The organism is Streptomyces sp. NPDC051214 (assembly GCF_040682375.1).
In the GTDB taxonomy this organism is placed as follows: Bacteria; Actinomycetota; Actinomycetes; order Streptomycetales; family Streptomycetaceae; genus Streptomyces.
Genome location: NZ_JBFBAT010000005.1, coordinates 112,758 through 169,100, shown reverse-complemented (window position 1 = coordinate 169,100; position 56,343 = coordinate 112,758). Strand labels below are relative to the sequence as shown.

At 70.9% G+C, this 56,343-nt stretch carries 53 protein-coding genes (2 of these 53 running past the window's edge); 22 read left to right on the top strand and 31 right to left on the bottom strand.

Features of this window, described 5'->3' with window-relative positions; genetic code table 11:
* The 5 genes from AB0M70_RS14700 to AB0M70_RS14680 all read right to left on the bottom strand — a co-directional run.
* Positions 1-688, bottom strand: partial view of a lipid II flippase MurJ gene (locus AB0M70_RS14700; protein ID WP_365820115.1) — the 5' end (the start) only. It extends 983 nt beyond the left edge of the window; only the first 688 of its 1,671 coding nucleotides appear in the window; its start codon is at positions 686-688; its stop codon lies beyond the left edge, outside the window.
* The gene (locus tag AB0M70_RS14695) at positions 685-909 is read right to left on the bottom strand and encodes a hypothetical protein (protein WP_365820113.1); all 225 of its coding nucleotides are present in this window, start codon (positions 907-909) and stop codon (positions 685-687) included. Before AB0M70_RS14695 ends, AB0M70_RS14700 begins: the two co-directional genes overlap by 4 nt.
* Positions 906-2,171 (bottom strand): O-antigen ligase family protein, encoded by a 1,266-nt coding sequence (locus tag AB0M70_RS14690; RefSeq protein WP_365820674.1) that lies wholly within the window; start codon positions 2,169-2,171, stop codon positions 906-908. Before AB0M70_RS14690 ends, AB0M70_RS14695 begins: the two co-directional genes overlap by 4 nt.
* A 98-nt stretch (positions 2,172-2,269) precedes the next feature.
* Entirely contained in the window at positions 2,270-3,748 is a 1,479-nt protein-coding gene (locus AB0M70_RS14685; protein ID WP_365820111.1) for a sugar transferase, read from the bottom strand.
* Positions 3,745-4,899 (bottom strand): glycosyltransferase, encoded by a 1,155-nt coding sequence (locus tag AB0M70_RS14680; RefSeq protein WP_365820109.1) that lies wholly within the window; start codon positions 4,897-4,899, stop codon positions 3,745-3,747. The genes AB0M70_RS14685 and AB0M70_RS14680 overlap by 4 nt, the downstream gene beginning before the upstream one ends.
* A gap of 346 nt (positions 4,900-5,245) precedes the next feature.
* On the opposite strand from AB0M70_RS14680, the gene AB0M70_RS14675 reads away from it, so the two are divergent.
* The 7 genes from AB0M70_RS14675 to AB0M70_RS14645 all read left to right on the top strand — a co-directional run bounded on the left by AB0M70_RS14675 (position 5,246) and on the right by AB0M70_RS14645 (position 9,680).
* Positions 5,246-5,485, top strand: coding sequence for a chaplin (locus tag AB0M70_RS14675; RefSeq protein WP_365820107.1), 240 nt, complete (start codon positions 5,246-5,248; stop codon positions 5,483-5,485).
* Between the two features lie 178 nt (positions 5,486-5,663).
* On the top strand, positions 5,664-6,341 hold the full coding sequence (locus tag AB0M70_RS14670; protein WP_365820105.1) for a hypothetical protein: 678 nt from the start codon (positions 5,664-5,666) through the stop codon (positions 6,339-6,341).
* Between the two features lie 223 nt (positions 6,342-6,564).
* Positions 6,565-6,846 (top strand): hypothetical protein, encoded by a 282-nt coding sequence (locus AB0M70_RS14665; RefSeq protein WP_365820102.1) that lies wholly within the window; start codon positions 6,565-6,567, stop codon positions 6,844-6,846.
* A 222-nt stretch (positions 6,847-7,068) separates the two neighbouring features.
* Entirely contained in the window at positions 7,069-7,572 is a 504-nt protein-coding gene (locus tag AB0M70_RS14660) for a DUF5949 family protein (protein ID WP_365820100.1), read from the top strand.
* Positions 7,573-7,655: 83 nt separating this feature from the next.
* The gene (locus AB0M70_RS14655; protein WP_365820098.1) at positions 7,656-8,306 is read left to right on the top strand and encodes a vitamin K epoxide reductase family protein; all 651 of its coding nucleotides are present in this window, start codon (positions 7,656-7,658) and stop codon (positions 8,304-8,306) included.
* Between the two features lie 45 nt (positions 8,307-8,351).
* Positions 8,352-8,768 (top strand): tyrosinase family oxidase copper chaperone, encoded by a 417-nt coding sequence (locus AB0M70_RS14650; protein WP_365820096.1) that lies wholly within the window; start codon positions 8,352-8,354, stop codon positions 8,766-8,768.
* 39 nt (positions 8,769-8,807) lie between these two features.
* Complete coding sequence (locus AB0M70_RS14645) at positions 8,808-9,680, top strand: tyrosinase family protein (RefSeq protein ID WP_365820094.1); 873 nt, start codon at positions 8,808-8,810, stop codon at positions 9,678-9,680.
* A gap of 76 nt (positions 9,681-9,756) precedes the next feature.
* Here AB0M70_RS14645 and AB0M70_RS14640 read toward each other — a convergent pair whose 3' ends face one another.
* A complete protein-coding gene (locus AB0M70_RS14640) occupies positions 9,757-10,029 on the bottom strand; it encodes a chaplin (protein WP_365820092.1) in 273 nt (90 codons plus the stop codon).
* 177 nt (positions 10,030-10,206) lie between these two features.
* Between AB0M70_RS14640 and AB0M70_RS14635 the strand changes: the two genes are divergently transcribed.
* Positions 10,207-10,452, top strand: a complete 246-nt coding sequence (locus AB0M70_RS14635; RefSeq protein WP_365820090.1) for a hypothetical protein — start codon at positions 10,207-10,209, stop codon at positions 10,450-10,452.
* A 56-nt stretch (positions 10,453-10,508) separates the two neighbouring features.
* Here AB0M70_RS14635 and AB0M70_RS14630 read toward each other — a convergent pair whose 3' ends face one another.
* The 13 genes from AB0M70_RS14630 to AB0M70_RS14570 form a co-directional block, all read right to left on the bottom strand.
* Positions 10,509-11,510, bottom strand: a complete 1,002-nt coding sequence (locus tag AB0M70_RS14630; protein WP_365820088.1) for a beta-ketoacyl-ACP synthase III — start codon at positions 11,508-11,510, stop codon at positions 10,509-10,511.
* Complete coding sequence (locus AB0M70_RS14625; protein ID WP_365820086.1) at positions 11,507-12,169, bottom strand: DUF6875 domain-containing protein; 663 nt, start codon at positions 12,167-12,169, stop codon at positions 11,507-11,509. The genes AB0M70_RS14630 and AB0M70_RS14625 overlap by 4 nt, the downstream gene beginning before the upstream one ends.
* Positions 12,170-12,345: 176 nt before the next feature.
* Positions 12,346-12,987, bottom strand: coding sequence for a hemerythrin domain-containing protein (locus AB0M70_RS14620; protein ID WP_365820084.1), 642 nt, complete (start codon positions 12,985-12,987; stop codon positions 12,346-12,348).
* Positions 12,988-13,051: 64 nt separating this feature from the next.
* Positions 13,052-14,890 carry an acyl-CoA dehydrogenase gene (locus tag AB0M70_RS14615; protein WP_365820082.1) on the bottom strand — a complete coding sequence of 613 codons (1,839 nt, stop codon included), beginning with the start codon at positions 14,888-14,890 and terminating at the stop codon, positions 13,052-13,054.
* Positions 14,887-15,990 (bottom strand): histidinol-phosphate transaminase, encoded by a 1,104-nt coding sequence (locus tag AB0M70_RS14610; RefSeq protein ID WP_365820080.1) that lies wholly within the window; start codon positions 15,988-15,990, stop codon positions 14,887-14,889. The genes AB0M70_RS14615 and AB0M70_RS14610 overlap by 4 nt, the downstream gene beginning before the upstream one ends.
* 59 nt (positions 15,991-16,049) lie before the next feature.
* Positions 16,050-17,699: an AMP-binding protein gene (locus tag AB0M70_RS14605; RefSeq protein ID WP_365820078.1), complete on the bottom strand. Its 1,650-nt coding sequence runs from the start codon at positions 17,697-17,699 to the stop codon at positions 16,050-16,052.
* A gap of 2 nt (positions 17,700-17,701) precedes the next feature.
* On the bottom strand, positions 17,702-18,712 hold the full coding sequence (locus tag AB0M70_RS14600; protein WP_365820076.1) for an acyl-CoA desaturase: 1,011 nt from the start codon (positions 18,710-18,712) through the stop codon (positions 17,702-17,704).
* A gap of 47 nt (positions 18,713-18,759) precedes the next feature.
* Positions 18,760-20,238, bottom strand: a complete 1,479-nt coding sequence (locus AB0M70_RS14595; protein ID WP_365820074.1) for an MFS transporter — start codon at positions 20,236-20,238, stop codon at positions 18,760-18,762.
* A gap of 50 nt (positions 20,239-20,288) precedes the next feature.
* The gene (locus AB0M70_RS14590; RefSeq protein ID WP_365820072.1) at positions 20,289-21,221 is read right to left on the bottom strand and encodes an SDR family NAD(P)-dependent oxidoreductase; all 933 of its coding nucleotides are present in this window, start codon (positions 21,219-21,221) and stop codon (positions 20,289-20,291) included.
* Between the two features lie 34 nt (positions 21,222-21,255).
* Positions 21,256-22,269: an SDR family oxidoreductase gene (locus tag AB0M70_RS14585; RefSeq protein WP_365820070.1), complete on the bottom strand. Its 1,014-nt coding sequence runs from the start codon at positions 22,267-22,269 to the stop codon at positions 21,256-21,258.
* Positions 22,266-23,591, bottom strand: coding sequence for an FAD-binding oxidoreductase (locus AB0M70_RS14580; protein WP_365820068.1), 1,326 nt, complete (start codon positions 23,589-23,591; stop codon positions 22,266-22,268). Before AB0M70_RS14580 ends, AB0M70_RS14585 begins: the two co-directional genes overlap by 4 nt.
* 2 nt (positions 23,592-23,593) lie before the next feature.
* Positions 23,594-24,487 carry a cyclopropane-fatty-acyl-phospholipid synthase family protein gene (locus AB0M70_RS14575; protein ID WP_365820066.1) on the bottom strand — a complete coding sequence of 298 codons (894 nt, stop codon included), beginning with the start codon at positions 24,485-24,487 and terminating at the stop codon, positions 23,594-23,596.
* Positions 24,484-24,732, bottom strand: a complete 249-nt coding sequence (locus AB0M70_RS14570) for an acyl carrier protein (RefSeq protein WP_365820063.1) — start codon at positions 24,730-24,732, stop codon at positions 24,484-24,486. The genes AB0M70_RS14575 and AB0M70_RS14570 overlap by 4 nt, the downstream gene beginning before the upstream one ends.
* Positions 24,733-24,938: 206 nt before the next feature.
* Here AB0M70_RS14570 and AB0M70_RS14565 point away from each other — a divergent pair, with 206 nt between their 5' ends.
* The 5 genes from AB0M70_RS14565 to AB0M70_RS14545 all read left to right on the top strand — a co-directional run bounded on the left by AB0M70_RS14565 (position 24,939) and on the right by AB0M70_RS14545 (position 30,303).
* Positions 24,939-26,711, top strand: coding sequence for a thiamine pyrophosphate-binding protein (locus AB0M70_RS14565; protein WP_365820061.1), 1,773 nt, complete (start codon positions 24,939-24,941; stop codon positions 26,709-26,711).
* Entirely contained in the window at positions 26,708-27,388 is a 681-nt protein-coding gene (locus tag AB0M70_RS14560) for an SRPBCC family protein (RefSeq protein WP_365820059.1), read from the top strand. Before AB0M70_RS14565 ends, AB0M70_RS14560 begins: the two co-directional genes overlap by 4 nt.
* Positions 27,385-28,410 carry a 3-oxoacyl-[acyl-carrier-protein] synthase III C-terminal domain-containing protein gene (locus tag AB0M70_RS14555; protein ID WP_365820057.1) on the top strand — a complete coding sequence of 342 codons (1,026 nt, stop codon included), beginning with the start codon at positions 27,385-27,387 and terminating at the stop codon, positions 28,408-28,410. The genes AB0M70_RS14560 and AB0M70_RS14555 overlap by 4 nt, the downstream gene beginning before the upstream one ends.
* Before the next feature lie 121 nt (positions 28,411-28,531).
* Positions 28,532-29,728 carry an FAD-dependent oxidoreductase gene (locus AB0M70_RS14550; protein WP_365820055.1) on the top strand — a complete coding sequence of 399 codons (1,197 nt, stop codon included), beginning with the start codon at positions 28,532-28,534 and terminating at the stop codon, positions 29,726-29,728.
* Positions 29,729-29,808: 80 nt separating this feature from the next.
* Positions 29,809-30,303, top strand: a complete 495-nt coding sequence (locus tag AB0M70_RS14545; RefSeq protein WP_365820053.1) for a hypothetical protein — start codon at positions 29,809-29,811, stop codon at positions 30,301-30,303.
* A gap of 59 nt (positions 30,304-30,362) precedes the next feature.
* Here AB0M70_RS14545 and AB0M70_RS14540 read toward each other — a convergent pair whose 3' ends face one another.
* The 7 genes from AB0M70_RS14540 to AB0M70_RS14510 all read right to left on the bottom strand — a co-directional run bounded on the left by AB0M70_RS14540 (position 30,363) and on the right by AB0M70_RS14510 (position 39,816).
* Complete coding sequence (locus AB0M70_RS14540) at positions 30,363-31,100, bottom strand: 4'-phosphopantetheinyl transferase superfamily protein (protein ID WP_365820051.1); 738 nt, start codon at positions 31,098-31,100, stop codon at positions 30,363-30,365.
* Positions 31,100-33,451, bottom strand: coding sequence for a LuxR C-terminal-related transcriptional regulator (locus AB0M70_RS14535; protein WP_365820049.1), 2,352 nt, complete (start codon positions 33,449-33,451; stop codon positions 31,100-31,102). The genes AB0M70_RS14540 and AB0M70_RS14535 overlap by 1 nt, the downstream gene beginning before the upstream one ends.
* A gap of 52 nt (positions 33,452-33,503) precedes the next feature.
* Positions 33,504-35,723, bottom strand: a complete 2,220-nt coding sequence (locus AB0M70_RS14530; RefSeq protein ID WP_365820047.1) for an MMPL family transporter — start codon at positions 35,721-35,723, stop codon at positions 33,504-33,506.
* A gap of 104 nt (positions 35,724-35,827) precedes the next feature.
* A complete protein-coding gene (locus AB0M70_RS14525) occupies positions 35,828-36,751 on the bottom strand; it encodes a TauD/TfdA family dioxygenase (protein ID WP_365820045.1) in 924 nt (307 codons plus the stop codon).
* Positions 36,748-38,373, bottom strand: a complete 1,626-nt coding sequence (locus tag AB0M70_RS14520; RefSeq protein WP_365820043.1) for an AMP-binding protein — start codon at positions 38,371-38,373, stop codon at positions 36,748-36,750. The genes AB0M70_RS14525 and AB0M70_RS14520 overlap by 4 nt, the downstream gene beginning before the upstream one ends.
* Positions 38,363-39,010, bottom strand: coding sequence for a thermostable hemolysin (locus AB0M70_RS14515; RefSeq protein WP_365820041.1), 648 nt, complete (start codon positions 39,008-39,010; stop codon positions 38,363-38,365). Before AB0M70_RS14515 ends, AB0M70_RS14520 begins: the two co-directional genes overlap by 11 nt.
* 26 nt (positions 39,011-39,036) lie before the next feature.
* A complete protein-coding gene (locus tag AB0M70_RS14510; RefSeq protein ID WP_365820039.1) occupies positions 39,037-39,816 on the bottom strand; it encodes an alpha/beta fold hydrolase in 780 nt (259 codons plus the stop codon).
* Positions 39,817-40,161: 345 nt separating this feature from the next.
* Here AB0M70_RS14510 and AB0M70_RS14505 point away from each other — a divergent pair, with 345 nt between their 5' ends.
* The 4 genes from AB0M70_RS14505 (at position 40,162) to AB0M70_RS14490 (ending at position 44,828) form a co-directional block, all read left to right on the top strand.
* Positions 40,162-40,341: a hypothetical protein gene (locus AB0M70_RS14505; protein WP_365820037.1), complete on the top strand. Its 180-nt coding sequence runs from the start codon at positions 40,162-40,164 to the stop codon at positions 40,339-40,341.
* The gene (locus AB0M70_RS14500) at positions 40,338-42,653 is read left to right on the top strand and encodes a TOMM precursor leader peptide-binding protein (RefSeq protein ID WP_365820035.1); all 2,316 of its coding nucleotides are present in this window, start codon (positions 40,338-40,340) and stop codon (positions 42,651-42,653) included. Before AB0M70_RS14505 ends, AB0M70_RS14500 begins: the two co-directional genes overlap by 4 nt.
* Positions 42,654-42,941: 288 nt before the next feature.
* Positions 42,942-44,153 (top strand): histidine kinase, encoded by a 1,212-nt coding sequence (locus AB0M70_RS14495; protein ID WP_365820033.1) that lies wholly within the window; start codon positions 42,942-42,944, stop codon positions 44,151-44,153.
* Positions 44,154-44,222: 69 nt separating this feature from the next.
* Positions 44,223-44,828: a response regulator transcription factor gene (locus AB0M70_RS14490; protein WP_363208996.1), complete on the top strand. Its 606-nt coding sequence runs from the start codon at positions 44,223-44,225 to the stop codon at positions 44,826-44,828.
* A 16-nt stretch (positions 44,829-44,844) separates the two neighbouring features.
* On the opposite strand, the gene AB0M70_RS14485 is transcribed toward AB0M70_RS14490, so the two are convergent.
* Together AB0M70_RS14485 and AB0M70_RS14480 are read right to left on the bottom strand one after the other, a co-directional pair.
* Positions 44,845-45,546, bottom strand: a complete 702-nt coding sequence (locus AB0M70_RS14485; RefSeq protein WP_365820031.1) for a hypothetical protein — start codon at positions 45,544-45,546, stop codon at positions 44,845-44,847.
* 127 nt (positions 45,547-45,673) lie between these two features.
* Positions 45,674-46,315: a TetR/AcrR family transcriptional regulator gene (locus AB0M70_RS14480; RefSeq protein WP_365820029.1), complete on the bottom strand. Its 642-nt coding sequence runs from the start codon at positions 46,313-46,315 to the stop codon at positions 45,674-45,676.
* Positions 46,316-46,662: 347 nt separating this feature from the next.
* Here AB0M70_RS14480 and fusA point away from each other — a divergent pair, with 347 nt between their 5' ends.
* The 4 genes from fusA to AB0M70_RS14460 all read left to right on the top strand — a co-directional run bounded on the left by fusA (position 46,663) and on the right by AB0M70_RS14460 (position 53,350).
* A complete protein-coding gene (fusA, locus tag AB0M70_RS14475; RefSeq protein ID WP_365820027.1) occupies positions 46,663-48,750 on the top strand; it encodes an elongation factor G in 2,088 nt (695 codons plus the stop codon).
* Positions 48,751-48,947: 197 nt separating this feature from the next.
* On the top strand, positions 48,948-49,076 hold the full coding sequence (locus AB0M70_RS14470; RefSeq protein ID WP_365820025.1) for a DUF6408 family protein: 129 nt from the start codon (positions 48,948-48,950) through the stop codon (positions 49,074-49,076).
* A 174-nt stretch (positions 49,077-49,250) separates the two neighbouring features.
* The gene (locus tag AB0M70_RS14465; protein ID WP_365820023.1) at positions 49,251-51,296 is read left to right on the top strand and encodes a DUF2075 domain-containing protein; all 2,046 of its coding nucleotides are present in this window, start codon (positions 49,251-49,253) and stop codon (positions 51,294-51,296) included.
* A gap of 110 nt (positions 51,297-51,406) precedes the next feature.
* A complete protein-coding gene (locus tag AB0M70_RS14460) occupies positions 51,407-53,350 on the top strand; it encodes a DUF2075 domain-containing protein (protein WP_365820021.1) in 1,944 nt (647 codons plus the stop codon).
* 105 nt (positions 53,351-53,455) lie between these two features.
* On the opposite strand, the gene ychF is transcribed toward AB0M70_RS14460, so the two are convergent.
* Positions 53,456-54,544: a redox-regulated ATPase YchF gene (gene ychF, locus AB0M70_RS14455; protein ID WP_365820019.1), complete on the bottom strand. Its 1,089-nt coding sequence runs from the start codon at positions 54,542-54,544 to the stop codon at positions 53,456-53,458.
* A gap of 197 nt (positions 54,545-54,741) precedes the next feature.
* Between ychF and AB0M70_RS14450 the strand changes: the two genes are divergently transcribed.
* Positions 54,742-55,386, top strand: a complete 645-nt coding sequence (locus AB0M70_RS14450) for a DUF6542 domain-containing protein (protein ID WP_365820017.1) — start codon at positions 54,742-54,744, stop codon at positions 55,384-55,386.
* Between the two features lie 13 nt (positions 55,387-55,399).
* On the opposite strand, the gene ppgK is transcribed toward AB0M70_RS14450, so the two are convergent.
* On the bottom strand, positions 55,400-56,146 hold the full coding sequence (gene ppgK / locus AB0M70_RS14445) for a polyphosphate--glucose phosphotransferase (protein ID WP_365820015.1): 747 nt from the start codon (positions 56,144-56,146) through the stop codon (positions 55,400-55,402).
* A gap of 35 nt (positions 56,147-56,181) precedes the next feature.
* Positions 56,182-56,343: the end of a 4-hydroxy-3-methylbut-2-enyl diphosphate reductase gene (locus AB0M70_RS14440; protein ID WP_363208989.1), read on the bottom strand. It continues 831 nt past the right edge of the window; 162 of the gene's 993 nt are visible here — the last part of the coding sequence; its start codon lies beyond the right edge, outside the window; it ends in the stop codon at positions 56,182-56,184.

The window sequence follows — 56,343 nt, the reverse complement described above, 5'->3', positions numbered from 1 at the left end:
CGCCGACCGCGACGCCGAGTGCCGCGGCCCGGACGCCGTAACGGGGAGCCAGGACGAACACCGCGGTGATGATGCCGATGTTGTAGAAGACGTAGATGCCCGCGGGGGCCACGAACCGGCGGTGGGCGCGCAGGGCCGCGCTGCAGTATCCGGCGAGGCCGAAGGTGAAGACGCAGGTGGCGGTGAGCAGCGTGCAGTCCACGGCGAGGCGCGGGTCGGGCAGACCCGGGGCGAGGACGTCCACCAGGACCGGCGCCCCGGCCATCAGGATCAGCGCGACCGCCCCGGAGGCCAGCATCAGGCGGGGCAGCGACGCGGCGACAAGGGCGCGGACGGGATCGCGGCGCGCGCCCTGGCCCCGGCGGGCGAGCGCCATGCTGAAGGCGGGGACGAGGGCGAAGGCAAGGCCGTCCTCGATGAGCAGAGTGGTGGCCACCTCGGGGACGGTCCACGCGACGAGGAAGGCGTCGGTCTCGGGTCCCGCCCCGAAGAAGTGGGCCAGCGCCTGGTCGCGTACGAGCCCGAGGACCGAGCCGGCCACCGTGAGGGCCGCGGTGATCAGGGCAGCCTTGGCGAGGAAGCCGTTGGAGGGGTCCGAGCCCCTGGCGGGCCCGGCCTCGGTGGCCGGAGCGGGCACCTTGCCCTTGCCCGCAGGGCCCGCGTCCACGGAGTGCGTGGTGGAGGTCATCGCGCCGCCTCTCCCCGCAGCGGGGCGGACAGCGCGCGGCCGGACAGCGCCCACCAGGCGACGAGCCCGAGCACCGAGCCGCCCACCGTGATCAGGGCGGCCGTGGCGAGGAAGCCGTTGGAGGGGTCCGAGCCCCTGGCGGGCCCGGCCTCGGTGGCCGGAGCGGGCACCTTGCCCTTGCCCGCAGGGCCAGCGTCCACGGAATGCGTGGTCGAGGTCATCGCGCCACCTCCCCCGGCATCGACGCGGACAGCGCACGCCCGGACAACGCCCACCAGGCGACGAGCCCTAGGACCACGGCCATGAGCACCGTCGAGGGGCCGCCGATGTCGGCGTAGGAGAAGTCCACGAGCTGCCACAGCAGCAGGCCGCACGCGACGAGCGCGCAGTCCGCGCCCGCGCTCCCGCGCACCCGCACGAGCCGCCGCAGGCCAAGGAGCAGGAACGCCGCCCAGCTGCCCACCAGCGCGCACAGGCCGAGCAGCCCCTGCTCGCCGAGGACTAGGAGGTACATGTTGTGCGGGGAGAGCAGCGGCTGGCGGTTGAACCCGGCGCCCGCGCCCGCGGTGTCGCTCGCCGAGGAGAGGGCCAGCGAGGCGTGGCTGTCGCGGTGGTCGGGGAAGGCCTTGAGCCCCACGCCCGTCACCGGCTCGGCCCGCCACATGTCCACCGCCGCGGCCCACATGGTGTACCGGTCGGTGACCGACTGGTCGGGGGCGTCGGAGACCTGCGTGATGCTGGTGACGCGCTCCTGCAGCAGCTGCGTGCCGATGCCGAGACCGCCCACGAGGACCACGGCCGCGGCAGCCGTCGCCGCGAGGGCCCGCAGCGCGTTCCGTACGCCCGCGAGCCCCAGTTGGGCTCCGCAGGCCACGACGGTGGCGATCCAGGCGCCGCGGCTGAAGGAGAGCGCGAGCGGAACGGTCAGGAGCAGCGCGCAGGCAAGGGCCATCTGACGCTGTCTCGGGGAGGCCGGGCCGAGCGCGAGAGCGACCGCGCACACCACGCCGTACGACACCACCGTCGACATTCCCATGACGTCGCTCGCGCCGAAGGTCCCCACGGCACGGACGTCCGAACCCATGTAGCTGGCGCCCGTGCCCGTGACGTACTGATGGACGCCGATCGAGCCCTGGAACAGGGCGAGACCGATCAGCGACCAGGCCACCAGGCGGAAGTCGCGGCGGTCGCGGACGAGCAGCAGGACCGCGGCCGGCACGAGGACGAAGACCTGCAGATAGCGCGCGAGGCCGGTCACCCCTGCGGTGGCGGTGCTCGCACCGACCGCCGCGACCGCGATGCCGACCACCGGCATGCCGAGCACGACGGCCGCGGTCCGGGTCAGCGGCCGCTGCGCCCCGCGCACGGTGCGGACCACGCACCAGAGGACCACCAGGGCGGAGGCCGCGTCCGCGACCGTGCCGCCGCCCGCGCCGCCCTCGCTCGGCGGGACCGGCAGCGCGAGCAGGGCGACCACGGCCATGACGGGCAGCACGGGGCCGGCGCTCCGGAGCGCCGAGATGATCGCGGCGGCCGGTGAGCCGGGCGGGACGAGCGTGATCGGGGCACTGTTCAACGAGGTCAGCTCCCCGTCGGGCGGACGAGGGAGACGGCGGTGCGCAGCAGGATGCAGAGGTCCTGCCAGAACGACCAGCTGTCGATGTAGGCGTTGTCGAACCGGCACCGGTCCTCGATCGAGGTGTCCCCCCGCAGCCCCTGGATCTGGGCGAGCCCGGTGATGCCGGTCGGCATCCGGTGACGCTCGGCGTATCCGGGATAGGTCTGGCTGAACTTGCCGACGAAGTACGGGCGTTCGGGCCGCGGCCCGACCAGGCTCATGTCGCCCCGCAGGACGTTCCACAGCTGGGGAAGCTCGTCGAGCGACGAGCGGCGCAGGAACTGGCAGAACCGGCTCATGTGCTGCTCGCCCGCGACGGTCCACCGGGTCGCGGCCTCGTGCGGGTCGGCGGGCCGGTGCGTACGGAACTTCAGCAGGGTGAAGGGCCGGCCGCCCCGGCCGATGCGTTCCTGCCGGAAGATCACCCCGGGGCCGTCGGTGGCCCGCAGGACGGCGGCGCACGTGAGGAGCACGGGGCTGATGAGCAGCAGCAGGGCCCCCGAGGTCACGAGGTCGAGGGCGCGCTTGCTGACGCTGAAGTGCCTGCGCCGCACGGGTACGAGCTGACGGCAGGGGAACCCCGCGAGCCGCCCGGATCTGGCCTGGCGCCCCGGCGCGTCGTAGCCCGGCGGCTGCGTCGCGTCGACCGCCCATACGTCACAGCCCGAACTGCTCAGCGTCCGCAGCCAGCCGATCTGCTCGGGGCCCGGGGTCGGTCCGACGACCAGGACCGTGCGCACGGAGTTCTGGATGACCGCGCGGCGCAGCTCCTCCATCGTGGAGAGGACCGGCAGTTCGGCGCCCTCCGACTCCGGGCGCTCGGCGGGCGCGTCGCCGACGATGCCCACGGGCCGCACCCCGGCCCGCGGATGGCGCAGCACTGCTTCCGCCACGCGCCGCGCGACGGTGCCGGGGCCGACCACCAGGGCCGGGCGCGGCTGGCGGAGCGCCGCCCTGCGCGCCCATCCGTACAGGGCGCCGCGGCCCGCGCAGCACAGCACGCTCTGGAGCGCCGCCGCCGTGCACAGGGTGGTGAGGGAGAGCGGCTCCAGGGCGGAGACGCTCGCGGCGAGGAGCCCCACGGCGCACCAGCTCAGGAGGGCCTGCCAGGCGAGCGACGGCAGTTCGTCCAGGGCGCAGGGCACGGCGAGCGGGCGGTACAGCGCGGCGCGGGCGTTCAGGCCGGTCACCGCGGCCAGCAGCAGGGCCACGAGCAAAGGGTGGCGCTGCGGTCCGGCGAGCAGCACGGTGCCGAGGAGAACGGCACCGCAGTCGACGGCGACCAGGGGCACGGCCGACGAGCGGCGCGCCGAAGCCCCCCAGGTGATGCTGGTCCTGCGGCCGCCCCCGGCCCCGCGGGGTGGGATGACCGAGGCGGTGGCGATGGCGTGGTCGGCCGCCCGTGGCTGCGCGGCAGGGGCGACGGTTCGTTCCGCACTCACGGGTTGATGGACTCCCTGCACTTGATGGGTCCCACGCCCAGTAGCTCGCGGTACACGGCCGCGACAGCGTCCGCGGTGTGCCGCACGTCGTGGGTGTTCAGGACGTGGCGGTGCGCTGCCCGGCCGAGGGACTCACGCAGGGGCGGATCGCCGAGGAGACGGAGGAGGGCGCGCGCCAGTGCCTCGGGGTCCTCGGCGGGGACCAGGCCGTGGGACGCCAGCTCGGGTGGCAGGCTCTCGCGCGCGCCGTTCACGTCGGTGACGACCACGGGGCGGGCGCAGGCCATCGCCTCCAGGGGTACGAGTGCCATGCCCTCCCAGCGGGACGGCAGCACCACGAGGTCGGCCGCCTGGTACCAGGGGGTGGCGTCCCCGACGTCTCCGGCGAACCACACGGAGGCGGGCGCCCGCTCGCGCAGACCGGCCGCGTCGGGACCGTCCCCGACGAGCACGAGTCGGGCGAGCGGCAGCCGCTCGGCGACCGATGCCCAGGCCCGCAGCAGGACGTCCTGCCCCTTCTGCCGGCACAGCCGCCCCACGCACACGACCAGAAGCTCCTGCCGGGTGAGCCCGAGGCCGGTCCGTGCCGCCTGCGCGGCCACCGGCCGGAAGCGTTCCACGTCCACCCCGTTCGGGATCACGGACCAGGGCGCGTCGATGCCGGAGCGCTGCCCGGTGAGCCGCTCGGCCTCGCTGACGCAGACCATGTGCGTGGCCCAGCGCGCCCCGAAGCGCTCCCAGTGCCGGGCGAGCCGCGCGGTCACCCCGCCGACGGCCTCGAAGGACCAGGCGTGCGGCTGGAAGACCGTGGGCACCTTGCCGCGCAGGGCGAGCCGGGCGGCGAGCCCGGCCTTGGCGCTGTGCGCGTGCACGACGTCCGGGCGCAGGTCGCCGACGATGCGGGCGAGGCGCCGCACCTCGTCCGGGAGCCCCGGCCCCGGGGAACGGGCCGCCGCCCACGCGTGCGTGCCGCTTCCCAGGCCGCGCACGGCATCCGGCAGCCGGCCGTCCTCCGGGCACGCCACGTCGACCCGCATCCCGGTGGACAGCTGGGACTTCACGAGGTCGGTGGCCACGCGGGCCACTCCGCCGTCGACGGGCTGGGCGACATGAAGGACACTCAGCCGGTGGTCAGTTGATGACAGTTGCATGACCGGCGTTGCCCTTTCGGGAAAGGTCCGAACCGGGAGGGAGAATGTAAATGCGACAGTCACACCGGACTCGTAACTTCCCGCACTTGTTCGTACAAATGACTTCAGGAGGAGAGCAACACTAGCCGTTTTCCGCATTAATCCAGGAAGGCTGACAAGTGTGTCGGAAACGTGAAGTGCGTAACGCCCGGAACCTGCCGGGAGCACGGCCCGAAGGGCCCCTCGCGTTAACCCGGCGCCAGCAGATCACCCTTTTGGGCCCACAACTCCTGCGGGCGACATCCGTTGATCCATGGGCCGGGCACCCCGCCCTGCCGAGCATCAACTGACCAAGGAGCAACCCCGCATGTCGCGTACCGCGAAGGCCCTCGCCCTCTCCACCGTTGCCGTGGCCGCCATGGCCGGCAGCGCCGGCATCGCCGCCGCCGACGCCGGCGCCGAGGGTGCGGCCGTCGGCTCGCCCGGCGTCCTCTCGGGCAACATGGCCCAGGTCCCGGTCCACATCCCGGTCAACGTCTGCGGCAACACCGTGAACGTGATCGGCCTGCTGAACCCGGCGTTCGGCAACACCTGCGTCAACAGCTGACGCTTCGGCAAGACGCACTGAGCGACGGCCGTTCTCCCCCGAGGAGGACGGCCGTCGTGCGTTCCCTCCCCTGCCCGTACGGCCGCCATGCCCCCGAATGGCAGTCGCTCGGTTGCGGTCGGTCCGCACCGCTTTCACGGTGAACACAAGATCCGACGCATCACCGAAGGGAACACCCATGCGCGCTCTGCCCGTACGGCGTATCGCGACCACCGTCCTCTGCGCCTCCCTCCTCGTCGGGACGGCAGGCCCCGCCATCGCCGCCGAGAGCGACACCGCGCATGGCAGCACCCAGGAGGCGGCCCGCGCACCGGTCCCCGACGCGGAGAAGCTGCTGGCCCAGGTCAAGATTCTGGGCGACGCGGGTGGTGTGCTCACCCCCGTCACCGATCTGCTCACCGCCGTGCTCAAGGCCGACCAGGGTCAACTGCCGGCCGAGGACGCCACGAAGCTCGCCACCCCGGTGAAGGACGCCATCACGAAGGCATCGGCCCTGCCCTCCAAGGCCCCGGAACTCCCCCAGACCCCGGCGGTCCCCGAGGCCCAGATGCTCCCCAAGCCCCTGGCGCTCCCCAAGGCACTGCCGGATGACGAGACCGCGTCCGCCGACCCGAAGGCCGACGCCCTGAAGGCGCTGCAGACCTCGGTCGACGCCCTCATCAAGGCGGCCACGGGAGGCGACGCCAAGGCGGTGGCCGGGTCGGCCCCGACCGTGGTGACCGATCTCGTCAACCTCGTCGCCGCCACGCTGATCGGCGGCGGCCTCCCCGCTCCCGACCTCGCGGGGCTCCCGGCCCTGCCGAAGGCCCCGGAGCAGCCCGCGGCCCAGGCGCCCCAGACGCCCGCGCTCTCCTGAGCTGAGATCGGCCTCACCCGTCGCGTCGGTCTTCAGGGCCTGCGCGGCGGGTTTTTCACGTCCTCGCGGCCGTCCATCTCATACGAGAATGAGACACCGCCTTCGTTCGGGTGGGTTCCGTGAATTTCCGCCGCACAGAGTTTCCGGCGTTCCAGGCGCTCGTTACCCATGGCGAAGTGAAAATCCCCTCTGGCGACCGTCCGTCGCCGCAGAAAGGAACACGATGAAGCCCCTGAAGGCTGCCGCTGTCGTTGCCGGATCCCTGGTCATCGCGGGTGCCGCCGCCCCCGCCTTCGCCGCCGACCTCACGCCCACCAGCCTGAATGGTGCAGTCGACACGATCGCCGGCTCGACGTCTTCCCTCGACGCGGCCCCGCTGGCCACCAACGCCCTTGACACCGAGAACAAGGACTCGGTCGTCAACGCCGTGTCAGGTGCCGCGGAAAGCCTGCACGCGGGTGGCGGCGCCGGCAAGCTCCTCGGCGGACTTCCCGTCGCCAAGTAGAGCGCCCTCCGCTTCTCACACCAGGGCCGGTTCCGCGGACGTATTCCGCGGAACCGGCCCTCGGGCTTTTCCCGGCTATTCCGCATTCCCCGGGCCCAGTTCGACTGCGTGGTCTCGGAGTTCGACCGGCGCGTGCCCCGATCGTGTGATCGCTCGTCCGTACTCACCCAGTTCAGTGAAAGATGGGCCCGGACGTCGGGAACACATCGATACCGTTCCCGGATGACCTCGACATCGAGCGAAACCCGCACTTTCCGAGCCGCCGATCTGGGCACCCTCACCGTGATCGCCTGGAGTGGTGAACACCCCGAAGACGAAAAGGACATGCCTTTCCTGCTCGCCTATTCGCTCGGTGACGGCGAGGGCGGCCCCGAGGGCTCGGCCGAAGCCATCGAGCTCTTGCTGCAGAACACCGGGCTCCCCGTCGGCGGCCCCGTCATCGAGACCTCCCGCAACCCGAGCCTGCCGGTCACCCTCCTCGTCGAGGCCGGGCAGGCCGTGCTGACCATGCCGCACCTCAACGCCCAGTGCGTGGTGCCGCCGGAGTGGCTCGCCGCGGTCGGCGAGCGTGGCCACGCCTACTTCATGTTCACCACGCGCCCCTGGCCCGAGGCCAAGCCCGGCGTCGCGCTCACCGAGGAGGCCCTCGCGGCGTTCGCGGGCGCCGAGGAGACCGTGGCCGGCTCCGCGCACTGCCTGGTCACCGCGAAGAGCCTGCGCGGCTAGGAACGGCCGACAGCGCCCGTACACGACTGGAGCCCGCCGGTCGGGACAGACCGGCGGTCCCCGGCACCAGTGAGGACACCGCGATGCACACCAAGACGCCCCTCCCCGCGGCCCGTGAGCCCGAAGTTTCCCCGGGCCACGCGGAGCCGCCGCCCACCGGCACCGGCGGGAGCCGTGCGTTCGCGCTGCTCCTGGTGATCACGGGCGCCGCGGGGCTGCTCGCGGCCTGGGTCATCACGCTGGACAAGTTCAAGCTCCTCGAAGACCCGGACTACACCCCCGGCTGCAGCCTCAACCCGGTCGTCTCCTGCGGCAACATCATGACGAGCGACCAGGCGTCGGTCTTCGGGTTCCCCAACCCGATGCTGGGTCTTGCCGCCTACGCCGCCGTGATGTGCGTCGGCATGAGCCTGCTGGGCGGCGCGCGCTTCCCGCGCTGGTACTACCTGACGCTGAACGCGGGCACGCTCTTCGGGGTCGCCTTCTGCACCTGGCTGCAGTACCAGTCGCTGTACGAGATCAACTCGCTGTGCCTGTGGTGCTGCCTCGCCTGGGCCGCCACGATCACCCTGTTCTGGTACGTGACCTCGTTCAACGTCCGCAACGGTCTGCTGCCCGCGCCCGCCGGACTGCGTACGTTCCTCGGCGAGTTCACCTGGGTGCTTCCGGTGCTGCACATCGGCGTCGTCGGCATGCTGATCCTCACGCGCTGGTGGGACTTCTGGACCAGCTGACACCCCGCACGCCAGCACGTCAGCACGCGCAAGGAGGCATCACCAGTGGCCAGAGGAACAGCGGCCGGCCGGCGTGGCCCGGGGTGGCTCACCCGCCGGGCGACGACGGGCGGCCTCATCGGGGTCGCGCTCGCCGCGGTGTCGGCCCAGGCCGCCCTCCAGTGGCGGACCCGGGAGCCGGCTGAGGACCCGCCGTCCGACGCCCTCGGTGACGGCTCGTTCGACGAGGTCTACGCGGGCCGCCACATCCGGGGGACGCGCGTGGCCGGGGGGGCTCAACACCCGGACGGCGCCTGGGACATCACCGTGGACGGGCGTCCGCTCCACCTCATGCGGCGCGCCGACGGCGGCTATCTGAGCATGATCGACCACTACCAGTCGTATCCGACGCCGCTCATCGCCACGCGCAGAGCAGTGGACGAGCTCGGCCGTGGTCGGCAACTGCGCGACAGGACGGCCTGATCACCGCCGCGCACACCCCGATCGGAGGAGCGAACCGAAGTGGTCCACACGCGCAAGAACCAGGCCCGGCTGACCAGCGCCGAGAAGCGGCGGTTCGTCAACGCGGTGCTCGATCTCAAACGCAGGGGCGAGTACGACGAGTTCGTGCGGATCCACGTCGAGCACTACGTGTCCGACGGGGAGGACGGCCTGCGGGTGGCCCACATGACGCCCTCGTTCCTGCCCTGGCACCGCAGGTTCCTCCTGGAGTTCGAGCGGGCCCTGCAGCGCCTCGACTCCTCGGTGACCGTCCCGTACTGGGACTGGACGGCGGACAGGTCACCGGGCGCCTCGCTCTGGGGCAGCGGGCTCATGGGCGGCAACGGACGGCGCTCCGACCGGCAGGTCATGACCGGGCCGTTCGCGCGGTCGAACGGGACCTGGATCATCACGGAGGGGGAGACGGACGGCGACTTCCTCATGCGCGACTTCGGCCGGCCGCAGAACCCGATCGAACTGCCCACGAAGGCGACGCTGGACTGGGCCATGCGCGACCCGGTGTACGACAGGGCGCCCTGGGACTCCACGTCGGACGGCGGCTTCCGCAACAAGCTGGAGGGGTGGACGTCCGGCGCCGGCAACAGCAAGTGGCGCAACCACAACCGCGTCCACCGCTGGGTCGGCGGCCACATGCTCGGCGGCGCTTCCGTCAACGACCCCGTGTTCTGGCTGAACCACGCCTTCGTGGACCTGCTGTGGGACCGCTGGCAGGCCCGGCACCCCCGCTCCGCGCCCTACCTGCCCGAGAAGCCGCCGGGGCCCGGGAAGCGCCCGCTGCACGGCCGTATCTGCGCCCGCTTCGAGCGGATGCCGCCGTGGGACGTGAAGCCGGACGAGCTGATCGGCCACCGGGGCATCTATCGGTATGCGTGAGGGGCGGGCCGCGTGAGGGCCGGGCAGGGAAGAGCCCCCGGCGGTCACGGACCGCCGGGGGCTCCCACACGGGGGATCAGCCGCCGTAGCCGTGGCCGCCCTTGTGGCCGTCGGCGTTGACGCAGGTGTTGCCGAAGGCCGGGTTCAGCAGCCCGATGACGTCGACAGTGTTGCCGCACACGTTGACCGGGACGTGGACCGGGACCTGGACGAGGTTGCCCGAGAGGACGCCGGGCGAGCCGACGGCCGCACCCTGGGCGCCCGCGTCGGCCATGGCCATACCGGTGCCACTGAGCACCACGGCGCCGGTGCCGACGGCAACAGCGGCTGCCTTCGCGATGCGAGACATCACGTTCTCCTTTGAATTGACGAGTACCGCCGCATGCACGCGGCCGTACGGTCCCTTCAACGGCGTCATCGACCGCAGGTAACGGCACTGATCGGTACATCATTGGTGAAATCGGCTGGGTGCCCGTGTCCAGGGCTCCGCCGAGCCGTTGCGCATCACATGATCTCAACACGACGTATGGCCGCCGTCCTCGCTCTCGCCGCCGGCGCCTCCGCCCTGGCCGCGCCCGCCGCGAGCGCCGAAGCCATCAGCCCCACCGGCTTGGTCAACTCGCTCGCCACGTCCCAGATCCCCGAGGAGCAGCGCGCCGAGATGCCCACCGTCACCGAGCAGCTCAGCGGCCTCAACAACCTGTACGAGCTGCAGCAGCTCCACCAGGTGACCGACCTGGCCGCGCCCGTCACGGGTCTGCTCAACGCCTAGTACCGGTCATGCGCGACGTGCGGCGGGGTCGGGTCCTTCGTGGGCCCGGCCCCGCCTCACGGCATGGTGGCCACGACCGACGCGTACGAGAGGCCCGCGCCGTAGCCGAGCAGCAGGGCCGTGTCGCCGGGCTTCGCCTCGCCCGACGCGAGCACCGCGTCCATGGCCAGCGGGATGGAAGCGCCGGACGTGTTGCCCGAGGTCACGATGTCCTTGGCCACCCGCACCCGCTCCGGCAGGCCGATGCGCTTGGCCATCGCGTCGATGATGCGGACGTTCGCCTGGTGCGGGATGAAGACGTCGAGGTCGGCGGGGGTGATGCCCGCGGCCTCCAGGGCCTGGCCCGCGACCTCGGCCATCTCGTAGACGGCCCAGCGGAAGACCCGCTGCCCCTCCTGCCGCATCCACGGGAACTCCTGGTCCGGCGCGTCCCTGAGCACGTCCCACGGGGCGGTCTGCTCGATCGCGTCCGCCTGGGAGCCGTCCGCTCCCCAGACCGCGGGGCCGATGGCGGGGGTCTCGGAGGGGCCGATCACCACGGCGCCCGCTCCGTCCCCGAAGATGAACGCGGTCGAGCGGTCCCTGAGGTTCAGCAGGTCGGTCATCCGTTCCACGCCGACGACCAGGACATGGCCGCCGCGGCTGCGGACCGCGTCCGCCGCGAGCACCACGCCGTGCACGAACCCGGCGCACCCCGCCGACAGGTCGAAGGCCGCCGCGCCCCGCGCGCCGACGCGGTGCGCGATCTCCGTCGCGACGGCCGGAGTCTGCTTGAGGTAGGTGAAGGTCGCCGCGATGACGCAGGTGATGTCGGCCGGCGTGATGCCCGCCGCCGCGATGGCCTTGGCGGCGGCCTCCTCGGCCATCACCGCCAGGGTCTCGTCGGGCCCTGCCCAGCGCCGGGTGCGGATTCCCGTGCGGGAGCGGATCCACTCGTCCGACGAGTCGATGAGGCTGCACGCCTCTTCGTTGTCGACGATCCGTTGCGGGCGGTACGTGCCCACGCCCATGATCCGTGCGTAGCGGGCCCCCTGGGACGTGCTCAGCGCCGGGCTCACGGGGTGCCCCACTTGTCCCGTGCCTCGGCGAAGGCCTCGGCGAACAGCGGATCGGCCACCGAGCCCCGCTCGTGTCTGCCCCCGTACCGCTCCTCGTAGGCGGCGAACCACTCGGGGTCCGAGTCGAGGAACAGGACGTCGTGGAAGGCCATCCAGCGCATGGCCAGCATCGGCACCGGGGAGCGCGAGACCTCGAACTCCGGGTTGCGCGCCGCCCGTTCGTCGCAGTCGGGGTGGAACTGCGCCAGCATCAGGCCGCGGCCCACCAGTTCGGGCTTGGCGAGCGCGTGTGCCTCGTCGAGCAGGCGGTTGCTGCCCTCGGGCAGTCCCGTCAGGACCAGGACCAGGGTGTGCAGGACGCGGTTGCGGCCCTCCCAGCGTGTCGCCTCGAAGGTCTCGGCCATGCGGCGCACGAGGTCCAGCATTCCTTCGGCGTCGACGTCCGGGTCGACCTGCCACTCCTCGATGCGGAAGCTCTGCGCCTTCATCGAGGATTCGACGAACGGGCAGACGGCGCCCTCCCGGTTGATACGCTCGTGCGGGCGCATGATGAACTCTTCTATCCACTGCCGCCCCCGTTCCAGGGGCGATGCGGCCGCGCGGTCTGGTGTGTCCGCCCTCCCGTACTGGGGAGTGACGGCCGATACCGACGGACTCATGAGGGTTCCCTCCGTGATTCAGGACGCACTGAACCGCCACCCGGACTCGCGTGACGCAGAGGGGTGTTGAGGTCGCGACGCGACTCAGCGGTTCAGCTCGGGCAGTTGTGGTTCTTGGCCGGTCAACTCATCTCGGGGCGGTGCTCGTCCGGTGACGTGCGGCGGTCCGGTGGGTCTCAGTAGTTGTCGCCGAAGGCGGCGCGCTGCCGCTTCTCCAGCCAGCCGCTGAACAGCTTGCCGATCGGTGCGGCGGCGACCCCGCCCTGCTCCCCCGGTCCGGCCACGGACAGCAGCCAGGCCGGCATGAAGCGCAGCGTCCAGCCGGGCGCGGTCTTGCGCATATGGGTCGCGAAGCCCTTCCAGATCTGCTTGCCGAGGGCCGGGGCGAGCCGGCCGAGGAGTTCGCGCTCCTCGTCGCCGGCGTGGCCGGCAAGCTGTTCGCGCACCTCCTCCGTGCGTTTGGCCAGTTCTGTCGCGGCCGCGGGCTCGGTGCCCAGGCGCTTGCTCGTCTCGTGCCAGGTGTGCAGCACCTTCGCCAGCTCTTCGTGCTCGGCGGTCATCAGGGCCAACGCCTCCTGGTCGGCGCCCAGTTCGCGCAGGCGCGGCCAGAGGAAGTCGTCCTCGCCCTCGTGGTGGTGCTCGATCACCTGGAACAGCTTGTCCACGTAGTCGCGCAGGGCGGCGGCCTGTTCGGGGTCGGGTGTACGGGCCAGCTGCTCGGCGCTGCGGGCCACGCGGTCGAGGTCGCGCACCATGGCACGGTGGGCCAGCAGCATCGTCTGGTGGCCCGAGGGCAGGTGGGCGATGGACTCGGTCATGAATGTCGCTCCTTACAGGTCAACGGCGTGCGGCACGGGTGTCCGCGCGCCGGGTGCTTCGGGTTCACCAGGCCTCGTCCGGCACGGCCATGAGCACCGTGTCCGTGTGCTCCGCGATACGTCGCTCTGCGGTCAGCAGCGGGAGCACCTCCTGGACGAAGAACCTGGCTGTTGCGATCTTGCCTCGGCAGAAGGCCGCGTCGGGGGCGTTCAGGCCATCCGGGGATGCCGCCAGCTTCGACTCGGCCACCGTGGCCTGCCGCAGCAGGAGCCAGCCGACGAGTACGTCGCCGGCCGCCATCAGGAGCCTGGTCGTGTTCCGTCCCACCTGGTACATCGCCGTGGACTGCTCGAAGGAACGCAGCAGGTGGCCGCCCATGACGTCGGCGATGGCCCGCAGTTGTCCGACCGCCTCGGCCAACTGGGCATGGGCCGCGTCGAGTTCCGTGCCCGACTCGGTGCGGGCTGTCTTCTCCACCTCGGTCAGGAGTGCGCCGAGCGCGGCGCCCTGGTCCTTCGCCACCTTGCGGAAGAAGAAGTCAAGGCCCTGGATCGCGGTGGTTCCCTCGTACAGCGTGTCGATCTTCGTGTCGCGGATGTACTGCTCCAGCGGGAAGTCCTTGAGGTAGCCGGCGCCCCCGAAGATCTGCAGGGAGTGGTTGAGCTGCTCGCAGGCGCGCTCCGAGCTGTAGCCCTTGACGATCGGCAGGAGCAGGTAGTTGAGTGCCTTCGCCTCCTCGTCGACGCCGCCCGCGGCCTCGGCCTCGGCGATCCGGTCCTGCACCGTCGCGGTGTACAGGACCAGGGCGCGCAGGCCCTCGGCGTACGCCTTCTGGAGCAGCAGGGAGCGCCTCACCTCAGGGTGGCGGTTGACGGGGACCTTCGGCGCGGACTTGTCGCCGAAGGCCGCCAGGTCCGTGCCCTGGAGGCGTTCCCGTGCGTACGCGGCCGCGTTCAGGTAGCCGGTGGACAGGGTGGCCGCCGACTTGGTGCCGACGATCATCCGGGCCTGCTCGATGACCTGGAACATCTGGCGTATGCCGTCGTGGACCTCGCCGAGCAGTACGCCGACGGCCGGCTGTTCCGCGCCGAAGGTGAGCTCGCAGGTGGCCGAGGACTTCAGGCCCATCTTGTCCTCGAGGGCGGTGGCGAACACGCCGTTGCGTTCGCCGAGGCGGCCCGTGGAGTCGTCGGCGACGTGGAACTTCGGCACCAGGAAGAGCGAGAGGCCCTTCGTGCCCGGCTTGTGACCCTCGGGCCTGGCGAGCACGAAGTGCACGATGTTCTCGGCCAGGTCATGCTCGCCGGAGGTGATGAACCGCTTGACGCCCTCGATGTGCCAGGTGCCGTCGGGCTGCCGGACCGCCTTGGTCCGGCAGGCGCCCACGTCGCTGCCCGCGTCCGGCTCGGTGAGCACCATGGTCGCGCCCCACTGCCGGTCGACCATGAGGCGGGCAAGGCGCCGCTGCCCCGGGGTGCCGAGGCGGTCGAGGATCTTCGCGAAGCCCGCGAGCCCTTGGTAGAGGTAGAGGGAGGGGTTGGCGCCGAGTGCGAGCTCGGCGACGGCCCAGCGCAGGGACGGCGGGATGTCGGCGCCGCCCAGTGACGACGGCAGGTCGAGCAGGTGCCAGCCGGCTTCCATCCAGGTGCGGTACGCCTGCTTGAAGGAGTCGGGCAGCGCGACCGAACGGGTCGCCGGGTCGTAGCGCGGCGGGGTGCGGTCGGCCTCGACGAAGGGGTCCGCCAGTTCGTGCACGGCGAGCCGCTCCACCTCGGCCAGGATGCCGCGCGCGGTGTCACAGCCCGTCGCCTCGAAGGCACCCCTGCCGTACGTGCGGTCGCAGCCGAGGACCTCGAAGAGGTTGAACTCCAGGTCCCGCAGGTTCGACTTGTAGTGGCTCATGGCGCGCGGTGTCCGAGCAGGGCGGCGAGCGCCGTGGCGAGCCGCTCGACCTCGTCCACGGTCCCGACGGAGATCCGCAGGTAGCCGGGGAGTCCGAGCACGTCGAGGTTGCGCACGAAGATGCGGTGCTCGGCCGCGAGCCGGGCCGCGAATGCGACGCTGTCACCCGGGGCCGCGCCCTCCCCCGGCACCTTGGCCATCACGAAGTTGGAGACGGACGGGGCGTGTTCGATGTTCAGGGTGTCCAGGGACTTGCAGAGCAGTTCCCTGGCCCGTGCGTTGTCGGCGCGTACCCGGTCGATGTGCTCGGGCTGTTCGAGGGCCCGCAGCACGGCCCGCTGGGCCGGCCGGTTGACGTTGAAGGGCAGGGCGCCCGCGACGCCGCCGATCCGCCGGATGAGGTCCTGGGGGCCGATGACGAAGCCCATCCGGACCGAGGCGAGCCCCCAGGCCTTGGAGAAGGTGCGGGTCACCAGGACCCGGCGGCCCGCGCGCACCGCGTCCAGGGCGAACTCGTGGGCGGGGCCCGCGAAGTCCATGTACGCCTCGTCGAAGACGAGCACCGTGCCGCTGCGCTCCGCGGCGTCGATCAGCGCCGTCACGGCCGCCCGGTCGAGCACCGCTCCGGTCGGGTTGAGCGGATTGCAGACGAAGGCGAGCTCGGCGCCCCGCTCCATCTCGGCCACGACCCCGTCGACCGGGATCGAGGCGCCCTCCAGCGGGACCGTGTGCGCCCGCGCTCCGACGGCCGCTGCGGAGACCACGTAGCCGGGGAAGGTGGTGGCGGTGGTGACGACGGAGGCGCCGGGCTCGCGCAGGAACGCCATCGACGTGACGAGGACCAGTTCGTCGGTGCCGTTGCCGACCGCGACCATGTCGGGGGTGACCCCGAAGTGCGCGGCCAGTTTCCCGCGGAGCTCCCCGCACTCGCTGTCGGGGTACCGGTTGAGGTAGCTCGCCGCCTCCGCGCGCACGGCGTCGACGGTTCCGGGCGGCGGGCCGTACGGGTTCTCGTTGAGGTGCAGTCGCAGATGGTCCTCCTTGCCGACGATCTCGGTGTCGGCGAAGAAGCCCGGTGGTGGTGCCTGGACCTGAGGCATGTGGATCCCTTCTCGTACGGTGTCGCCACCCCGGGCCGGCCGTTGTGCGGCCGGCCCGGTCAGCCCAGTTGGACGCGCGCTATGGTCTGCAGCTGGTCGGCCTCCCCGCCGAGCAGTGCCCGGCAGCGGAAGCGCTGGATCTTGCCGCTCGGTGTCCGCGGCAGGTGGCCGCGCTCCACGAAGACGCACTCGGAGAGCGCGATGCCCGACTTCTCCCTGGCCACGGCGGCGGCCTGGTCGGCGATGAGCGCGAAGTCGGCGCTGCTGCGCTTGGGTTCGAGCAGGAGGACCAGCTTGGAGACGCCGCCGCCCGCCATGTCGACGAGCGCCGAGCAACCCTTGCGGACCGGGCCCATCGCCTCGACCGCCGACTCGATCTCGCTGGTGTAGACGTTGCGTCCGCCCACCGAGATCAGGTCGTCGGCCCTGCCGACGAAGTACACCTCCCCGTCGTGGACGAAGCCCAGGTCACCGGTGTGCAGGACGCCGTCGTGGAACCGCTCGGCGGTGCGCTCGGCGTCGTTGAGGTAGCCGGAGGCCAGGCTCGGCGAGTCGACGCGCAGCTCGGAGACCCGGTCTCGTTCCTTGGTGGTCACCGTGACGCCGGGCAGCGGGGGCCCGTTGGAGACGAGCCGGGTGGCGCCCGGCGCGTCATCGGGGACCTCGACGATGCGGCCGTCGAGCAGCGCGGGGCCGTCGAAGCTGCGGGTGACGGGGGTCTCGCCGAGCGGGGAGCAGGAGACGGCGAGGGTCGCCTCGGCCATGCCGTACGCGGGCATGAACGCCGTGGGCGAGAAGCCCGAGGGGCCGAACGCGGTGACGGTGGCCTCCAGGGTCTCCCAGTCGACGCGTTCCGCCCCCACCACGCAGACCTTCAGGGCCAGCGGCTTGGGCAGCTGGTTGCGGCCCTGGGCGCGGGCGGCCAGGTGCAGGGCGGTGTTGGTGCCCGCGGTCATGGTGGCGCCGTACTCGGACATGTCGCGGAACCAGGTGCGCGGTGCCATGCCGAACCGCTCGGGCGACGACAGGACGAAGTCGTAGTCGAAGGCCCAGGCGTGCAGCATGGTGCCGAAGATGCCCATGTCGTGCGAGAGCGGCAGCCAGGAGGCGATCGTCTCGGCGCCGGGGCGCCCGCCCGTCATCTCGTGGAGCATGTGCAGATGGGTGGCGATGGCCCGGGTGCTGAGCTCGCAGCCCTTGGGCAGGCTGGTGCTGCCCGAGGAGTACTGGATGAAGGCGGTGTCCTCGGGGCCCGGCGGCGTCGGGTCGATGCGCCGGTCGCCGTAGAGAGACGTCCAGTTGAGCACCGGCAGCCGGGCGGCGAGCTCCGCGGGGACGAGCGGCGCGAGGGCCTCGTCGATGAGGAGCACCGTGGGGCCGAGCCGCTCGGTGAGCAGGCTCAGCTGGGCGCCGTACTCCTGCGGGCTCTGGCCGCGGGCCGGCAGCGGGAACGAGGCGACGGCCCCGCCCGCGAGCCAGACCCCGAGGAGTCCGCGCAGGGTGTGCGCCGAGTTGGTCAGGACGGTGGCGACCCGGCTGCCGGGTCCGACTCCGGCGGCGCGCAGGGTGGCCGCCATGCCGTGCGCGTCGTCGACGACCTCGCTCCAGGGGGTGTGCCCGAAGCCGTCGTCCTCCTGCCAGTGGTGCAGGACTCCGTGGGAATCGTCGCGCAGGAGAAGATCCCAGAGTCCGGTGCCGGTGGCTGCCATGGCTACTCCACATCCACGAGGGAGAGATCGTTTCCGCCGCGCGAACGGTCCGCCATGGGCGCGATCCGCTGCTGGCTGACCAGGAGTTCCTCCTGGCTGAGCTTGGTGCCGCTGACCCGGCTGACGCCGGCCTCGCGCATCGTCATCCGCTCGGTGTCGATGCGGATGACCTTCCAGGCGAGGCGGGTCTTCTCCAGGCTCCAGATGAAGATCGCGGAGAGGTCGACCTCGTACCACTTCATGCCGTGCCGGGCGGAGCGCGGGAACGCGTGGTGGTTGTTGTGCCAGGCCTCGCCGAAGGAGGGCAGGGCCAGCCAGGCGACGTTGCGGGAGTGGTCGGTGGTGGTGAAGCGGCGGCGGCCGAAGTAGTGGCCGATGGAGTTCACCGCGTACGTCATGTGGTTGATGAGGAAGATGCGTACGAGACCGCCCCACAGCATGCCCGTGAACAGCGCCTGGACGGAGCCGCCCGTGATGGCGAAGGCGAGCAGGCCCGGCAGGACGACACCGGCGGCGACGACGGCCACGAAGTTCTCGCTGAGCCAGCGCAGCGGCTTCTCGCGGACCAGGTCGGGGCAGTAGCGGATCGGGTCGGAGCTGAGGTCCTCGTCGAAGAGCCAGCCGAGGTGGGCGTGCCACATGCCGGCGATGGCGCCCTTGAAGCCGGGCTCGAAGCCCAGGTGCGGGCTGTGCGGGTCGCCTTCCTTGTCGGCGACGCGGTGGTGCTTGCGGTGGTGGGCCGCCCAGATGATCGGCGGTCCCTGTCCGGCGAGCACGCCCGCCGTGGCGAGGGCGACACGGACCGGCTTGTACGTCTCGAAGGAGCGGTGGGTCAGCATGCGGTGGTAGCCGGTGGATATGCCGATCCCGGATATGACGTACATGACGACCGTGACCAGGACGTCCGTCCAGCCGAAGATGTGGTTCCAGGCCAGCACCATGGCGGCGCCGAGTGCGAGCAGCGGCACCAGGGAGGCCGCGAGCATGTACCAGCGGTGTTCCTTGCCGTCCATTTCTTCCCCTTACTTTCGTTGGTCTTCGACGTCAGACACCCGAGGCGTCAGACACCCGAGGTGGTCTCCGGGTCGAATTCGGTGCGGAGCGCGGGCAGAACGAGGGAGAGGAGCGCAGCGCACGCGGTGAGCACCGTCCCGACGAGGAACACGGTGTGGAAGCTCGTCAGGAGGGCGTCCGGCATGGCCGCGCCGGACGCGATCTCGTCGTCCAGGCGGCTGCTCGCCAGGGTGGCCAGGACCGCGAGGCCGATGGCGCCGCCGATCTGCTGACCGGTGTTGAGGACCCCGGACGCCGCGCCCGAGTCCGCCTTCGGCACACCGCTGACGGCGGCCACCACCAGCGGCACCATGGCGAGCCCGTAACCGGCCGCGCAGAGCAGCAGCGTGGGCAGGATGTCGGAGGCGTACGACGCCTTGAGCGGGGTGTTGATGAGCAGGCCGAGTCCGGTGGTGGCGGAGGCGAGGCCGATCAGGCACAGGATGCGGCTGCCGAGCTTGGGCAGCAGCTGGATCGCGATGCCGGAGAAGACGGCCATGGTGATGCCGAAGGGCGCCCAGGACACTCCGGCGCGCAGCGGGGACCAGCCCAGGAGGTTCTGCATGTACTGGGTCAGGAAGAAGAAGATCCCGTACAGGCCCGACGCGGCGAGCAGCATGATCACGTTGGCCGCGGAGATCTGCCGGCTCGCGAAGATCCCGAGGCGGATCAGCGGGTCGGGGGCGCGCTGTTCCCTGATGACGAACGCCACCAGGAGCAGGGCCGATCCGACGAGTCCGGCGATGGTGGCGGCGGAGCCCCAGGGGCGGTGGTTGGTGCTGATGACGGTGTAGACGAACAGCAGGAGACCGCCGGTGATGAGGACGGCGCCCAGGCCGTCCGTCGCGGGCCGCTTGCCGGGCGCGCCGTCCTCGCGGTCCGCGAGCGCCGGCTTCAGGGCGAGGGCGAAGAGCAGGACGCCGACCGGGATGTTGATGAAGAACACCCAGCGCCAGTCGACGAGATCGGTGATGACCCCGCCGAGCAGCACGCCGGAGACCCCCGAGATCCCGGTGAGTCCGCCCCAGATGCCCAGCGCCTTGCGGCGCTCCTTGGCCTCGGTGAAGACGGTGATCAAGATGGACAGGGCGGCCGGGCTGAGCAGCGCGGCACCGAATCCCTGGGCGCCGCGCGACACGATCAGCATCTCGGGGGAGTTGGCCAGACCGCAGGCGAGCGAGGCGGCCGTGAAGACCGCGAGGCCGGTGAGGAACACCCGCCGTCTGCCGAAGAGGTCGGCGCAGCGGCCGCCGAGCACCAGGAAGCCGCCGAACAGCAGCATGTAGGCGTCGACGACCCAGGCCAGTGAGGCCCGGTCGAAGTCGAGGGTGGTGCGGATCGTCGGCAGCGCCATGGAGACGACCGTGTCGTCGATGATCACCATGAACTGCGCGCCGCAGGTCACCGCGAGCGCGAGCCCTGCCGCCCTGGTTGCCGCGCCGCCGCCCTTGGCTGCCGCGGTGGACGAGGCGGTTCCCCTGCCCATATGCCTTCTCCTGTTCGCCGAGCTGTGTGGGGGTGGTCCATGCCGAGCGGTCAGGAGGCCGCGGCCTGGGCGACGACCCGGTTGAGGCGGTCCATGCGCGTGGCCAGGCTCATCCGGCCCTCCAGGCGGAAGGCGGGCAGGCGCCGGCCGTCGACGTCGCTGAAGCCGTACTCGTCGGCCAGGTCACCGGTGGAGAGCACCTGGCCGGAGCGGTCGAGGACGTCGGGGTCCGCGGCGAGCGCGCTGATCGCGCGGCCCACGTACTCGGGCGAGTGGACGACCGCGGCGGGTCCGTCGCCGAGAGCCTCCCAGGCGGCCTCGACCCGCTCGGTGCGCACGAAGCCCGGATGCAGGGAGAGGGCGGCGATCTTCTTCTTGCGCAGGTCGGCCGCGAAGGCCTTGCTGAGCCGGTCGTTGGCGGACTTGAAGACGTCGTACGCCGCCTGCCCCAGGTAGGTGTCGCCGTCGGTGAAGCCGATGCCGACGATCAGCCCGGTCCGCCCGTCGTCCTTCCCGAACATCAAGGGGGTGAGCAGCCGCGTGATGTCGTACTGGGCGCGCAGCGAACCCTCGCACAGTTCGTAGCGCCACATCGGCTGGTCCCAGTACGGGGCGTCGAAGCGCACGTCGCTGGAACGCTCGTAACCCGCCCAGGCGTTGTTCACCAGGAGGTCGAGCCTGCCGTGGTCGGCCCTGACGCGGTCCGTGAGCGCCTGGTTGTCCTCGGTCGACCGGTGGTCGCAGCGCACCGCGATGCCGGTGCCGCCGCGGGCGGTGACCTCGTCGGCGGTGTCGTCGACCGTGCCGGGCAGGCCCTCGGTGCGGCCCTCGGTGCGGGTGCTGCGTCCGGTGACGTACACCGTCGCGCCGGCGCTGCCCAGGGCGAGGGCGATCCCGCGGCCCACGCCCCGGCTCGCGCCGGTGACCACGGCGACGGTTCCGTCGAGCCGCGGGGGCTCCCACTCCTCGATGACGGGGTTCACGGTTGCGTCCTCTCTGGCTGGTGCTGCCGGCTGGCTAGCTGAGGTGGGCGGAGGCGTATTCGAGCGTCCGCTGATAGGCGTCCGTGTCGTGGACGAAGGGGACCTGGTAGCGCTCGCGCAGTTCGGGCATCGACGTGGGCAGGACTCCGCCGCCGCAGCGGGTCACCTCGCTGACGTCCCGCAGGACGGAGAGGTAGGAGCGGGCCAGCGGAGGCAGCCTGCGCAGTTCCTCGGGGTCCAGGGCGTCGGGGTCGGTGACCGGGGGCGGGGTGAGGGTGCGGCCGAGGCCCGCCGCGTGCTTGGCGCACACGTCGATCGCGGCCTCCATGTCCATCGCCTCTTCGCCGTACGTCACCCAGAACTCGCCGCTGGTGTCGCCCAGTTCGACGGCCGCGAGCACCGCCTTGGCGAGCAGGTCCTGGGGCACGATGTCGATGCGGTTGCCCTCGTGCACGGGGATGAAGGGCGCCCGGCCGCGGCAGATCCAGTCGGACATCAGCTGCACGATCTGGCCGCGCGAGGTCCAGCCGGTCCGTGAGTCGCCGATCAGGTTGGTCGGCCGGAACACGGTGTGCGGCAGGCCGCTGTCCCGCAGGAGCTGCTCCGAACGCAGCTTGGAGCGCACGTAGTTGGTGGTGACGTTCGTGTCGCTGAGCTTGTACGGGGCGCTCGCCGAGAGCGCGGCCACGAAGGCGGTGCTCATGAAGTGGACGGTGGCGCCGGAGAGTTCGGCGAACTCGATGACCCGGCGGGTGCCGTCCACGTTCACCGGCTTGTAGCGCTCGTCGGGCAGCCCCCACTCGGTGAGTCCCGCCGAGTGGATGACGGTGTCCACGTCCTGCACGAGGGCGCGGTAGCTGTCCTCGTCGAGACCGAAGCGCGGCTCGGCCAGGTCGGCGTCGAGCACGTGCTCGGTCCCCGCGGGCAGGGCCACACCGCCGGGCCTGGCCATGGAGATGAGCCGGACCGGGCGGCCCGGCGCCTCCTGCAGGATGGCGCGGCCCACGACGCCGGACGCGCCGGTGAGCAGTACGGTGCGCTCGCTCATGCCCGGGACTCCTTCCACTCCATGAGGCGTGTGGTGGCGCGGGCCCCGACGTAGAGGAACGGCTCGGGCGGGAAGTCGCGCTGCTTGCGGTGCTTGTCGTCCACGTACAGGAGCCGCGCGTACTCGGAGTCCTTGCCGAGCACGAGGTCGCGCAGGACCTTGCCGCCGGTGTGCGTGGCGGCGATGCCGTTGCCGTTGAAGCCATATCCGTAGAAGACGTTGCCGCCGGGCAGTGACCCGAAGTGCGGGGCGTAGTCACGGGTGACGTCGACGGTGCCGCCGTACGTGTAGGTGAACTTGAGGTCCCGCCACATGGGGAAGAACCGGCCGAACTCCTTGTGCAGTTCGCGGTAGGCCCGCGTCTCGTTCATGCGGCGCCGGCGCATGTCGCGGCCGTAGAAGTACAGGGCCGGACCGCCCGCCCACATGAGGCGGTTGTCGGCGGTGAAGCGGGCGCAGGTCAGGAAGGTCTTCGCCTCGACGAGGCCCTCGCGGCCCTCCCAGGCGATACGGCCGAGCTGCTCCTCGGTGAGCGGTTCGCTCACCATCGCGTAGCTCCAGATCGGCACGGTCTTGTTGCGGAACGCCTCGAAGGTGAACTGGTGCGCGTTGGCCGCGATGATCACCTTGTCGGCGGTGATCCGGCCGCCGGGGGTGACGACCGTGGGCCGCACCCCGCGGTCCACGCGCAGGACCGGGGTGTTCTCGTAGACGGTCACCCCGCGCTCCTTGACGACCCGGGCCACGCCGCGGGCCAGGCGGAACGGGTTGACCAGGGCGCCGCCGGTGCGCATGGCGCCCAGGATGGCGGGAGAGCCGATCAGCTCCCGTGCCTGGGAGCCGGAGAGGAGCTCGGGCTGCTCGCGGCCCGCGATGGTGGTGGCGAGCTCGCGGTCCGCGCGCAGGCGGCGCAGCTGCGCCTGGTCGGTGGCGACCATCAGGTAGTCGTTGGCCTCGTACTCCGCGTCGATCTTGTTGCGGCGCGTGAAGCGGCCGATCTCCAGGATGGAACGCCCGACGGCCTGCGAGGCCTCCAGGGCGCGGCGGGTGCCGAACTCCTCGACCAGGGCCTGGATGTCCTTGCCGATGGTCGGGGTGACGAAGCCGTCCGCGCGGCCCGACGCCCCGTAGCCCGAGTGCTTGGCCTCGACGACGCGGATGTCGAGCGCCGGCTCGGCCTCCTTGAGGAAGTGCGCGGCCCAGAGGCCGGTGTAGCCGCCGCCGACGATGGCGACGTCACAGTCGACGTCGTCCCGCAGCGGGGGTTCGGGCGTGACGGACTCCGTCTCGTGCCAGTAGACGACGTTCTTTCGGCTGCTCACACTCAACGCCCCTTTTCGAGAATGATCCTCGCGAGGCCCAGGTGGCGGTTCCTGAAGTGCCGGACGCTCGCGCCGAGATAGTTCTCGTAATTGACGACGTTGTCCTCGCCCGAGATGCGTACGGCCGCTTCCCGGTTCTCCTGGAGCCGTCGCAGCCATTCCGCGCAGGTGCGGCTGTAGTGGTCCGGGTCATTGCGCAGGGACACCACGTCGAAGAGCTTTTCGCTGGATTCGACGACCTCGGAGAGCGCCGGGATCTCCGATTCCGGGAAAATGGTCTCGATGATGAACATGAGCTCACGCACGGTGGCCTTGTCCATCACGGTGTTGTTGCCCTTGATGTTGGTCTGCAGGGCTATGCGGCCGCGCGAGGGCAGCCATGCGTAGCAGCGCTCGAAGAACTCGCGGTAGGCCGCGATCCGTTCGGTCCTGGACAGACCCGTCTTGGCGAAGTGCTCGAACGCGCCGATCGAGATGATCGCGTCGTAGCCCTCCGTCGGCTCGTGGTCCAGCCAGTTCTCCACCCGGATCTCGGTGCGCGCGATCCCGGAGGCCCTGACCAGTTCGGCCTGGCTGTCGCTGAGGGTCAGGCCCGTCGCGTGCTGGACGCCGTAGATCCCGGTGAGGCGCTTGAGGAGGCTTCCCCAGCCGCAGCCCACGTCGAGGACCCGGCCGGCGCCGGCCGCCCTGGCCCCCTCGATGAGGTAGTCCAGCTTGCGGGCCTGCGCCGCCTCCAAGTCGTCCTGTACGCCCTCGAGTTCCGCGCCCGACTCGTCCCACAGGGCACAGGTGTAGGTGAGCGAACCGTCCAGCCACAGGCCGTAGAAGTCGTTGGAGACGTCGTAGTGGTGCCTGATCGCCTCGGCCGTGGCGCCCTGGTAGGCGACGGTGCTCATGCGGCGGTCGCGGTCTGGGTGGACTCGACCAGCTTGACCAGGTCGCCGACGGTCTTCACGTTGGCCGCCTGGCTCGGGTCGAGCTCGATCTCCGCGTCGTCCTCGACGGTGTAGACGATGTCGGCGATCTGCAGGCTCGAAAGGCCCACCGAGTCGAAGGCCGTGTCGGCGTCGAGCGTGAGGCCGGACGCCTTGTTGCCGAGCTTCTTGGCTATGAGGGCGCAGACGGTTTCAACGGTGATCACGATGGTTGTTCCTTCCGGTCGGTGCGATGTGCGGTGAGCGATTGACCAGAACCTAACTACGGCCGCCGCCCCCGGACATGACAGAGCGGTATGGCAGATCCCTGCCATGCCGTGGGCGGGCCCGGCTGACAGGGATGTGCCACTTGCCCGCGACGGACCACACGGCCTGCAATAGCTGGACCACCGCCTGGAAAGAGGGACGGTCCATGAGAAACCAATTCCGTGTGGTCGACTTCATCGTCGACTTTCTTCGCCGGCAGGACGTCGGGCATGTATTCGGAGTCGGTGGCGCCAATATCGAAGACCTCTACGATGCGATTCAGCACGCGGAATCGAGCGCGGAATCCGGTTCGGGCTCCGGCCCGATCGGCGTGGTCGCCAAGCACGAGTTCTCGGCCGCGACCATGGCGGACGGATATCACCGCGCCTCCCAGCGTCTGCCGGTGATAGCCGCCACCTCGGGCGCCGGGGCCATGAACCTGGTCCCCGGGATCGCCGAGCTCAGGGCCTCCTTCGTGCCCGCCCTCGTCCTGATCGGGCAGCCACCCACCTCACTGGACGGGCACGGTTCCTTCCAGGAGACCAGCGGGCTCGCCGGATCGATCGACGCGGAGCGGCTGTTCGGCGAGATCGCCGTGCACTGCGTACGCGTCGAGGACCCGGAGTCCATCATCGAGTCGCTGCCGCGTGCCCTCGCGGCGGCACTGGACCCGGCGGCGCCGGGGCCGGCCGTGCTCCTGCTGCCCAAGAACGTGCAGCAGGCCGTGCTGCCCGCCTGGGACGCTCCCGGCCCACCCGAGGTCGCCGTCCGTGAGCTCTCCACGTCGGCCGAACGCGAGCGGGCCGTGGCCCTGTTGCGCTCGGCCGGGGAGCGCCAGGGCGTGGTGGTGATCGCGGGCGAGGCGGTGGCCAGGGCGGACGCACGGCCCCAGCTCGCACGGCTCGTCGAGGCGCTCGGGGCACGGGTCGCCGTGGCCCCGGACGCCAAGGACGTCTTCGACGACCGCGATCCGCGTCACCTGGGCATCGCCGGGGTGATCGGCACCGCGGACGTGCAGGAGGCCCTGGAGCAGGCGTCCGCCGTGGTGCTCGCCGGGACCCGGCTTCCGCAGATGGCGGGCGCCGGACTCCACGACCACCTCAAGGGTTCGCCGGTGGTCTGCGTCGACCCACGGCCGCCGTTCCTGGAGCCGCACGAGGATCTGGTGCGCCTCACCGGGCCGCTGGGCGACGAAATGACCGTACTGGCACAGGAGTTGACGGCTGCGAGGGCAGGAGCTTCGGCAGTAGCCGGGCAACAGGCCCCGCTCGCCGCGGCCGGAGCGGTGCCGCCGCCTCCCGCGGTCGTCCCGCACGCGGGCCCCCTGGACATGCGTGCCGCCGCGATGGTCGTCGGCGACGCGCTGCCCGCGGGAGCCACCGTGGTGAGCGACGCCGGCAACACCGGGGCCACCGTGATCCATCACGTCGGGGTGCCCGTCGACGGGCGCTTCATCGTCGCCATGGGCATGGGCGGCATGGGCCACAGCTTCGGGGCCGGCATCGGCGCCGCGTTCGCGACCGGCAGGCGTACCTGTGTGTTCGCCGGTGACGGGGCGTTCTTCATGCACGGCATGGAGGTGCACACCGCGGTCGAGCACCGGCTTCCCGTCACCTTCGTGATCTTCAACAACAACTCACACGGCATGTGCCACACCCGTGAGCAGCTCTTCTACTCCGGCGACTACACCTACAACCTCTTCCGCCCGGCCCGGATCGGCGAAGGCGCCGCCGCGATGTTCCCCGGCCTGGACGCGGTGACCGCCACGACCGCGGACGAGCTGCGCGCCGCGCTCGCCCGCGCCGAGACCACCGGCTCGCCCGCACTGATCTGCGTCGAGACCGACCCCACCGAGATGCCCCCGTTCCGTCCCTTCCAGCAGCACGCCATGGCCGTCGGAAAGAGCCGGCCCAGCAACCAAGGAGTCGTACCAGGATGACCACCGTCACGAGCACGGACACCACCACCGCCGACTACGTCGCGCCGGAGCCGATCCCCGCCGACCTCAAGGACGTCCCCGGGCTGCTCCGCTGGGAGACCACGCCCCGCGAGGAGGCCCTCGCGCAGGCCGCGCAGCTGACCAAGGAGTCGTTCACGTACGACGAGGTGTACGGGAAGTTCGTCACCGTCCACCAGTACATCGACGCGCCGCCGCAGGCCGTCTACGACTACCTCACCAACGAGCGCAACCTGAACGAGTACACCTACAGCACCCGTGACTTCGCGCCCACCGACACCCCCGGCCTCTACCAGGGCCGCGACACCCTCCTCGACGACGAGACCAAGATCTTCCTGCGGATCGACGGCGACCCGCGCGCCCTCACCGTCGACATGAAGTGCGCCTGGGACCAGGGCGAGGAGCTGTGGATGGTCTACATCCACCGGATCATCGACGCGCAGACCGTCCTGAACAAGCCCGGCTCCGTGGTCATCTGGACCAACTGCCGTCACCCGTACTACGACAAGAACCCGCACCCCGAGCTGGCGTCGAGCCCCGAGCGCCCGTGGGTCGGCGACATGTGGAACCTCTTCTACGCCGGTCACCAGATAGAGATCGACAACATGAAGAAGATCCTGGAGCTGCGCAACGGCGGCAACGGCAGCACCGGCGCATGAGGACGGTCAGTCTGCTGGAGCTCGCCTCCTACCTGCCCGGGGAACCGGTGGGCACGGAGTACTTCCTCGAACATCAGGAAGGCGCGGCCGACCTGGCCGGGCACACGATGTTCAAGGCGCCGCGCACCCGGCACCAGGTGTCCAGGGACGAGACGCCCGCGGACATGATGGAGAAGGCCGGTCTCGTCCTGCGGGACCGGATCGGGGACGACGCCCTGCGCGCCGTCGACGTGGTGATCACCAACTCGCTGCTCCCCGAGGTGCCGTTCACCGGTCCCGGGGCGGAGGTCGCGCACCGGCTCGGCGTCAAGGCCGACTGGGTGCTCGACGCCCACAACGGCGGCTGTGCGTCCTTCGTCCATCTGCTGCGCCTGGCCCGTGCGCTGATCGGTTCGGGCCAGGCGAAGTCCGCGCTGCTCTTCAACGTGCAGAACAGCGCGGGCCCGGTGATGACGCAGCCCGACGTGCGCAGGCTCCCCGAGGCCGTCATCCCCGGTGACGGCTGTGGGGCCGCCTATGTGGCGGCGTCCGACGAGTCGCCGATCCTCGGCATCGAGGTCGCCAACCACGGCGAGTACACCCGGGACTGCGGACTCGCGCTGCACGACGGGCGCAAGTACTGGGAGGCGGGCGCCAGCCAGATGCACGTCGGGTTCACGCCCGACAAGGTCGCCGACATCGTCGAGCGCGGCAACCGTCTGGTGCCCGAGGTGGTGAACCGGGTCTGCGCGTCGCTCGACCTCAAGACCGACGACCTGGACCTGCTGATCACCAACCAGCCCAACCGGATGTTCCTCAAGCAGTGGCAGGAGCGGCTCTCCATCGGCCCCGACCGCCATCTGGACACCTTCGACAGGTTCGGGAACCTCTTCGGCGCGGCCGTCCCCATCACCCTCGACCACGGCATCCGCGAGGGCCGGGTCGAGGACGGCAGCCTGCTGATGCTGGCCGGCTTCGCCCACGCCGGGGACTTCGCGGGAGCCGCCGCCGTGCACTGGCGGGCGGGAGGTGCGCGGGGGTGACCCACGGGCCCGGGGGCGGTGCACGCCGCCCCCGGTCCTCCCGCGGCGCACGCGGCCATCCCACGGAACACGCGGTCCTCCCGCAGATCACGGCAACTCGCCTGACGTACAAGGAGAGTCCATGACCCGCCCCAAAGCCGTCGTCATCGGTGCCGGCATCGGTGGCCTGACCACCGCCCTCGCCCTGCACCGACGCGGCTGGGACATCACCGTCCTGGAACGCGCCCCCACCCTGGCCCCGATCGGGGCCGCCCTGACCCTGGCCCCCAACGCACAGCGCGCGCTCGCCGCCCTCGACCTCGGTGACGAGGTCACCGCCCTCGCGGCATGGCAGGGCGACGGCCTGATGTGCGATCCGCGGGGCCGCCCGCTGACCCGCACCCACAGCTCGGCCGTCACCGCCCGGTTCGGCGGCCCCCTGGTGGTCCTGCGCCGCAGCGACCTGGTCGACCTGATCGTCGACCGGCTGCCCGAGGGTGTCCTGCGCACCGGCGAGGCGGCCTACCTCACGGACGCGGGATCGGCCGGCCGCAAGGCACACGTCAGCAGCCCGCAGGGGGTGTACGAGGCGGATCTCGTCGTCGCCGCCGACGGCGTGCACTCCAAGACGCGCGGCATCCTCTTCCCCGGCCACCCCGGCTCCGCCTACGGCGGCTGGACGGTGTGGCGCATCCTCGCGCCGATGCCGGGACCCGGCTTCGTGCCGCACGAGTCGTGGGGCGCCGGCCTCGTCTGGGGCAGCCTGGTCCGGGACCCGGACAGCGTGTTCATCTACGCCTGCGCCGCGACCGAGGCGGGCGGCCGCTCCCCCGACGGCGAGATGGCCGAACTGCGCAGGCTCTTCGGCCACTGGCACGACCCCGTGCCCACCCTGCTCGGCTCGGTCGACGAGCACGACGTCCTGCGCCACGACGTGCATCACATGGCCGTGCCGCTCGGCTCGTTCCACCGGGGGCGCACCGCGCTCCTCGGGGACGCGGCGCACGCCATGGTGCCGACCCTGGGGCAGGGCGCCAACATGGCGATCGAGGACGCCGTCGTGCTCGCCCACCACGCCGTGCCGGGCCCGAGTCCGCTCGCCGCGCTCGCCGCGTACGACCACGACCGCAGACCGCGTACGACCGCGATGGTGCGGCGTGCCGAACGCATCCTGAAGCTGACGTCGCTGCGTTCGCGGGCCGCCGTCGCCACCCGCGACGCGGTCTTCAGGGCCGCCTCGAGAGCCGTTCCCGGCCTGCTCCTGCGCGGCTTCGACGGAATCGCCGACTGGCACCCGCCGACCGTGCGCATCCCGGTGGCCGAGCGCCACCCCCTCTGACCCGGGCGGCCCGCCGGCCGTCCGTCTGCCGACACCCCTGCAGTAACGGCAGAACAACCCCAACAGAAGGAAAATTGACTGTGCGTCACATTCTCAAGGCCAGCACCGTTGCCACCGCCGCCCTGTTCGCGGGCGGAATAGCCCTCGCCACCCCCTCCGTCGCGGCCCCCACCGCCTCGCAGACCGTGACGGCTTCGTACGACTGCGGCAGCTACGGCGTCTCCGACCTGACGATCGAGGCCTCGGCCGCGGACGGCGTCGGCTCCGTCAAGATCTCCACCAGCGGCGGTCTGGCCCCGGTCGACATCCCGGCGAACTCGATCACCGCCACGCTGCGGCTCGAGCGCGCCGGGGGCGGCACGGTGGACTTCACCGGCACCGCCAACGACGCGGCCGCCGCCGGGCAGCCGGTGACCATCGGCGCGCTGACCGGTGCGGTGTCCGCGGGCGACAGCCTCGACTCGTACATCCCGGCCGCGGGCTCCACCGACTCCTCGCTGAGCCTCAACATCCTGGGCAGCACCAACACCTGCAAGGCTGTCTCGAAGCAGACGCCGGGTCCGATCGTCTTCTGATGCGGGCGCGCGTCCTCTGATCGACGCGGACACTTCCGGGGGCCTGACTGTGCGCACAGTCAGGCCCTCGCGGCCGTCCGCCCGCCGCCGTTCCCGTGCACCACCACCGGGGCCGTGACGTCGGCGGGGCGGGCCAGCGCCGCCACGCACGCCTCGCCCACGCTCACCTCACGCACCGCCCAGCGCTCCGCGCCGCCCCCGCCCGTCCGCTGCACGACCGCCGAGTCCTGCCACGGCCGCACCGCCACTTCGGCGAGGTCCGTCCCGAGGCCGACACCCCAGGCCTTGACCACCGCCTCCTTCCGCACCCAGCAGCGCATCAGGGCGTCGTCCCGCTGCGCGCCCTCCCCCGCGGCCTCGACATGGGCCCTTTCCTCCGGCGTGAGCGCGCGGCGGACCACCGCCTCGGCCTCGGGGGCGCTCCGGCGTTCCAGGTCGACGCCGACGGGCACCCGGTACGACAGGGCGAGCATCCACCACTCCCCGGAGCGCGACACACTCGCACGCCACTCGGAGCGCGGCAGGCGGACGTACGGCGGGCCGTGCTCCCGGCTCCCGCAGCCCGGACAGCGCGCGACACCCCAGCGCACCGCGGCCGGCTCGACTCCGTGCCAGCGCGCGACCGTGCGCCGGATCGCCGCGCGGGCGCCCGCGTACCGGGCCCGCGTCACCGCGTCCCCGAAGGCGTCGAAGCGGTGCCTCTCCCGCTCGTCGAGGAGCGCCACGTCCTGGCCGGCCGCCGTGTCGGGCACCTGACCGGCCCAGATGTGGACGCCCGCGCGCCCGGACCCGCTCATCACCCGGCCTGCTGGATGGCGCGTACGACGTGCACCCGTGAGCCGCACTCCAGTTTCTGCATCACCACGCGCAGATGGTTGGTCACCGTCCACTCCGAGATGCCGAGCTGCCTGCCGATCTGCCGGTTGGTCATTCCCTCGGCGACGAGCAGCGCGACCTCGTGCTGCCGTGGAGTGAGTCCGTGCGGGGCGGCGGGCCCGGCCGGCGAGGGCCGTTCCTGCTGGGGGGCGGGCGCGAACAGGCCCGCGATCAGGGCGCTGTGCGGCGAGACCTGGCGGGCCTCGAGGCGCAGCCTGCGCAGCGCGGCCGGATCGAAGCCCTGGTGCAGCCGGTCGGCCACGGCCCGCAGCGCGACGCCCTCCTCGGAGACCAGCGCGTGCTGCCGGCGCAGGGCCTCGGCGTGGGCGAGGACCTGGGCGAGCGCCTCCTTGTGCTCCTCGTTCCCCGGCCCCACGGCGACGATCACCATGGTCTCCAGGGCCTCGGCCGCCTCCGCGGGACCGCTGGTGCCCATCAGGAGCCGGATCGACTCACGCACGTTGACGTACGCCTCCGGGGAGCGGCCGAGCAGTCGGCGCACCCGGGCGAGGGCGTTGAGCAGGGCGGCACGGACCACGACCGGTGACCACGGGTCCCGCCAGAACTCAGCGGCTCCCTCCTGCAACTCGACCGGTGTGCACGGCAGTTCCGCCAGCGCTTGCAGCGCCGGGCGTTCCGCGTCCGGGTCGCCGTGTCCGGCGCGCAGGAGCGACTGGGACCGGCGGGCCAGGGCCGCGCCGTACACATCGCCCACGGCGTCGAGTTCCCGCAGCGCGGATTCGAGCAGCGCGGCCGCGCCCGCCGTCTCGCCCCTGCGGCGCAGCAGCTCGCCGGTGTGTGCGGCCACCCGTGCCCGGACCGCGGGGAGTTCGGCGGCGGCGACGGCCGCCCGGTCGAGCGCCGCCTCCGCGCGCTGCCGCTCGTCCCGGCCGAGCGCCCAGCGGGCCACGGCCATCAGCGCCTCGGCGGCCAGCGCGCCGTCGGCGCACGCGGCGGCCGAGTCCTCCATGGCGCCGGCCGCGTCGAGGTCGAGCCCGTGGCCGAGCAGCGGACCTTCCAGCGCGGTCAGCATGCGCAGCACCCCCGCGTGGTCGCCGCGCGCCCGCAGATGGTCCGTGGCCTTGCGCAGGTCGGGCAGCCTGGCCTCGACGGCGGCGAGGAGCTGGCCCATGTCGCGCCCCGAGCGCAGCCCGTCCGCGAGCACAGCGGCGAAGGCCGTGCAGTGCGCCGCGTGCTGGTCGAGCGCGCGGGCCAGCGCGTCCGGATCGGCCGTCAGGGTCTGGTGGTAGTGGGCGCGCGCCATGCGGGGCAGCCGGAACTCCGGCTCGCCGTCCGGGCCGCGCCCGCTGAGCAGCAGGCTCTGGTGGACCAGGGACTCGATGCCGGCCACGGCGTCCGCCTGGCCCGCACCGGCCGCCCGGCGCACCTCCGCGAGGCCGAGCGGCGCCTCGAACACCGCCAGGGTGGCGAGGAGTTCACGGTCGGCGGCGCTCAGCGACTGGGTGGCCCAGCCGAGGGCGCTGCTGATCCCGTCGTGCCGGGCCGAGGTGTCCCGGAGCCTGCGCCGGCCGATGGGCTCGCCCCTGCCCAGCCGGTCCAGGACGGCCTGGGGGCCCTCGGTGCCGACGGCCTCCGCCGCCAGCTCGATGGCAAGGGGGATGCCGTCGAGGGCCCGGCACAGCTCCGTGACCGCCGACTGCGCCTGGGCGCCGTCGAGTCCGGCGCGGTGGCGGGGGCTCACGTGATCGGTGAAGAGCTCCTCGGCCGGTGAGCCCACGCCCGTGGGCAGCGGCTCCGTCACCAGGACGCGCTCGGCGCGGATGTCGAGGGAGACCCGGCTCGTGACCAGGATCTTCAGCCGTGGGCAGGCCCTGAGCAGGGCGGAGATGTCCAGGGCCACCCGCGCGGCCACCGGGTCGCAGTTGTCGAGGACGAGCAGCGTCTGGCGCGTGCCGATCCGTGCGGCGGCCGCCCTGGCCGTGTCGACGCCGACACTCGACCAGACCGCCGTGGCCCCGGCCGATTCGGCGAGGTCCGTCCAGAGCAGGGGCGCGCCGCCCGCCCGGGTCCGTGCGATCAGCGCCGCGTGGGCGATATGGCTCTTGCCCACGCCGGCCGGTCCGGTCAGCGTGATCAGCCGTTCCTGTGGCTGCGCCAACAGCCGTTCCAGGAGGGCGAGTTCGCTCTCCCGGCCTCTGATCACGCCGAAGCCGTGACCCATCAGGCGGTCGGCTTCCGCTTCCGCCGTCCCACCGCCGCCCCCCGCCACCGCCGGGATCACGACCTCGTACTCCCGCTCTGGTGCAAACATGTCCGCTCTCCCTTGTGTGGTTCCCCGCAACCCCAGCCGGTGAGTCCTTGGTTCAGGCCCTGCTCACCACCTCTTCGCGGCCGCTCTGCGCGGCGGCCCCCGCATCCGTCCGCGCGGTGGTCTCCTGCGAGGTCTCCATGCGGTCGAGCCGCAGCGCGGAGTGCAGTCGCCGAAGCGGCTTCGGCGCCCACCAGTTGGCGCCGCCGAGCAGCGTCATCAGGGCCGGCACCAGGAGCGCGCGGACCACCGTGGCGTCGAGGATGACCGCGAAGGCGGTGCCGAGCCCCAGCTCCTTGACGAAGACCAGACGCGAGAGGGCGAGGGCGCCCACCGCCACGCAGAACAGCAGCGCGGCCGACGTCACGATGCGTCCGGTGCGGGCCAGGCCCTCGGCCACCGCCTCGCGGTCGTCGAGCCCGGCTGCCCGCGCCTCCTTGATCCGGCCGAGCAGGAAGACGTTGTAGTCGGTGGAGAGTCCGAAGGCCAGCGCGAAGACCAGCACCGGAGTGGTGGACTCGATGCCGTTCACCGCGTCGAAGCCGAGGTTCCCGTCCTGGAAGACCCAGACGAGGAAGCCGAGCGCGGCCCCGGTGGAGAGGGTGTTCATCAGGAGCGCCTTGAACGGCAGGACGACCGAGCCGGTGAAGGCGAAGAGCAGCAGCAGGGTCACCACGGCCAGTACGCCGATGGCCAGGGGAAGGCGGTCACGGATGCCGTCCTTCTGCGAGAGGAAGTCGGCGGTCTGCCCGGTGAACCGTACGGGCGTGGGCGCGTCGAGCGACCTGACCTCGTCGGCGGCGTCCTTGGCGGCCGTGCCGAGCGGCTGTCCTTCGAGGACGGCGTCGATCTCCCAGTGCGTGGCGTCCAGGCGTACCGGCTTCGCGACCGCCTCGACGCCGGGCACCTGCGCGATGTCCTTCGCGTACGCGGCCAGCTTGCCTCCGTCGGTGGTGTCGGCGACGACGCGCAGCGGTGAGGTGGCGGGCGCGGCGAAGTCGTCCTGCATGGCGGCCGAGACCTTCCCGGCGCTGATGCCGGTGGGCAGCGCCGACGCGTCGGCGCCGGTGAAGCGGATGCCGAGCACCGGCGACGCGAGGGCGAGCAGGACGGCGGTGGCGGCGACCGCGACGATGACGGGCCTGCGCATCACCAGCTGCGCGATCCGCCGCCAGCGCCTGACGGCCGGGTCGCCCGCGTCTTCGGTCCCCCCGGCCTGCGTGACGCGCTGCCAGCGCCGCGGGGCCCAGGAGTTGACGCGGTCGCCGAGCAGCGCGAGCACGGCGGGCAGGGCGAGCAGCGCGAACAGGACGGCGGCCAGCGAGGTGATCACGCCCGCCATGCCCATGGACTGGAGGTACGGCTGCGGGAAGACGAGCAGCGCGGCGAGCGCGGCGGCCACGGTGAGACCGCTGAACAGCACGGTGCGTCCCGCGGTCTCCATGGTGCGGCGCAGCGCGAGCGCCCCGGCTCCGTGCCGCGCGAGTTCGTCACGGTAGCGGGAGACGATCAGCAGCCCGAAGTCGACGGCGAGGCCGAGCGCGAGCGCGAAGGCCAGGTTGAGCGCCCCGGTGGAGACGTTGTCGAAGAGGGTGACCAGGCGCAGGCCCGCCATGGTGAGCAGCAGCGTGAAGACCGCGCCGATGACCGGGAGCAGCGCCGCGACCAGGCCGCGGAAGACCAGGAAGAGCAGGACGAGGACGACCGGCAGGGCGATGCCCTCGGCCATCGACAGGTCCTTGGTGGTGACCTCGCCGACCTGGACCATGCCGATGGTCGGCCCGCCGAGGTGGGCGTGGCCGCGCAGCGCCGGGTCGGCGTCGATCGCCTTCTGCATCGCCTTCTCGGCGTCCTTGGTCTCCTTGTCCTTCATCGGCCTGACCGCGCCGATCAGGACGGTGGAGCGCGCGTCCTTCGAGATGAGGGCCGGGTCACCGGCCGACTTGTAGTCGAGGACCCGCTTCACCTCGGGCCGCTCCTTGAGGAGCGCGATGCCCGCGGTCACCGCGTCGGGCTGTGTCCCGCCGGGGTCGATGGCCTCATCCGTGCGGATGAGGAGCGCGTATCCCTGTTGGGCGTCGATGCCGGTGGCTTCCTTGATGACCTCGCGGGCCACGGTGTGCGAGCCGGTCGGGTCGTCGTAGTCGGCGAGGCCGTTGGTCACCTTGCTCTGCAGGGTGCCGCCGAAGAGGGCTGAGAGCACGGCGAGGCCGATGACCACGTACAGGGTCAGCCTCCGCTTCGCGTGGAGGGCGGAGCCCAGGGCAGAGAACATGCGAGATCACCTTCGAGGTTCGGTGGTACGGGGGCGGAGGCCGGCGCCGGGGGGTGGGTACCGGCCTCCGCCGGTCGGGTGCGCCGCCGCGCGGGCGGCGCGGGTCAGGCGGCCACGGGCTCGGTTGCCTCGACGAAGCTCAGCGCGTTGTAGATGGTGCGCCGGGGGTCGGTGATGGCCCTGCGGCCGTGCATCACCCGGGTGTTGTCGATGACGGCGACGTCCCCGTCGGCCCAGTCGAGGTTCTCGGTGAGGGCGCCGGTGGTCTCGTTGACGGCGGCGAGCAGCTCGGCGGAGAGCTCCTGGCCGTCCGCGAAGGTGATGCGCGGCTTCTCGTAGTTGAAGGACGGGCCGAGGATGCTGTTGGCGAAGGAGATCCGCTCGCCGAACAGCGTGGGGGCCGCCGCCGGTGTGCGGAACGAGTAGCGCACCCCGCCGTCCGCCTCGGGGGTCACCTCGGTGCCGGGCATCGAGGCGGCGAGGCCGACGAGCTCCTCGACGGCGATCTCCTCGGCGGGCCTGCCCGTGAGGTGGTGGGCCATGGCGCGCCACTGGGGCTCGGCGACATGCCTGCTGTAGACGATGTCCTGGCCGAGGAACGCGGTGCGTACGGGCTCCGCGAGCTCGTCCCACACCCGGTAGCCGTCGCAGACCGTGGTCTGGGAGCCGGACGCGGCCGCCTTCTCGCAGAAGAACCAGGCCAGGTGGGAGCGGAAGGGGCTGTTGCCGTTCTCGGTGTGCAGGCCGACCTCGGCGTGGCCCGCGTCGACCTTCTGCGCGACCTCCGAGTAGAAGTCGCGTGCCGGGTCGAGGGTGGTGGAGGTGGAGGTGCGCTGCACCAGGTCCGTGAACGAGGCCATGTCGGCGCCGAAGCCGCGCAGCAGGAGGAAGCCCGCCTCGGCGAGCAGGTCGAGAAGTTCCTTGGGCTCGACGCCGGCCAGGGCGCCCGGCCCGGCTGACGGCTCGGCGGGCGTCACGAGCAGTCCGCCGCCGGTGCCGTACGGAGTGGTCCTCAGGGCGGTGCTCATGCGGTGATCTCCTCGGGTGCGGTGCGGGTCAGCAGGTCACGGACGGCGTCCCTGCGGGGGCGGCCGGTCACGGTGAAGCAGGTGGTGTACTCCGGGTCGTCCTCGGCCATGAGGCGTACGGAGGTGGCGCGTTCGATGGCGGAGAGGCGCCCGGCGCCGAACTCCTCGATCCGGCGGCGGGCCTCGACGCGGTCCGTGCCGGCGTCGATCACGAACAGGCCGAGCACCTCGTCGAGGCCGTCCGCGACGACGGCCGCCTCGCGCACGAAGCCGAGTTCGCGGTAGCGGGCCTCGACCCACTCGGGGGACAGATTGCGTCCCGCGGCCGTGATGACCAGGCTCTTCTTGCGGCCGGTGATCCGGATGTAGCCGTCGTCGTCGATGGTGGCCAGGTCCCCGGTGTGCAGCCACCCCTGGTCGTCGACGACCACGCTGGAGGGGTCCTCCTGGGTGTATCCGGCGAACAACGACGTGCTCTGGATGAGCAGTTCGCCGTCCTGCGCGAGCCGCGCCCGCACGTGGTCGAGCGGCTTGCCCACCGTGCCGAACCGGAACTGCCCGGGGAAGTTCCAGGCCACGACCGAGCTGTTCTCGCTCAGCCCGTACCCCTCGTACAAGGGAATCCCGAACGCCTCGAGGCGCTGCAGGACGTCGAGCGAGACGGGCGCGCCGCCACAGGCGATGAAGACGGGCCCGGTGTGCCCGAAGAGCCGGTGCCTGCGCTGGGCCAGGTCCTCCGTGGGGTTCTGTTCGCACAGGGCGAGCAGCAGGCCCGCGACGGTGGGCGGTACGACCATGGCGGTGGGCTGGGCCTGGCGCAGCAGCGACAGCATCCGCGGGCCCGCGTCGGCCACGGTGCCGATGAGGGCGGTGCCGGGCGGCAGGAAGGTGACGCTGCCGCCGTTCAGGAAGGGCATGTAGAGCCCGGCGACCTGTTCGATGAGCAGGCTCAGCGGCACCACGGAGAGGTAGCGGCCGAAGACCGCGTCGTCGACCCGGCCGCCGAGGGAGGCGAGCAGCGCCTCCATGCCGTGCAGCCTGACCCGTACGCCCTTGGGCGCGGAGGTCGTGCCCGAGGTGTGCACCACCTTGACGACGGTGTCTCCGGCGGCTTCCGCCTCGGCGATCTCCACCTCCAGCGGCGGGAGTTGGGCGTCGGCGGCGGCCTCGACGAGCCCGGCGACGTCGATCCCGACGACCTCGCAGTCCGCGGGCAGGGCCTGGGTCCCCTTGGCGGCGGCGCGCTCCAGCCACCGCTCGCCGTGCGCGTCGACCAGGCAGAGGTCGGCGTCGGCGAGCAGCGACGCGGCCTGTTCGGCGGTGAAGGCCATGGGGACCGGGATCTCCACGGCCCGCGCGAACAGGGCGGCGAGGTCGGCGACCACCCACTGCGCGGAGTTGTCGGCGAGCAGCCCCACCCGTACGGGACGGCCGAGCGCTTCCCCGCGCCTGCGCAGCTCCGCGGCGAACACCCGCGCCGCGCCCACGAGTTCGCGGTAGGTGTGGCGGATGCCGGGCCCTCCGGTGGTGGAGAGGACCTCGACCATGACCGCGTCGCTCCCGGCCCGCCTCAGGAGCCCGGCCGTGAGGGACGTGGTGGGCGACATGACGTCAGGCAGCACGGGTCAGCTCCGTTCGGTTCGGGGAGAGCAGGCGGATGTCGACGGAGTCGAGTGCGTAGCGTTCGACCCCCGTGACCAGCTGCTGGGAGTGGTCGGCGAGGCGGCCCCAGCGCACCGCGGGCCGCTGGTCGTAGAAGGTTCCCCAGCGCGCCAGTTCCTCGGCGCCCAGGCGGGTGCCGTCGGCGTCGCACAGGCGGTGGGTGATGAGGCCGAGGCGCTTGGCGAGCGCCGCCGACCGGTTGGTCATCGTCATGGCGGCGTACGACCGGCCCAGGCAGGCCTGGATCAGCGGGAGCGCGCGGTAGATCTCCGCGCCCGCCAGGTTCGCGACCGAGGCGACGCTGCCGAGCTGCACGATCTGGTGCCGCCGCACCTGCTGGCCGGCCGCCTCGCACAGCGCGTCCTCGATCGGCCCGTCCAGGTACCGCTCGAGGAAGATCGGCCCGTTCTCCGGGAAGGAGATCCCGATGCAGGCCTCCACCTCGTCGGGGCCGCCGTCCTTCCGTCCTACGTACGCGATGAACTGATCCGGATCCGGGGACACCCGCGCCCCGAAACTCGTCCCGAACACCTTGCTGACCAGCGATGCGGATTCCAGCCAGACCGGAGTCCCCCGCCGGGCGATCACTATCTTCACGTTCCGTGTTCCTTTCGAGAAGGGCATTACTCGGCCGGTACGGCACCGAACTCGCGCAGCACCGCCGCGAGTTCATCCAGCAAGGCGCTCTCCTGGGAGCGGACGAAGAAGTGTCCGCCCGGCATCGTGCGCAGCTTCGACCCCCGGTTTCCGTGCTCCGACCAAGCGGCCATTTTGTGGACCGGCACCAGCCGGTCCCGCTCCCCCACGAACAGGCGCAGAGGCACCCGCAGCGGTTCGATCCCGTCCTCTTTCACCACCCCCGAGCAGAGCCGGAGATCGTCCCGGACCAGCGGCATGAAGCGCTGCCGGAATCTGCGCCGCGCGGCCAGCTCGGGCGGGATGCCGCCCAGTTCCGCCAGCCGCGTGGCCAGTTCCTCGTCGTCCGCCGCCGGGTCCAGGATCCGGTTGGGCGGTATGTGGGGCGCGCGATGGGAGCTGAGGACGAGCGCCCGCGGCAGTACGGCGCCCCGCCGCTGTCTGCGCAGGGTCAGCGCGTGCGCGATGAAGGCGCCCATGCTGTGCCCGTAGAGCAGGTGGGGCCGCGAGAAAGCGGCGTCCAGCTGCTCGTCCAGCTCCTCCACCAGCGCGTCCAGGTCGGTGAACCGCGTCTCGTGGGCGCGTTCCTCACGGCCCGGCGGCTGCACCGGCAGCACCTGGACGCCGGCGCCGCGCACGTCGAGCTCCCGCTGCCACCGTGCGTAGGCGGACGCGCCGCCGCCCGCACACGGCAGGCAGAACAGGTTCGGCCCGGCGGCGGCGGTGTGCGCCGCCTGTGGCAGGTACGGCGTCTCGGTGACCCTCATGGACACCGAAGATTCCATTCGGACCGGGGCCGGAAACAGTGGGTGCGTACCGGCGTTCGGGGTGGGTTTCTCTGCCCCGGGATGTGACCACGTCACACCCGTGAAGAAATCACGACGCCGGAATCAAATCCTCCAGAAGACGCCCTGCCATTCGGTGGAGCGAAGGTGAATGAAGGTTTCCGATTACCGCCGGGGTTCCGGGGCGACACCGGGGTGAGATCTGAAGGTGACACATGGGAAAGTCTCACCCCCCAGTGGTGAGCCCTTCACTTTCTGCGGACGCTTTCCCCGTATGAGGATTCTGGCAACGGAGAACGCCTCCCCAGACCGAAAAGGAACGTGCTGATGATCGAGATCATTGCCGGCGCACTCACGCTCCCCGCCGCCGCGGACGGCCACACCTCCCCGCGTCCCGCACTCGTCGTGGACCACCTCGACTCCGGCGCCGACGACGCGGTGGCCCTGTTCACCTTCTGCACCCTGATGTCCGGCACCAGCACGGTCAACGAGCTCTCCCACGCATGACGCAGACGGGGGAACACACGGGGGAACAGACCGCGTTCGTCGAGTTCAAGAGCCACCTGCGCTGCGCGGTCGTCCCCGGGGAAGCGGCCTATCTGGTGTCGCACTCCGGGATCACGGCACTGCGCGGGGCGCAGGCGGAGGCGCTGGCCCCCCTGCTCGACGGGACCCGCACACCCGCCGCCGTCGCTCTCGCCGCCGCCGCTTCCCTGTCCTCGGAGGAGGTCGGCGACGCCCTGCGGGTCCTCGCGGACGCCGGGCTGCTCCGCTTCCAGCAGCGGGCCGGCAGGTCGCCGGCCGACCGGGCCGCCGAGGCCTACTGGGATCTCGCGGGCCTCGACGGTGCCCGCGCCACCGAGGAGGCGGCGCGGGCGGCCGTACGGATCGTGGTGCCGCCCGGACCTTCCGGGGCGCCCGGTCCCGGCGACGAGGCCCGGGTGCGCGAGGCGTGCGCGGCCTCGGGCCTGCGGATCACGGACGCGGCAGAGGATTCCTGCCTCAGCCTCGTCCTGTGCGACGACTATCTCTCCCCCGGCCTGCGCGAGGTGGACGCCGAGCACCGGGCGACGGGGCGCCCCTGGCTCCTCGTACGCCTCGGGGGCCCCGAGCCGTGGTTCGGACCGGTGTTCCGGCCCGACGACGGGCCCTGCTGGTCCTGTCTCGCGACCCGGCTGCGCGGCCACCGCACCACCGAACTGCCCCTGCAGCGCGCGCTGCGCCTCGACCACCCGGTGGCCAGGCCGGCGGCCGACCTGCCGACCGGGCGCGCCCTCGCCGTGCAGGCCGCGGTCCTGGAGGCGGTCAAGTGGGCGAGCGGTCTGCGCAGTCCCGAGCAGAGCGCCGTACGCACCCTCGACACCCTCACGCTGCGGACCGCGACCCACCCGGTGTCCCGCCTCCCGCAGTGCGCATCGTGCGGCGACCCGGCGCTGATGAGCGAACGCGGCTGGCGGCCCACCCGGCCGCAGAGCCGCCCGAAGGCCGCGGACGGCACGGGCGGCGGGCACCGCGCGATGGGCACCGCGCGGATGCTGGAGCGCTACGGGCACCTGGTCGGCCCGGTCACGGGCGTGGTGAAGGAGATCCGCCGGGCGCCCGGCGCCCCCGACTTCGCCCAGGCGTATGTGTCGGGCCAGAACCTCGCCATGGAGGCCAGCACCCTGTCCGGGCTGCGTGCCGGGCTCCGCTCGCTCAGCGGCGGCAAGGGCCTGACCGCCGAGGAGGCGAAGGTCAGCGCGCTCGGCGAGGCCATCGAGCGCTACAGCGGCACCCGGCGCGGTGACGAGGCGGTGGTGCGCGACACCTTCCGCGGCCTCGGCGAGGTGGCCTTGCACCCCAACTCCTGCCAGCTGTACGACGACCGGCAGTTCCGCGACCGGTCCCGCTGGAACGCGGCCCGCTCGCCCTTCACCCACGTACCGGAACGCTTCGACGAGAACCGACCCGTCGACTGGACCCCCGTGTGGTCCCTGGCCACGGGCACGCACCGGCTCCTGCCGACCGGCATGCTGTACTTCCCCGCCGACACGGTGTCCGCGGGCGACCCGATCGCGGACTCCAACGGCAACGCGGCCGGCAGCAGCTTCGAGGACGCCGTGCTCCAGGGCTTCCTGGAGCTGGTCGAGCGCGACGCGGTGGCCCTGTGGTGGTACAACCGCACGCGCCAGCCGGGCATCGACCTGCACTCCTTCGCCGAGCCGTACATCGACCAACTGCGCGAGGGCTACGCCAGGTTCCACCGGGAGATCTGGGCGCTCGACCTCACCTCCGACCTGGGCATCCCCGTCGTCGTGGCCCTCTCGCGGCGCACCGACAAACCCTCCGAGGACATCATCTTCGGCTTCGGCGCCCACCTCGATCCCCGTATCGCGCTGCGCAGGGCCCTGACGGAGATGGGCCAGCTCCTGCCCGCCGTCTCGGGGGCGCGTCCCGACGGCTCGGGCTACCGCGTCGACCAGCCGGAAGCCGTCACCTGGTGGCGCCGCGAGACGACGGCCACGCAGCCCTACCTGACCCCCGCGCCAGGCGCGGTCCCCAGGGCGCCCCACTCCTGGGACTACATCGCGCGCGGCGACCTGCGGGACGACCTCTCGGCGGCCACCGGCCTGCTCGCCTCGCACGGCATGGATCTGCTCGTACTCGACCAGACCCGCCCCGACATCGGCCTTCCCGTGGTCAAGGTCGTCGTTCCGGGCCTGCGGCACTTCTGGGCGAGATACGCGCCGGGACGCCTCTACGACGTTCCCGTCGCGCTCGGCCGCCTCGCGGAACCGACGCCGTACGCGGAACTCAACCCGATCCCTCTCTTCGTTTGACAACACGTCTAACAACGCCTCTGACAGCGCGTCCACAGGAGAGGCATTTCTCCGGGCGACGCACAACGCAAAGTCCGAGCGTCGCTAAGCGAGTTCATGCGAAAGCACCTTTTTCCACGGAAGGGACTGATGCGCAGCCATCCCACGTAAGGTCTGCTGGAAGAGCGTTGTGGCCGAATACCACGGGCCCGGGGTTCGGGAGCGCCCGAGAAGACGCGCTCTCGTACGCTCTCCTGGCAGAAGAGGAGCACTTCGAGGATGCACAGCGACACCAAGGACACGTCTGACGTGGCTGGTTCCAGATGGAGCCCTCGGCCTGCCCCCCGGCTGGCCCACGTCATCCTGTTGGCGGCGCTCATCTGCTATCTCGGCATCACCGCGATCAACCTGCTGAGCCAGAAGCCTTCCCCGCCCGAGCTCATCACCGGACTCGTCACGCTCTCCGCCGTCTTCGGCCTGCAACTCGTGCATTCCAAACCGGGCGCCGACCGCGCCGCACCCTGGAAGAAAGCGGCCACCCTGGGCGCCCAGGCCCTGCTCACCTATCTGCCCCTGGTCTTCTTCGGCATCCTGTGGGGAGCGATGGCGGGCTTCCTCGGCGGCTCGCTGCTGCTCCTGCTGAGACCCCGGGTGGCCTGGCCGCTCTACGGGGTGACGGGCCTGAGCCTGCTGGTCCCCGGAGCCATCGCCGGGATGTCGGTGATCGACCTCGTCTACATGTGCCAGAGCACATTGCTCACCGGCCTGGTGATCTACGGCCTGTCCCGTCTGTCGTCCCTCGTCGACGAGGTGTACGCCGCGCGCGCGGAGATAGCCAGGATGGCCGTCGCCAGTGAACGCCTGCGCCTGGCACGGGACTTGCACGATCTCCTCGGCTACAGCATCTCCGCGATCGTGCTCAAGAGCGAGCTCCTCCAGCGGCTGATCCGGGCCCAGCACCCCCGCGCCGACCAGGAGGTGGAGGAGGTCCTCGCCATCTCCCGGCAGGCGCTCGGCGACGTCCGCAGGGTGGCCCGCAGCTACCGCGACATGTCCCTCGTACAGGAGGTGTCGTCGGCCAAGTCGGTGCTCGACGCGGCGGAGGTCGAGGTCGAGGTGGTGCTCGACCCGGCCGTCGAGGAGATCAGCTCCCAGGCCGGCACGGCGCTCGCCACAGTCCTGCGCGAGGGCGTCACCAACCTGCTGCGCCACAGCAAGGCGTCACACTGCAACATCACCGCGGTCGTCGACGACGGAACGGCCCGCCTGACGATCATCAACGACGGTGTGGTGGACGACTATCACGACGCATCGCCGGACAGCGGAAACGGCCTGGGCAACCTGCAACAACGGCTCGGCGAGATCGGCGGCAGGCTGATCACCGAGCGCGAGAAGGAGATACCCCCGGCCTGCGGGGGCTGGTTCCGTCTCGTCGCCGAGGCACCCGCGCAGGCCATCGGCCGAAACAGTGCGGAACAACCTCAGAAAACCGGGCGAACAAATCCGAATGGCGCGTTCTAGGCGGCTGATAACATGTGGCCGCGAGCAACAACAGGGGTTCGCGATACGGGTAATCATGGGGGGCTATCGATGATCCGTGTAATGCTCGCCGAGGATATGTACATGCTGAGAGGCGCATTGGTCGCCTTGTTGAACCTCGAACATGATCTGGACGTCGTGGCAAGCGTGGAACGCGGCGACGAGATTCTCTCCACGGCCCGCGAGTTCCAGCCGGACGTCGCCATCATCGACATCGATCTTCCCGGCCTCGACGGACTCAGCGCGGCGGAGCAACTGCACGAACGCCTGCCTCAGTGCCGCACCCTGATCCTGACCAGCCTCGGCCGTCCCGGCACTTTGCGCCGGGCGATGTCCGCCAAGGTCTCCGGATATCTGCTCAAGGACGCCCCGCCGCAGGAACTCGCCCAGGCGGTACGGAAAGTGGCGGCCGGCCAGCGGGTCATCGACTCGGAGCTCGCACTGGCGGCATGGGGCAGCGCGGACAGCCCGCTCACCTCACGCGAGACCGAGGTGCTGCGCCTCGCGTCCCAGGGCTCGGACGCGGGCGAGATAGCGAAGCGGCTGCGCCTGTCGGTGGGGACCGTACGGAACTATCTGACGACCGTGGTGACGAAGCTGAACGCCCGCAACAGGGTGGACGCGATCCGTATCGCGAACGACTCCGGGTGGCTGTGAGCCTCAACGCGGCCTCTCAGGCTTGCGGTTGGGCGGCCACGCCCGCTGCCGCGAGGTAGCAGAGGATGCCTTCGGTGACATCGCCGGGCAGCGGCAGTACGGCGGTGATGGCCTGCAGCGTCACTGGTCGGGCGAGGGCGAGCGCGAAGACCATCATGGCCTCCTGCCGGTGGATGACCAGGCGATGCGTGGCCGTACGCGACTCGAAGGTGGCGGTGAGCGGGTCGAACGCGAAGGAGAGCCCGAGGAAGAGCCGGATGGGCCGCGCCTGATCCAGGGGCAGGACGGTCAGGGACGCACCGCCCGCATCGGCCTGGGGCGCGGGTTCCCCGCCCACGTCCGCCAGGGGCGCGATCGACAGGAGCGGACCGCTCAGGCCGTCGAGCCCGAGGGTGCGGACCAGGAGATGGGGAAAGCGCCCGAACACCGGCCGCATCATGAAGTAGACCTTCGCGTCCCGGTCCCGGCCCCCTTCGCCGTCGCCGACCAGGGCGTTGTCGACCAGCGCGTTGCCGAGAAGAACGGGACCCAGCTGCATCCGCCGGAGCACTTCGAGGACGGTGGGCCCCGGGCTCGCCATGCGGGCGGTGCCGTGGTCCCAGGTGAGCACCAGGGACCCCGTAAGCGCGTCGGACTCGACCACCACGTCCTCACGCAGCGACCAGAGATGCCGCAACCGCCCGCCGGGCAGCTCCAGCAGGTCGATCGTGGCCTCCATGCGCGCTCTCCTCGCAGTGTCTGAGAGTGTCCACTGTGAAGGCGCACGAAGGTATCCCGACAGTCATGAACTCATGCCGGGGCTGTGATCCCTTCATGTCTTGACGACCTGTGATCTCTCTGCGGGCTCAGGAAGTGCCGTTCATCGGCTCCTCGCAGCGCTGTTGCTCCGGCACCGACGTCAGGCGCCGCCGTGGGCGTCCGGCGCGCATCCCGTACAGCAGCTCGACAAGGTCCTCCCGCAGCCACTCCTCGACGACCGGGGCCTCCGTCTCCGTCCCCGCCACCACCGCGAACTGCGTCCCCTGACACCAGGCGATCAACGAGCGCGCCTGCCGGTCGGGGTCAGGGAATCCGAGCCCGGACATGATCGCCGTCATCTGCTCCCGAAAGCGCTGCCCCGCGATGTCGTAGGCCGCTCGCAGCTCCGGCCGCCGCCCTGCTTCGAGCGCCAACTCCATGCGTGCGCGGGTAAGTTGAGCGCCTTCGGTCACGGAGCGCCGCATCACCCGGGCCAGCGCAGAGGCGAGCCCTTCCACCCCCAAGCCCTGGCCGTCCCCGAGGCCCGGCTCCGACTCCCGCTCGGCGAGCCTCCGCACCGCGGCCGCGAGGAGCGCGGCCCGGGTACGCGCGTGATTCGAGGTCGCCCCCAGCGGAAGCCCGGCGGCCTCGTCCACCGCACGATGGGTCAGCCCGCGCGCACCGCGCTCGGCGAGCAGGGCCAGGGCGGTGTCGGCTATGAGGTCGGCACGGGTGCGGGGGCTCGGCATCTCCGTAATGTATCCACGGCGTCGGGGGCCGGGAATATTGCGGTGCGGCGGAGAAGGCGGGCTGCGAGACTCGGGCCAGCCGAATGATCGAGCGACCGAATGCGACCGAGTGAGGGGGCAGGGCCATGCGTCACCGCACAGCTGCCCGCCCTCCCCGGACACGGTTCGACGTGATCCTGGTGTCTTCGAGCGCGCGGTGCCGGCTGCGCGGCCGTCACTGAAGCGACGCGGCGAGAACCTGAGTCAGGCGACTGAGGCCAAACTTCTTTTGCATTTCCCCCTGCTCGGCCCGCCCATGAATCGCGCTGCCCGCCCACAAGCATCGAAAGCCAGAAAGACAAAGGGCCATGCGCACCACCACCACTTTCCCCTCCACCTCCACCTCCACCTCCACCCCACCCACCGCTGTCCGCAATCTCGGCATCCTCGCCCACGTGGACGCGGGCAAGACGACCGTGACCGAACGGATCCTGTTCCTGACCGGCGCCACGCACAAGAGAGGTGAGGTCCATGACGGCACGACCGTCACCGACTTCGACGCGCAGGAACGCAACCGCGGGATCACCATCTTCGCGGCAGCGGTCAGCTGCGCCTGGGACGGCCACCGGATCAACCTGATCGACACCCCCGGGCACGTCGACTTCGCCGACGAGGTGGAGCGCTCGCTGCGGGTGCTCGACGGCGCGGTGGCGGTGTTCGACGCCGTCGCGGGCGTAGAGCCGCAGAGCGAGTCGGTGTGGCGGCAGGCGGACCGGTACGACGTGCCGCGCATCGCGTTCGTCAACAAGCTGGACCGCATGGGCGCGGACCTCGACACGGCGGTCGCGTCGATCAGGGCACGCCTGCACACGGTCCCGCTGGTGGTGCAGCTGCCGATCGGGCGGGAGGACGAGTTCACCGGGGTGGTGGACCTGCTGCGCATGCGCGCACTGCTCTGGCACCCGGGCAAGGACACGTACGAGACGACGGCGATCCCCGACGCCCTGACCACGCAAGCACAGGCAGACAGACGGGAGTTGGAAGAGAGGGTGGCGGAACTGCACCCCACGGCGATGGAGGAGTACTGCACGACATCGGCACTCACCACCGCCACCCTGACGGCGGCGCTGCGCGACCTCACGCTCAGCGGTGAGGGTGTGGTGGTGCTGTGCGGATCGGCGTACCGCAACCGCGGCATCGAACCCCTCCTGGAGGCCGTCGTGTCGTATCTGCCGTCGCCGCAGGACGTTCCGGCGGTACGCGGGACGCTGGGCGAGACGGTGCAGGAGCGGCCCGCGGATGCCGCGGCGCCCTTCGCGGGCTTGGCATTCAAGGTGAACGCCACAGCAACAGGACGGCTCACGTACGTACGCGTGTACTCGGGAACGATCACGAAGGGAGAGACAGTGATGGACGCGGGCACGGGCCGCACGGAGCGGATCGGCCGGATCCTGCGCGTGCAGGCGGACCGCCACGCGGAGCTGGAGAGGGCGACGGCCGGGGACATCGTGGCCGTGGTGGGCCTGAAGACGGCCCGCGCCGGCACCACGCTGTGCTCTCCCGAGGCACCCCTGGTCCTGGAACCTCCCGCGGTGGCGGCCTCGGTGGTCTCGGTGGCGGTGGAGGCACGCAGGAGCGTGGACACGGGACGCCTGTCGTCGGCTCTGGCCCGCCTGGTCGAGGAGGACCCGTCGCTGGCGGTACGGGTCGACCGCGAGACGGGCCAGACGGTGCTCTCCGGCATGGGTGAGCTGCACCTGGAGGTCGCGGTGGAGAAGATCCGCCGTGCCCACGGCATCGAGGTCGGAGTGGGCCGCCCGCAGGTCGCGTACCGCGAGACGGTGGTACGCGGGGTGACGGGCCTGGTGTACCGGCACGTGAAACAGGACGGAGGGGCGGGCCAGTTCGCACATGTGGTCCTGAACGTAGAACCACTGGAGGCTCAGGCCGGCGCGACGCCCACGTTCACCTTCGAAGCGACGGTGACCGGCGGCAGGGTCCCCCAGGAGTACATCCGAGCGGTGGAGGCCGGCTGCAGGGACGCGCTCACGGAGGGCCCCTTGGGCGGTCACCCGGTGACGGGTGTACGGGTCACGCTGACGGACGGCGCAACGCACTCGAAGGACTCTTCGGAGCTGGCATTCCGCACGGCGGGCAGATTCGCCCTACGCACGGCATTGAGGGAGGCAACGATGCAACTCCTCGAACCAGTGGCGGAGCTGACGGCAACGGTGCCGGAGGAGGCGGTAGGCGGAGTACTGGGCGACTTGGCATCCCGCCGAGCCCGCGTCACCAACACCACCACCCGCGCGGGCACATCCACACTCACGGCAACGGTCCCGCTGTCAGAACTCTTCGGCTACGCAACCTGCTTGCGGAGCCGAACCCAGGGCAGAGGCACCTTCACGTCGCGGGCGGTGGGGTATGTGGGGGTGCCGGTGGGGGTTTCGGGCTGAACCACTCATCAATTCCCTGTCAGCGCTTCTCGACGTGAGCTAGCGTTGGCCTGCATCACACCTCCTCTACGGAGGAAGTACGCGACGTGCCCTACGGAAACGTAGGCCCTTTGGTTGGGTGACGCGGCCCCCTGGAGTGCTCCCGGCGGGAGCCATCCGGCGTCCGTCACCGGACACAACCGAAGGGGACGCTTCTCATGGCTGCCGTCGAGTACACGCCCAAGCGCCGCATCTGGGTCCGCGATGTCCTGGTGGGCATCACGGTGAGCTTCGGCTCGAACCTGGTGTGGATGCTTGCGCAGGCTGTGGTGCACCGCCTCGGCTGAGCCGAGCGGAGGGCGGGCCCTTTGGGCCCGCCCTCACCACTCCACGGTCCGGGTTAATCTACGGACTGTCATTGCGGCCCGACGGGCTTCCGCTCCGCTCAGGCGGAGTAACGAAGGACATGCCCCCACCCGCACGAGTCATCTCGTGCCTGGGGAACCTTCGTGCTCCTGCAAATGTCCGCTGCCGAGCTCGGCCAACTCATCGCTCCGCAAGCCGAATGGGAACTCCTGCCGCTCACCGAGCAACTTATCCACGAACATTCCCGCATCAAAGGGAGAGCGGCCGGTCAACATGATGTCGCCTCCTGGAACAACAGTGTTCCCGTGGTGGTCAACGCGCTGCTGGACTGCGGACTCGACGAGGTCGAGGTACAGGTCGAGGTCGACCTGCCGCACACCAACAGCGCAGTCGACCTGGTGTTGTGCGGCAAACGTCCCGGGACGGGGACGCATTCGTACCTCGCCGTGGAGCTGAAGCAGGTACGGCACGCCACGGTGGACCCGCTCTGCCCCATCGCCGTCGATCTCGGGTTCGGCGACGGCAAGAACAAGCTGCACCCTGTGCGACAGGTCCAGCGCTATTGCGAGTACATGCTGCGCTACCTGCCCCATCTGCGCGAGAGCGAGGACCAGTTGATGGGCGTGGCCTTGCTCCACAACGCGCGGGACGCGGACGTGGAAGCACTGTTCGGCCTGCATGAGACCGACCATGGATTCCTCTACACGCTTGATGATCTGGACCGATTCCGACGTGCCCTGACCGCACGTTTCGCAGCCGCTTCCGGCAAGCTGGCCGCATCCGCACTGGAGCAGGCACGCAAGGACCCCTTGCTCAAGGTCACCGATGTGGCCCGTCAACGATCCGTCCGCGGTGGCGGTCTCACGCTCCTGGACGAGCAGTACGTCGCGTTCGACCGGATCACCCGGCACTTGGAGAAGACAGCGCGCTTCACCGGCTTCGACGTGGGCTTGTTCTACGACGCCGACGCCGCCCACAGCCCCGCCCCCGAACCCGGCACCAAGCGCGTCTACATCCTGCGGGGCGGACCTGGCAGCGGGAAGAGCGCCGTAGCACTGGAGTTGCAGCGTGACCTCGGGGGCAAGGGCCGCGAGGCCGTGCTGGCCAGCGGCTCGCACGCCTACACGGAGACGCTGCGGGAGATCATGCTCAGCACGGCCCGTCGAGGGCAGACAGCAGACAAGCGTAAGGCGGCCAACAAGCTGTATCGGTACTTCAACAGCTTCAGCGAGACCCCTCCGGACAGCGTCGATGTCCTCATCTGCGACGAGGCGCACCGCATGCGACGCAGTTCGACCCACCGCTGGATGCCGACGGCTCTTCGGGACGACGACCGGCCCCAGGCAACCGAACTGATAAAGGCGGCCAAAGTGCCGATCTTCCTGCTCGACGATCACCAGTCGATCCGCCCCGACGAGGTGGGTACGGCCACTTACCTCAAGGAACTCGCCGAGGGCATGGGGTGCGAAGTCGAAGTCACCGATCTGGAGGGCACGTTCCGAGCGGGCGGCAGCAAGCGGTATCAGAGCTGGGTCCAGCAGTTGTTGGGCCTTGCCGTCTCGGATCCGGTGGCGTGGCGACCGGACGGGAGGATGACGCTGACGGTCGCCGACTCCCCCGAGCAGATGGAGCAGTTCATCCAGGCTCGCCACCACGAAGGGGCCACGGCCCGCATCACCGCGGGCTTCTGTTGGCCGTGGAGCAACCCTGCCGGAGATCAGCTCGTCGACGACGTACAGATCGGGGACTGGCACCGGCCGTGGAACGTGAAGCCGGAGCACAACGTCCCGGACGCACCGAGGTCGGACCTGTGGTCGACCGATCGCCGCGGTGTCGACCAGATCGGCTGCGTCTACACGGCCCAGACCTTCGAGTACGACTGGAACGGTGTCGTCATCGGCCCCGATCTGCTGTTCCGGGACGGCAAGTTCACGGTGAACCGAGACGCTTCCCGCGATCCCGCCTTTCGCGGCAACATCGACGACGCGATCGTCACCCGATGCGTTCTCAACGCCTACCACGTGCTCCTCACCCGCGGCGTCGTCGGCACCGTCGTCTACGCGGTGGACCCGGCGACCCACAATGAACTGCGCAGGCTCATCCCGGGCGCCATCGGCATGCAGCACTACGACGGCGGCCGGCCGCGGCTCACCGCTGAAGGTTCACAGCTGCCCCCCGCCTACCGCAGACAGCCCAGGTAACCTTGATGCCGTCGTAGCTGCGGCCCGCCGGGCTTCCGATCCGCCTAGCGGAGTCACCCAGGACATGCCCCCACCCGCACGAGTTCCTTCGTGCTGCCTGGGGGCATCTTTTGCTGTTCCGCGACTCCGCCGCCGCGGTCGCCGCCGAGTGCATCTCCGGTGCTCTCTTCTTCCGCCTGACGGAGCAGTTCGTGCACGTGCACGGCCACAAGCCCGGCTCGTCCGAGGTCCGCTCGTGGGAGCGCAGCATCCCGGTGCTCGCGAGCGCGCTCAACGACGCGGGGCTCGGCCAGGTGGAGATGCTGCTGGAGTACGGGCTGCCGCTGAACAGCAAGCGGGCCGATGCCGTGCTGGCCGGGGTGCACCCCAAGACCGGACTGCCGTCGTACGTGGTCGTGGAGCTGAAACAGTGGAGCAGCGCCGAGCCGGACGACGACGATCCGTCGCTGTGCCGCATCGACGCCTACCCGCGGGCGGTGCTGAACCCCGTCGTCCAGGTGCGCGGCTACTGCGAGTACCTCCTCTCCTTCAACGGGGCACTGGCCGAACACCCGGAGCGCATCAGTGGCGCCGCCTATCTGCACAACGCGACCGAGTTCGGCGTGACGGGACTCTTCGAAGCCGAGCAGGACCAGTACGGGCAGCTCTTCATAGGCGCACGGCGCGGCGAGTTCATCGACTTCCTGCGCACGAAGCTGGGGACGGCATCCGGCGCCGCGGCTGCGGACGAGCTCGTGAACGGGAAGGTCGGTCCTTCCAAGCAGCTCATGGCGGTGGCTACTCAAGAGGTGCGCGAGCGCGAGCAGTTCGTCCTGCTGGACGAGCAGCAGGTCGCGTACCGCACGGTCCTCAATGCCGTCCGCCGCGCCAAGCAGGCCGACCACAAGGAAGTCGTGGTCGTGACCGGCGGCCCCGGCACCGGCAAGAGCGTCATCGCCCTGTCACTCCTCGGTGAGCTGTACCGGCAACGCGTCACAGCGCTGCATGCCACGGGCTCCAGCTCATTCACGACCACGATGCGACGAGTCGCCGGTGCCCGGAAACGCGAGGTCCAAGACCTCTTCAAGTACTTCAACAGCTTCATGACCGCAGAGCGCAACAGCCTCGACGTCCTGATCTGCGACGAGGCTCACCGCATGCGTGAGACCTCGGCCAACCGCTACACACCGGCGACGAACCGCACCGGCAAAGCCCAGATCGAGGAACTGATCGACGCGGCACGCGTCCCGGTGTTCCTGCTGGACGAGCATCAGGTCGTGCGCCCCGGCGAGATGGGTACAGTCGCGGAGATCAAGGCTGCCGCCGCCAAGAAGGGGCTGCACTGCCAGGTGGTCCCGCTGGACAGCCAGTTCCGTTGCGGTGGCAGTGACGCGTATCTCCGCTGGGTGGTACGGCTGTTGGGGCTCGAACAGGGCGGCCCTGTGACCTGGGAGCCCGACGGCAAGATGCGACTCCTGATCGCGGACAGTCCACGGGAGATGGAGGCGTTCCTGGACGATCGCCGCTCGCAGGATTACAGCGCGCGTATGTCCGCCGGTTACTGCTGGAAGTGGACGAAGAAGGTGCCGCCCGGCCAGGAATTGCCCGCGGACGTCGTCGTCGGAGACTGGGAACGGCCCTGGAACGTCTTCGGTGACCGATCCGTCATGGGGGCGCCTCCGGCCGCCCTGTGGGCAACTGATCCAGCCGGTTTCGGGCAAGTGGGCTGCGTGTACACGGCGCAGGGCTTCGAGTACGACTGGAGTGGCGTCATCATCGGCCCCGACCTGGTGTGGCGCGGCGACCGCTGGGTCACCGACCGTACGGCGTCCAAGGATCCGGTCTTCAAGAAGTCGACCCCGGACGCGGATGTGGACCGGCTCATCCGCAACACGTACAAAGTGCTGCTGACGCGAGGGATGATCGGCACGGTGGTCTACTCGACCGACGCCGAGACACGCGCAAAGCTGCGGGAGCTGACCAGCGCCCCGGCCCGAACCCGGCTGGCCGACGCGGACGACCCGGCGCTCACCAGTACCGCCCGGCCGCAGGAAGCTCGCTCTCCCCTTCGGTGACCGGATGAACCGAGACCAGATGGATCAGGGGCCGACTCCCTGAGGAGTCGGCCCCTGATCCCTGCACGCCGTCAGGCCGCCGACGTGCGGTGCCTTCTCATTCGGTCACACGTTGAACCGAAACTCCACCACATCCCCGTCCTGCATCACATACTCCTTGCCCTCCATGCGCGCCTTGCCCTTCGCGCGGGCCTCTGCGACCGAGCCGACCTCCACCAAGTCCTCGAAAGAGATCACCTCGGCCTTGATGAAGCCCTTCTGGAAGTCCGTGTGGATCACGCCTGCGGCCTCGGGGGCCGTGGCTCCCTGGGGGATCGTCCAGGCGCGGGATTCCTTCGGGCCGGCCGTGAGGTACGTCTGGAGGCCCAGGGTGCGGAAGCCCACGTGGGCGAGGGTGGCCAGGCCGGGTTCTTCCTGGCCCACCGACTGGAGGAGCTCCAGAGCCTCTTCCTCGTCCAGTTCCGCGAGGTCCGACTCCAGCTTCGCGTTGAGGAAGATCGCCTCCGCGGGGGCGACCAGCGCGCTCTGCTCGGCCTTGAACGCGTCGTCCGTCAGCTCGTCCTCGTCCACGTTGAACACGTAGAGGAAGGGCTTCGTCGTGAGGAGGTGGAGGTCGTGGAGGAGTTCCTCCTTGCCGGAGCCCTGGACGATGCCCGCCGAGAAGAGCGTGTCGCCCTTCTCCAGGATCGCCTGGGCCTCCTCGACCGCCTTCACCTTCGGGGCGACGTCCTTCTTGATGCGCGACTCCTTCTGGAGGCGCGGCAGGACCTTCTCGATGGTCTGGAGGTCGGCGAGGATCAGCTCGGTGTTGATCGTCTCGATGTCGTCCTTGGGCGAGACCTTGCCGTCCACGTGCACGACGTTCTCGTCCTTGAAGGCGCGGATGACCTGGCAGATCGCGTCCGACTCGCGGATGTTCGCGAGGAACTTGTTGCCCAGGCCCTCGCCCTCGCTCGCGCCGCGCACGATGCCCGCGATGTCGACGAAGTCGACCGTCGCCGGGAGGACCTTCTGGGAACTGAAGATTTCCGCCAATTTTGTGAGGCGGGGGTCCGGGACACCGACCACGCCGACGTTCGGCTCGATCGTCGCGAACGGGTAGTTGGCCGCAAGGACGTCGTTCTTGGTCAGGGCGTTGAAAAGGGTCGACTTGCCGACATTGGGCAGGCCGACGATTCCGATCGTGAGCGACACGTTGCGACTTCCCGTACGTGAGTGCTGGGGGTGGACGGCCCGGAGGGCCGAAGCGACCGTAGGGCGATCCCCCAGTCTACGGCGTGCGGGCCCCGCCCTCGTCGGCGTACCGGACTTGTATCGAACGCTTGGCCAAGGTCAGCCAAAGGGCGTGTCCCGTGCAGGATTATCGGTATGGCTCGTCCTAGGTTGGTCCGGTGGAGCAACACAGGACGCGTCCCCCTCAGCCTCCGGCCCGGCCGCCGCGACGCACCGCACCGCTGCCCCCGCAGGGCAGGCCCGCCGACGCCGCGGGGTCGGTCTATCGCGCCGCGCCGCGTCCCCGCCGCCCCGTCCCGCCCGTCGTACGCAAACTGCGCGCACTGCCGCTCTACCGCAGACTGCGCGCGATGCCGAACCCGCGGCTCACGGGGCTCGGCAGCGGGCTCTTCTGCGCCGTGACGATGTTCCTGCTCGCCTGCCTGCTGTGGCTGCTCTTCGGCAGCTCCGTGGTCGCGTACGGCGTGCTCTTCCTGCCCGTGAGCGCGCTGACCGCGTACTGGGTGCGGCCCGCCGACCTGGTCACCGCGCCGGTGGCCGCGCCGATCGCCTTCGCCGTCGGGCTCGTGCCCATCTCAGGGGGCAACGGCGGCGGCGTCGGCGGTCACTTCATGGGGCTCATCACGTCGCTCGCGCTGCACGCGGGCTGGCTGTACGCCGGGACGCTCGTCGCCGGTCTCGTCGTGATCGTGCGCCGCGTCAAGCTCATGGGGCAGCGGCGCCGGGCACGCGCCGCAGCCCCCGTCACCGCCCCGCCGCGGGGGCCTGCGGTGCCGGCGAAGAGGCGCATGCCCACCTCGTAGGACCGACCTGACGTTACTTCTTCTCCGCCGCCGCCATCGCCGCGCCCACGATCCCCGCGTTGTTCTGCAGCTCCGCGGGGACGATCTCCGCCCTGATGTCCTTGATCAGCGGCAGGAACTTGTGTGACTTGCGGCTCACACCGCCGCCGATGATGAAGAGCTCGGGCGAGAACAGCATCTCCACGTGCGCCAGATACTTCTGCACGCGGCGCGCCCAGTGCTCCCAGCTGAGGTCCTCGTCCTCCTTGGCCTTGGACGAGGCCTTCTTCTCCGCGTCGTGGCCGTGCAGCTCGAGGTGGCCGAGCTCCGTGTTCGCGACGAGGCGGCCGCCCGTGAAGAGGGCGCTGCCGATGCCCGTGCCGAGGGTGAGCAGGATGACCGTGCCCGTACGGCCGCGTCCCGCCCCGAAGTGCATCTCGGCCACGCCCGCCGCGTCCGCGTCGTTCAGGACGGTGACCGGCGCGGTGGAGCCGAGCCGGTCCGCGATCAGGCTCTCGATGTCCGTGCCGATCCAGCTCTTGTCGACGTTGGCCGCCGTGCGCGCCGTGCCGTCCGTGATCACGCCGGGGAACGTGGCGCCGATCGGGCCCGTCCAGCCGAAGTGCTCGACCACCTCGCGCACCTTGTCGGCCACGCCGTCGGGCGTGGCCGGTTGCGGCGTCAGTACTTTGTGCCGTTCTTTTGCCAGGTCACCACGGTCCAGGTCCACGGGAGCGCCCTTGATCCCTGATCCGCCGATGTCCACACCGAAGATCTGCATGAGACCCACCGTACGACCCGGGCCTGGCCTTCGCGTTACTTCTTCGACAGCTCCGCGGCCTCGGCGCGCAGGTCGCGGCGCAGCTCCTTCGGCAGCGAGAAGGTGATCGACTCGTCGGCCGTCTTCACCGTCTCCACGTCGCCGTACCCCCGCTCGGCGAGCCACTCGATAACGCCGTCCACCAGGATGTCGGGGAC

What these genes read in the sequence shown, in the direction of transcription:
- AB0M70_RS14695 (WP_365820113.1), bottom strand. Translation starts at nt 909, where the DNA reads ATGACCTCGACCACGCATTCCGTGGACGCTGGCCCTGCGGGCAAGGGC.
- AB0M70_RS14690 (WP_365820674.1), bottom strand. Translation starts at nt 2,171, where the DNA reads ATGGCCGTGGTCGCCCTGCTCGCGCTGCCGGTCCCGCCGAGCGAGGGC.
- AB0M70_RS14680 (WP_365820109.1), bottom strand. Translation starts at nt 4,899, where the DNA reads ATGCAACTGTCATCAACTGACCACCGGCTGAGTGTCCTTCATGTCGCC.
- AB0M70_RS14675 (WP_365820107.1), top strand. Translation starts at nt 5,246, where the DNA reads ATGTCGCGTACCGCGAAGGCCCTCGCCCTCTCCACCGTTGCCGTGGCC.
- AB0M70_RS14670 (WP_365820105.1), top strand. Translation starts at nt 5,664, where the DNA reads ATGCGCGCTCTGCCCGTACGGCGTATCGCGACCACCGTCCTCTGCGCC.
- AB0M70_RS14665 (WP_365820102.1), top strand. Translation starts at nt 6,565, where the DNA reads ATGAAGCCCCTGAAGGCTGCCGCTGTCGTTGCCGGATCCCTGGTCATC.
- AB0M70_RS14660 (WP_365820100.1), top strand. Translation starts at nt 7,069, where the DNA reads ATGACCTCGACATCGAGCGAAACCCGCACTTTCCGAGCCGCCGATCTG.
- AB0M70_RS14655 (WP_365820098.1), top strand. Translation starts at nt 7,656, where the DNA reads ATGCACACCAAGACGCCCCTCCCCGCGGCCCGTGAGCCCGAAGTTTCC.
- AB0M70_RS14640 (WP_365820092.1), bottom strand. Translation starts at nt 10,029, where the DNA reads ATGTCTCGCATCGCGAAGGCAGCCGCTGTTGCCGTCGGCACCGGCGCC.
- AB0M70_RS14635 (WP_365820090.1), top strand. Translation starts at nt 10,207, where the DNA reads ATGGCCGCCGTCCTCGCTCTCGCCGCCGGCGCCTCCGCCCTGGCCGCG.
- AB0M70_RS14625 (WP_365820086.1), bottom strand. Translation starts at nt 12,169, where the DNA reads ATGAGTCCGTCGGTATCGGCCGTCACTCCCCAGTACGGGAGGGCGGAC.
- AB0M70_RS14620 (WP_365820084.1), bottom strand. Translation starts at nt 12,987, where the DNA reads ATGACCGAGTCCATCGCCCACCTGCCCTCGGGCCACCAGACGATGCTG.
- AB0M70_RS14615 (WP_365820082.1), bottom strand. Translation starts at nt 14,890, where the DNA reads ATGAGCCACTACAAGTCGAACCTGCGGGACCTGGAGTTCAACCTCTTC.
- AB0M70_RS14610 (WP_365820080.1), bottom strand. Translation starts at nt 15,990, where the DNA reads ATGCCTCAGGTCCAGGCACCACCACCGGGCTTCTTCGCCGACACCGAG.
- AB0M70_RS14605 (WP_365820078.1), bottom strand. Translation starts at nt 17,699, where the DNA reads ATGGCAGCCACCGGCACCGGACTCTGGGATCTTCTCCTGCGCGACGAT.
- AB0M70_RS14600 (WP_365820076.1), bottom strand. Translation starts at nt 18,712, where the DNA reads ATGGACGGCAAGGAACACCGCTGGTACATGCTCGCGGCCTCCCTGGTG.
- AB0M70_RS14595 (WP_365820074.1), bottom strand. Translation starts at nt 20,238, where the DNA reads ATGGGCAGGGGAACCGCCTCGTCCACCGCGGCAGCCAAGGGCGGCGGC.
- AB0M70_RS14585 (WP_365820070.1), bottom strand. Translation starts at nt 22,269, where the DNA reads ATGAGCGAGCGCACCGTACTGCTCACCGGCGCGTCCGGCGTCGTGGGC.
- AB0M70_RS14575 (WP_365820066.1), bottom strand. Translation starts at nt 24,487, where the DNA reads ATGAGCACCGTCGCCTACCAGGGCGCCACGGCCGAGGCGATCAGGCAC.
- AB0M70_RS14565 (WP_365820061.1), top strand. Translation starts at nt 24,939, where the DNA reads ATGAGAAACCAATTCCGTGTGGTCGACTTCATCGTCGACTTTCTTCGC.
- AB0M70_RS14560 (WP_365820059.1), top strand. Translation starts at nt 26,708, where the DNA reads ATGACCACCGTCACGAGCACGGACACCACCACCGCCGACTACGTCGCG.
- AB0M70_RS14555 (WP_365820057.1), top strand. Translation starts at nt 27,385, where the DNA reads ATGAGGACGGTCAGTCTGCTGGAGCTCGCCTCCTACCTGCCCGGGGAA.
- AB0M70_RS14550 (WP_365820055.1), top strand. Translation starts at nt 28,532, where the DNA reads ATGACCCGCCCCAAAGCCGTCGTCATCGGTGCCGGCATCGGTGGCCTG.
- AB0M70_RS14540 (WP_365820051.1), bottom strand. Translation starts at nt 31,100, where the DNA reads ATGAGCGGGTCCGGGCGCGCGGGCGTCCACATCTGGGCCGGTCAGGTG.
- AB0M70_RS14535 (WP_365820049.1), bottom strand. Translation starts at nt 33,451, where the DNA reads ATGTTTGCACCAGAGCGGGAGTACGAGGTCGTGATCCCGGCGGTGGCG.
- AB0M70_RS14530 (WP_365820047.1), bottom strand. Translation starts at nt 35,723, where the DNA reads ATGTTCTCTGCCCTGGGCTCCGCCCTCCACGCGAAGCGGAGGCTGACC.
- AB0M70_RS14525 (WP_365820045.1), bottom strand. Translation starts at nt 36,751, where the DNA reads ATGAGCACCGCCCTGAGGACCACTCCGTACGGCACCGGCGGCGGACTG.
- AB0M70_RS14510 (WP_365820039.1), bottom strand. Translation starts at nt 39,816, where the DNA reads ATGAGGGTCACCGAGACGCCGTACCTGCCACAGGCGGCGCACACCGCC.
- AB0M70_RS14505 (WP_365820037.1), top strand. Translation starts at nt 40,162, where the DNA reads ATGATCGAGATCATTGCCGGCGCACTCACGCTCCCCGCCGCCGCGGAC.
- AB0M70_RS14500 (WP_365820035.1), top strand. Translation starts at nt 40,338, where the DNA reads ATGACGCAGACGGGGGAACACACGGGGGAACAGACCGCGTTCGTCGAG.
- AB0M70_RS14490 (WP_363208996.1), top strand. Translation starts at nt 44,223, where the DNA reads ATGATCCGTGTAATGCTCGCCGAGGATATGTACATGCTGAGAGGCGCA.
- AB0M70_RS14485 (WP_365820031.1), bottom strand. Translation starts at nt 45,546, where the DNA reads ATGGAGGCCACGATCGACCTGCTGGAGCTGCCCGGCGGGCGGTTGCGG.
- AB0M70_RS14480 (WP_365820029.1), bottom strand. Translation starts at nt 46,315, where the DNA reads ATGCCGAGCCCCCGCACCCGTGCCGACCTCATAGCCGACACCGCCCTG.
- fusA (WP_365820027.1), top strand. Translation starts at nt 46,663, where the DNA reads ATGCGCACCACCACCACTTTCCCCTCCACCTCCACCTCCACCTCCACC.
- AB0M70_RS14470 (WP_365820025.1), top strand. Translation starts at nt 48,948, where the DNA reads ATGGCTGCCGTCGAGTACACGCCCAAGCGCCGCATCTGGGTCCGCGAT.
- AB0M70_RS14465 (WP_365820023.1), top strand. Translation starts at nt 49,251, where the DNA reads ATGTCCGCTGCCGAGCTCGGCCAACTCATCGCTCCGCAAGCCGAATGG.
- ppgK (WP_365820015.1), bottom strand. Translation starts at nt 56,146, where the DNA reads ATGCAGATCTTCGGTGTGGACATCGGCGGATCAGGGATCAAGGGCGCT.